The organism is Pseudomonas sp. W2I6 (genome assembly GCF_030815935.1).
Lineage (GTDB): Bacteria > Pseudomonadota > Gammaproteobacteria > Pseudomonadales > Pseudomonadaceae > Aquipseudomonas.
The window spans coordinates 6,172,709-6,230,217 of record NZ_JAUSXJ010000001.1 but is presented as its reverse complement, the minus strand read 5'-3'; the positions used below and the strand labels follow the sequence as shown (position 1 = coordinate 6,230,217).

Below are 57,509 nucleotides of genomic sequence, written 5' to 3'. Positions count from 1 at the left end.
CACCCTGGTAGGCTTCGGCACCTTCCTGCAGCGCCACCGCGGCGCCCGCACCGGCAAAAACCCGCAAACCGGCGAGCCGGTGAAAATCAAGGCGAGCAACACCGTTGCGTTCAAGCCAGGCAAGTCGCTTAAAGACAGCGTCAATCCGTAAGTAAAGAAGCCTGCGCTACGCACATGCGAGTGTGAGCGCGGGATAAAAAATGGGCACGACGACTGGGTCGGGTGCCCATTTTTTGTGGGTGGGCAATCCTTGCTCAATCGTTGAGCTTCAAGCTGTCCACTCGTTCTCAATACACCATTGCTGTACATCCGCAATTAGTTGCGCCGATACCGGTTGCAGATTGGGGAGTTTTTTCTCGTATTTCTTAATACTTTCAACAAAAAATGTAATGAATGCCGCACCTATTAATTTGCGCTGAGCAGCTATGTCTTTTTTCAGTGGAACAAAATCTTCCTCGTCCATGGCGATATCCAGACCGAACATTTTGTCTTTTGCGTAATAACGGCAAAATGTTTTTCGTTCCAGGTTCTTCGGCAGGCATCGCATGCAGACCGCCAGTTCCCAGTCGAGGGTGGGATACTTTTTTTCAAGAATCTCACTCAGGCCATTTAGCTCGTCGGTGATTTCAAAGACCTTTGTCCAACTCGGTGAGTCCGATGTCGTATCGACTCGCATAAAGTATTCCTTATGTCAGTGCCTGCATTTGTTGCCCGGGGGTAGTTTTCCTCGGCGTTTAAAATATTTTCCGATTTTTAATCTTTCCCATACCTGCATATTGCCCTTCGTCGGTGCTGCCATAACCCTTTTGTAGGCAAGATTTTTGGATTTCAGCCACTTTTGGGTATATCGCCGATTCGGATTGACGGTTTCACCGACTTTCCAAACTTCACCTTTTTTCAAATAGACTTGGCCTATTGGCTTTTTATGGCCCCATGCCATCTCGTCATAAAAGCCGTCCTTTTTCGCAATCAGGTAATAAAGCTCGGGGGCCAGTCCCCATGGATCAATCCAGGATATTGGATTGGGGGCGTACTGATAAAAATTGAGCCCGCCGTCAAACTCAATCGGATCCGGTGTCGTAAACCGTCCCACGTCCGGATCATAAAACCTGAAAGTATTGAAATGCAGCCCCGTCTCCCGGTCCAGATACTGCCCCTGAAAGCGCAGGTTCTGTTCTTCGATGTAGTACGGCTCGCGCACTTCCTCAACCGTATTGCCCCACACACGATATGTCGCGCGCCAGACATTATGCCCGTCAGCTTCAGTCAGTTGCTCCGGCAGTCCGTTGAGGTCGTTGTGGTAGTAGCGGATTTTCTGCAGCGGCCCGGTGCCGTCAACGCGAGCCAAGGGTTCGCTGCCTTCATCTTCATAGATGTAAAGACTGGTCTGGCTGTGTTTATGCTCCTGCAATAACCGCAGCCCATCCCAGGTAAACCGGGTTTCCCCCAGGGGATAGCCGTCGTTGCCATGTTCGGTTTTCTCAATGCGTCGGCCCAACGGGTCGTAGATCATCCTGACTACGCTGCCGTTTTCATTGCGCACTTCAATCAGCCGGCTTTCTGCATCGTAGGCGAAGCGTTGCAAGCCACGCGCTGCGCTGCGTTTTTCGATCATCCGACCGAACGCGTCATAGCGATAACGCTTGTCCTGATAGGTCAGCAGTTTGTTATGCACGACCAGCCCAGCGCCTGACTGCGGGCCATCCAGCAGGTTGGCGGCGGCATCGTAGGCAAACGTTTCGCGCTGGCCGTGCAGGCTGTCCTGGCTGGCGATGATGCGGCCAGTGGCATCGTAGTGCAGCAGTTGGCGATGTTGTATGGCAGATTGCTGGTCGAACTTGCCGACCAAGTTGTCGGCAGGGTCATACTCGAACTGCTTTTGCGCTGTCGCTGGCATCAACGATGGCAGGCCTGTAAGGCGGTGTTGGCGTGAGCGTAGACGGCCGCTGCGGTCATACTCACTGCGGGTGCTGAGTCGGCCTTGGGTGCGCAGTACTTCGCGGTGCAGGCGGTCGCGTTCAAAGTCGCTGATGACCTGGCCGTCGAGATTGACCTGATGCAAGTGACCGCTGCCGTAGTACAGGCGATTGAGCCAGCGTCCGTCGGGTATCTGGGTCTGGATAAGATTACCGAGTTCGTCGTAGTGGTGCTGCAGGGTGCCCATAGAACTCTGTTCGGCAAGCATTTGGCCGAGGGCGTCGTAAGCGAAACCAAGGGCTTGGGTATTGCCCAGCAGGTCGGTGAAGGTGACGGCGGTGAGCTGGTCCAGCGGGTCGTAGGCGTAGTCGGTGCGCCCATCGTCGGTGGTTTTGGCGATCAGCCGACCTACTGCGTCACGTTCCATTTGATGGACAATGGGCGCTGGCGGCGTCTCGGGAACCAGGCCTAGCCCGTTGCCGTAGGGGGCCGGAGTGGCGGTCACCGTGGTGATATGGTCCAGTGGATTGTAGGTGTAGCTTTTGGCACTGCCATCGAGGTCTTGCTGCTCAGTCAGCCGATCCCCGGCGTCCCAGGCAAAGAGATAACGTTCGCCGTTCTCGTTGGTCAGTGCTTGCAGGCGCCCATAGCTGTCATAGCCGAACTTCACCTGCCGGCCATGAGCGTCGGTGCGCAGGCTTATCTGGCCACGTCGATTGTGCTGGTAGAGCGTGGTATGTCCGGCAGGGTCGGTGTACCCTACGAGTTGGCCGCTGACATCGCGTTGAAACAGCTCGATGCGACCGTCCGGCAGTTGGTTGCTGAGTAAGCGCCCCTGGAGGTCGTAGCTGAATTGAGTGCGCTCGCCAAGCGCGTCGGTGATCACCTGCAGATAGCCGCGCTCGTCGTAGCTGAAACGCGTGGGATAACCCGAGCAATCAATGTGTTCGACCAATTGCCCGAACGGATTCCAACGCAGTTTTTTGCTTTTACCGGAGGCGTCGATGATTTCCACGACCTGGCCGTGGGCGTCATAGCGATAGCGGGTGATGTGGCCCAGCGGGTCGGTTTCGGCAACGCAATTGCCGCGAGGATCATAGCGATACTGCCAACTGTTGCCGGCGGCGTCGGTCTCCACCAGGGGTAACGCCCAGTGTTCAAGCCACAACGTTGAATCGCTGCGGCCCAACGGGTCCGTTTCGCCGATCAGGTTGCCGGCGTCATCATGCTTGTATTCATAGCGTCCACCTTGCGGGTCGGTGGCGCTGAGAAGTTGGCGTTCGTCATTCCACTCGAACAGCCAGGTTTGCCCCAGCTTATCGCTGTATTGAATGATCTGGTGCTGAGTATTCCAATGTCGGGTGCTGACGCGCTGTAAGCCGTCGATGATACGGGTGAGGCCCGCCTTCAAGTCATAGTCGAACTGGTAGGAGTCACCTTCATCGGTCCAGTGTCGGACGACTCGCCACTCTGAGTTTTCAATCAGTGCCCATTCATAGAAGCACCGCAACCCGGTGGGTAACTGATGCTCCACCATTCGGTGCCCGGCATCGTACGTGAAGCGCCGCTGCACCTGGCCAGAGGCATCGCGCACCTCTGCCAGATTGGCCCTGGCGTCATAGCCGTAGCTGACGAGCACTTCGCGACGTTGATCTGGGAATAGGCGTTCGACGCGAGTGACGTGCTCATGTTCGCGTATCAACTCGACCTGCACCAAGTCGAAGGTATCGCGCAGGCGTACCAGGCGTCCGGCCTGGTCGTAGTCGAGATGAATGCGGTTGTCGTTGCGGTCGCCAAGTTGAATCAGGCGCAGCAGCGACGGGTTGGCTGTGGGCTCAAACAAACGATATAGGCCGTCGTCACTTTCAATCAGCAACTGCCCGTTGAGGTGCCGACGCACAGAGAGCCCTTCGCCGGGGCTGAACACCGCCCCCCCCAACGGGATCGAGCCCATGTCGATAGGGCGCCCCTGCTCGTCGGTGTAGACCAGCGCTTCACCGCCTTCTGGATGAGGTTGGATTTCGACGCATACTTCATAAGCCACACTCCAGCCTGTACCGAACAGTGTGCCTGGGCGTTCGTCGCGGCTGTTGTAGAAGCGTTGCCAGTCAATCGGCAGGATGGCGGGCAGTACAAAATCCAGTTCATCGGTGCCGCCCAGCACCTTCGCTCCCGTTGCAGCATGCACCGGATTCGACGAGCCCATGGCAGCGTTGGTCATCGCGTCCATCGCGCTGCTGACGGCCATCGAAGTAGCCCCGCCAATCAGCATGCACGGCAACTTGCTGAAGAACTTGCCCTTGCCGCCCTTGAGCATCAGTAACGCGGTGACCGCCAACCCCACGCCCGGCGTCTTGCCACTGCGTATTTCCCGCACCACCACTGACCCGCCGCCAATGGTCACGTTCGATGAAATCAACCCGGACGACACCACTGTTGCATCGCAGGTACTACGATCACCACTGCGCACCGCAGGCTGGCCATTGATCGTGACCTTATCCGAACCCTCGGCCAGGAACTGCGGAGGCATCGGTGGATGCTTCATGCAGGTGACCAAGTCCAGAGGCTTGGGCACGGCTCCTGGTGTGGGAGTAGCCACCGTGGGGCGCCACATTTGGGAGAAGAAGCTCTCGGCCATATCCAGATAACTGGCTTCTGGTTCGGGTGCGGGTTCTTCCAGTTCGGTTCCGGCTGGCGCGACATGCGAGCTGATCGCCCCCGCGGCACGTGCGGCGGGAAGGTTGTTGGTCAGGGTATCGGTGGCACCGGTGAGAATATTCGCCTGTACCGTGGGCGGAAACAGGGCGTTGCTGAAGCTGTCGCATAAATTGGTGAGGCCTTTGTCCGCCCCGCTCTTGCTCATGAGAAGGCCGACAACTGTGCCCACCACTGCGCCGAGCAGGACGCATCCGAGTCCGCCGGTAGCGACGGTGATACCGGTAGCAGCCACCACGGCAGCAGTCGCTACTGCAGTGATCGCGATATTGGCCGCCACCTCCAACACACCGCCGAGGATGTCGGCCATCATTGAGGTGTGGGAGAGCGCGTCGCCCATGCGAGCGGCCCATAGAGCATCAGACATGCATGGTGCCCATCAGGAAATCGCGTCGAACGACAATGAGTTTTTGATCGTCGCCCAGTGCGCCGCCTCGGCATCGCCCAGCTTGTCTGCCTTCACATAACTCAAGGCGAGCATCTTGCGTGTGCCCGGGATTACCAGAGCCAGTTGGTACTGGAACACCTTGTCACTGCCCTTGCTGAACTGGCTGCGGAGCTCTATGCCTTCTACTTCCTTTGTTGCACCTAGACGGACACCGACGCCCGGTTGATAGCGCAAATCCTGCACCTGTTTTTCCAGGCGTTTGAGCTGTTCGTCGAAGTTGCTGTGCAGGGTTTCGCCATCGGTGAGGAAGCTGCGGCTGATGATCAAGGAAGTGCCCAGCTCGGGGAACTTGAGGATATTGATCGTAGCGTCCTGCAGCTCGCCGGCCGGCAGTTGGAACTGAAATTCGTTAATTCGGTACGTCATGGAAAACAGGTCTCGTCAGGAGCTTTTAGGCGCGGGGAACGCGGCTTTGATATTGGCGTCGATGCTGGCTTTCATGCCCTGACCATCGGGTGTTGCGCCGGGGCCGCCGCCGTTGTTCAGGTGCAGGACGCCGCCGGTATTGAATTCGGCATCGCCGCTGGCGTGGAAGCTGATATTTACGCCACTCAGGTTGATCTGCCCGCTGGCGTTCAACTCCAGGATGCTTTTACCGCAGATCAATCGCAGGTTTTCGCCCACTTCAATCACGTAGCTCTGGCTGATGCTGTCGGTCTTTCTCTGGCCCACCGAGAGGATGTCTTGATGCTTGACGATGCGCACTCGATTGTTCCCAATCGTCACCGTCTCGTTATGCCCAATACTCTTGTTCCGGTCATGCCCCACCGAATGGCTTTCATCCACCTCCACTACGATGTCCTGATTACGCTCGGCATGGATGTACAGCTGCTCCAACCCCTTCTTGTCCTCCATGCGGATTTCATTGAAGTTGGCCGGCGTGCCGCCTTTGCTGGAGCGGCTTTTCATCCCGCTTTGGGTGGCGTTTTCCGGCAGGTCGTAAGGCACGGTCTGCTCGGCGTTGTACACCCGGCCGGTGATGATCGGCCGGTCGGGATCGCCTTCCAGGAAGCTCACAATCACTTCCTGGCCGATCCGCGGGATCTGCATCGAGCCCCAGTTTTTTCCGGCCCAGGACTGCGATACGCGAATCCAGCATGAGCTGTTTTCGTTGGACTGGTCGTGGCGGTCCCAATAGAAATGCACCTTGACCCGGCCATATTGGTCGGTCCAGATTTCTTCGCCCTTGGGGCCCACTACCAGCGCGGTCTGCGGGCCTTTGACGATGGGCCGGTAGGTGTTGGCCAGCGGGCGGAAACTCTGTTGTGCGTCGATGCAGGTGAGGGTGCTTTCGAACTGGGCCGAAGGCGCGCCACCGCCGCTTTCGAGGCTTTCCTGGGAGATGTAGTAGCGGGCGCCGACGATCAGGTATTCGCGGTTCTGGTCGCGGCGACTGAAGCCGGTGAGGCTGAACAGGTGGCCGGAACCCAGGCCCCGGGCGTTGCCGCTGAACTCCACTTGTTCGTGCAGGGTTTGCAGGGCTTCGATGCGGGTGCGGGCGTAGTGTTCGCCGTCTTCGCTTTTGACGTAGGTGCCGGGGTAGTCGTACAGCGGGTAGTCGCCGGCGGTGTGCGGGCGCGGCATGGCCGAGCGTACGTCTATGCTCGCGCTGGGACGCTGGAAGTCGTAGTCGTTGAGCTCAAGGGAGCCGGGTTGTACTTCCTGTGCCAGGTGCCAGTTGTGCATATGGTCGCGTTCGCGCTGCTGCTCGTCCTTGGGGTAGTAAGGCACCGAGGCGTAGCCGGGCACGTTGGCGTGGGCACCGTAGGCATCGGCCAGCACCAGCACGTGGCGGTCCTGCTCGTGGCGGAAGAAGTAGTAGATGCCTTCCTGTTCCATCAGGCGGCTGACGAAATCGAAGCTGGTCTCGCGGTACTGCACGCAGTATTCCCACTCGCGGTACGGGCGGCTCAAGGCGTCTTCGAAGTCGGAAAAACCCAGGTCGCGAAACACCTGCTTGATGATCTGCGGGATGCTCAGGTTCTGGAAAATCCGGCAGTCGGAGGTGCGGCTCAGCAGCCACAACCACGGGCGCAAAGTCACCTGATAGCTGGCGAACTGGCCCTGGTCGATGTTCTGGCTGCAGCGGGCGACGATGCCGTGGAAGTGCCGCTCGCCACCGTCCGCCAGTTGCAGGTTCAGGCTCATGGGCTTGCCCAGCAACTGGTTGAGGTCGATGTTGGCGTCCAGCGAGGTCAGCTGCAGTTCGAAATTGAACAGCCGACCCAGCTCTTCGCCGCCACCCATTTCATTGAGCAGCAGCACATCCGGCCCCAGGGGGCTGGTGATCTTGGCCAGGCGTGAGGCTTGGTTAAAAAGCATCGGTAGTCCCGTAAATGTCTTCATCACTGACGGAACCGGATCAACTGTGGGAGCTGGCTTGCCTGCGATAGCGGTGGATCAGTCAACATCAATGTTGAATGTCAGACCGCTTCGCAGGCAAGCCAGCTCCCACACTGACCGTATTCCAACAATAGTTATTCAGTGTCGCTGAAGTCGTAGTGCAATTCGTTATCCCGTGTGCTGATTCGCACGCCCGCCAGCGCCTTGCCTTCGAGCATGCGGGTGAGGAATTCGCGACTCATGTCCGGCAGCAGGCTGTTGGTGAGGATGGTGTCGATCATCCGCCCGCCGCTTTCGGTTTCGGTGCAGCGGGACACGATCAGGTCGACGACTTCGTCGTCGTAATCGAAGGCGACTTTGTGGGTGTTCTCCACGCGCTTCTTGATGCGGTTGAGTTGCAGGCGGGTGATCGCCTTGAGCATCTCGTCGCTCAGCGGGTAGTACGGAATGGTCACCAGGCGGCCGAGCAGCGCCGGCGGGAAAATCTCCAGCAGCGGCTGGCGCAGGGCCTTGGCGATTTCCTCGGGCTCGGGGATGTTCGCCGGGTCTTTGCAGACCTGGGAAATCAGCTCGGTACCGGCGTTGGTGGTCAGCAGGATCAAGGTGTTCTTGAAGTCGATCACCCGGCCTTCGCCGTCTTCCATTACGCCCTTGTCGAACACCTGGAAGAAGATTTCATGCACGTCCGGGTGGGCTTTTTCCACCTCGTCCAGCAGCACCACGCTGTAGGGTTTGCGCCGCACGGCTTCGGTCAGCACGCCACCTTCGCCATAGCCGATGTAGCCCGGTGGCGCACCCTTGAGGGTGGACACGGTATGGGCTTCCTGGAACTCGCTCATGTTGATGGTGATCACGTTCTGCTCACCGCCGTACATGGCTTCGGCCAGGGCCAGGGCGGTTTCGGTCTTGCCCACGCCGGAGGTGCCGGCGAGCATGAACACGCCAATCGGCTTGCTCGGGTTGTCGAGGCCGGCGCGGGAGGTCTGGATGCGCTTGGCGATCATCTGCAAGGCGTGGTCCTGGCCGATGATGCGTTTCTTCAGGTGCTGGTCGAGGTTGAGCACTGTCTCCAGTTCGTTGCGGGCCATGCGGCCCACCGGGATGCCGGTCCAGTCGGCGACCACCGAGGCCACCGCTTGGTAGTCCACGGTCGGCAGGATCAGCGGGGTTTCGCCTTGCAGGGTGCTGAGGCGTTGTTGCAGGTCTACCAATTGGGCACGCAATTGATCATCGCCGCTGTCCACGACACCGGATTTTTCGCGCAACGTCGCACGGGTGGCGAGCAACTCATCCACCAGGGTTTTCTCTTCGGCCCAACGGCTTTCCAGGGTGGCCAGGCGCTCGCGTTCGGTGCTCAGCAGCGCTTCGCTGTTGGTCTGGCGCGCACCGATGGCGATGCCGATCGCGTGCTCGCGGGCGATGATTTGCAGCTCGGTTTCCAGTGCCTCGATACGGCGGCGGCTGTCGTCGACTTCTGCCGGCACCGCGTGCAGGCTGATGGCGACGCGGGCGCAGGCGGTGTCCAGCAGGCTCACGGATTTGTCCGGCAATTGACGCGCCGGAATGTAGCGGTGGGACAGCTTCACCGAAGCTTCCAAGGCTTCATCGAGAATCTGCACCTGATGGTGTTTTTCCATGGTCGAGGCCACGCCGCGCATCATCAGCAACGCCTTGTCTTCCGACGGCTCGGCCACTTGCACCACCTGGAAACGGCGGGTCAGGGCCGGGTCTTTTTCGATGTGCTTCTTGTACTCGGCCCAGGTGGTGGCGGCCACGGTACGCAAGGTGCCGCGGGCGAGGGCGGGTTTAAGCAGGTTGGCCGCGTCACCGGTCCCGGCGGCGCCACCGGCACCTACCAGGGTGTGGGCTTCGTCGATAAACAGGATGATTGGTTTCGGCGAGGCCTGGACGTCTTCGATGACCTGGCGCAGGCGCTGTTCGAACTCGCCTTTCATGCTGGCGCCGGCTTGCAGCAGGCCGACATCGAGGCTGCGCAGTTCCACATCTTTCAGCGCGGGTGGTACGTCGCCGGCGACGATGCGCAGGGCGAAGCCTTCGACCACGGCGGTCTTGCCGACGCCGGCTTCACCGGTAAGGATCGGGTTGTTCTGGCGGCGACGCATGAGGATGTCCACCAGTTGGCGGATCTCTTCGTCACGCCCGACGATCGGGTCGAGCTTGCCGCTGCGGGCCTGTTCGGTCAGGTCGACGGTGAAGCGCTTGAGGGCTTCCTGCTTGCCCATCGCGCTCGGGGCCATGGCGCCGCTGGCCTCGCCCGGTACAGCACCGGCATTGAAGCCGTCGCTGGCACTTAGTGCATTCTCCGGCGAGTCGCCGACGTATTCGTCAAAGCGTTCGCTCAGGGCTTCGGCCTTGATCTTGTCGAACTCACCGGACAAGCCCAACAGCGCATGGCGCAGGCTCGGCGTCTTGAGAATTCCCAGCACCAGGTAACCGGTGCGCACCTGGCTTTCGCCAAACATCAGGCTGCCGTAGACCCAGCCGCGCTCGACCGCTTCTTCCACATGGGACGACAAGTCAGTGATCGACGTCGAGCCACGGGGCAGGCGGTCCAGGGCTTCGGTCAGGTCGCGGGCCAGGCGTGCCGGTTCGACGTTGAACTGACGGATAATGCGATGCAGGTCAGAGTCCTGCAGTTGCAGCAACTGGTGAAACCAGTGGGCCAGTTCCACATACGGGTTGCCCCGCAGCTTGCAGAACACGGTGGCGGCTTCGATGGCCTTGTAGGCCACGCTGTTGAGTTTGCCGAACAGTGCGGCGCGACTGATTTCACCCATGCTCTGGATTCCTTGAGGTGTTGGCGTGTTCGGCGTAATGCCGGGCCAGGATTAGGTCGTTGGCGTCATGCTCGGGTTGGCCGAGCCAGGTGTTGAAGCCCAGGCGGAACTGGCCGTTGAGTTGCAGGGCCGGCACTTCCGGTTGTTGCAGAACCAGGTTCAGGTCCCAGTCCAGTTCGTGGCCCAGGTACTCGGCGACCCACGCCACCAGCTCGTTGAACGGCTGGCTGCCGGGCAGCATGCCCATGTAGTCATCGAGCTTCAGCGGGCCCAGGCGAATGCGAAATTTATGCTGGCGGTCCCACACGTGGCTGCCCAGGCAAAAGTCCACGCCCAGCTGGTTGGCGCTGACACTCACGCGGCTGCGTTCGGGCAGCTCCAGCCATTGGCCGACGTATTCTTCGATCTCCACCGGCAGGCCGAAGTACTCGCCGAGAATCGCTTTCAGGCCATCCGGGTAGCGGGTTTGCGCCGACAGGTGGCCGCTGTAATGCAGCTTCGCCGTGTCGGGGATCAGGCCCTGGTTGAGCAGGCTCGGGGTGCCGCGACCGCTCAATGCGGCGAGGCGCGCCGACCAGTAGTCATCGTCCGGGCGGTCATGGCTGACGGTCGGCCGTGCCTCGGCCCAGGCGCGATAAAACAGGGTCAGCAGGCGGTGGTGGAACACATCCAGGAAGCGCTTGCTGGTGCTGTCGGCGTTGTTGCGCTGGCGCTCACGCACGTACTCGGTGATGTGCAGCGGCAGCGGGCCGTTGGGGCCGCCGAGGCCGAAGAAGAACTGCTCCAGCCGTGCCGGCTGGCCTTCAGCCCCAGGTTCGACCGAGGCCAATGTGGCCGGCGCAAAGGTGCAATCGGCCTGCTGCCCGAGACGCAGCGGGTCATCCGCCAGGCGCAGGGAATGCCCCAGGCGTGGCAGGTCCGGCGATTCGCACTCGATGCGCCGCAGCGCCTGGAAGAAGTCATATTCCCAGGGCTCCTGATGCATCGCATCCAGGGTACTCACAGGGTCGGACGGCGTCCGGGCTTGGCTTTCCATCGCATGATCTCGCCGCGTTCGGTGGTACGGATCACCGTCTCGGTAAAACTGTTGATCGACACGTAGCGTGCCAGGAACCGTTCAAACACCGCACCGAGCAGGAACACGCCGGTGCCGCGGAACGCGTTTTCATCAAATTCCAGAGTGATCTCAAGGCCGCGGCCAAACACAATCGGGCCGGGCATCGGCAGGCGCCGGGTCACCGCCTTGCTGCTGACTTCCCGCAGGCCTTCGATCTGCAATTGCAGGGCGGCGTCGTTGCTGTCGCCATACAGGCGCAGCAGTTCACGCAGCGCGGCGGCGCCCTGGCCTTGCTCGCTCAGCGACAGGTAGTTCAACGACAACTGGCTGATCAGACGCCAGGCCTTGGCGTCATGGGCATGGCTGGCGCGCGGGCGGCTTGGCCCGGCGACGCAGCGCACGGCCAATACCGGCGCACTGTCGGCCAGGGTGAAGTCGGTCTTGCCGTTGCCCACGCTCATGAACAGGGGCAAGTCGCGGTTAGTGCACAGTGCGGTCACGCCCAGTTGGCGCAGGTCATGGCGGTACGGGGCTTGCTGGGTGTCCACCAGGCTGACGAAGGTTTCGCTGCCCACATAGGTGGAGCGCGGCCCGTTGCGGCGCTGGTCGCTGGACAACACGCGGGGTTCGCGACGCACTGTGTAGTAAGCCTGGTCACGGCCATAGCGCGATGGATCGCGTACTGCGTAGAACGGCAAAAACGGTTGCTCGGGCCCGGTGCCGTGGCCCGTGATGCCGCTCAAGGAGTGAATCTCGAAATCCATCGGCCGCGTGCGGTCGGCGATCACATGGTGTTCGTTGACCCGCTCGGACAAGTGAATCCGGTCCACGCGCTTGGGAAACAGGTTGATTGCCGGGGTGCAGAACGGCACGAACTGCGCCTTGCCGACGCTGCCTTCCAGGCTTGGATCGTGACGGTCGAACAGCACGATCAGTTCCAGTTCCTGGCCGTCACAGCGTTTGACTGCACGGCTCAGTTCAGCGAATTCGACGAACAGAAAACGGTGGGGCAGGGCGAAGTATTCCTGGAGCAAGCGATATCCCTGGAACGCTCTCGGCACCACCGGCATCGCCGCATCGGCGTCATCGAAACCCCGGGAGCGCAAGGCCTCCGGCGGCAGGCGCTCAACCCAGTCACCGCCGGGCTTGCGCGCGAACACCGCGCAGGCATTGCCCAGCAGTTGTTCGTAGAGGCGGAACGGTTGTTCGTCGGCACCGCTGAGGTACAGCGGCAAGTTATCCAGGGCGAGGCTGTTGAACGGCAGCTCGGCGCCGGTACGCAAGGTCAGGCGCAGGCCAGCCTTGGCCTTGGGTTCGCTGGCAGCCAAACGCCCGAGCACGGCGGACGGGTTGCCGAAGTACTCGGCCTGGGCGACCTGCAACGGCCACAGCGTCACCGGGTGCGCGGTGCGGTACTCGCAGCAGGTCTGGGTTTCGCGGCCCAAGGCGGCGCGCAGGACGGTGTCGCGGGGCAGTGGAAAACCACTGGCCAGGGAGCCTTCATCGGGATCGGCCTGCAACTGCACCACGGTCATCGACGGGGTCGGCGCCAGGTAGTGCGGGAAGGCGATCTCCAGCAGGTTGTTGGTGAAGGTCGGGTACTCGGCGTCGAGCTTGAGCTGGACCCGGGCCGTGAGATACGCAAAGCCTTCGAGCAAGCGTTCGACGTACGGGTCGGCGCAGTCCATGCCGGACAGGGTCAGCCGACTGGCGATCTTCGGGTATTCCTTGGCGAACTCGGCGGCGCTTTCGCGCACGTGGTGCAGTTCCTGGTTATACAGCTCCAGCAAGCGCGGGTTCATGGGCGTCTCCGCTGGTCGGCGTTCACCACACGCACATGGCCGGACTCCAGGTCCAAGTCGGTTTGCAGCAACAGGCGCAACGGCACCGGCTGCGCCCACAGGTCGCCTTCGATCTCGAAACTCAGGGCGTTGTGGTTCATCTCACCGTGGCCGACGCGTGCCTTGACCCGCAAGGTGTGGCGCAGGATGCGCGGCTCGAAGGTGGCGATGGCTTGTCGAATCAAGGCTTCCAGGGCGCTGATGTCGACACTGGAGACACTGTTGCCCGCCAGCGCCGGCAGCCCGTAATTGACCACCGACGTACCGGCAGGCGTGTGCAGCGTGGCATCGGCGTTGAGCAGTGAAGTGGTGTTGAGCAGCCACGTCAGGTCACGCAGCACCGAGGCTTTCAATTGGCTCAGGGACAGCACGCGTTTGTCGGCGCTTTCCTTGGGATTGGTCGGGTCATCGTCGGTCAACCGGTCCAGCAGGGACGGTTGCAGGCGATCGCGGGAAGCAATTTCAGTTACCACCAAAGCAGCTCCACGGACGGGTTGCGAGAGGAACAGGGGGCTTGCAGCCGCCACTTGGGGTGGCGGCTACAGGGGCAATCAGCGTTTGGTGTTGGAGCGAATGTTCCAGCCAAACTTGATCGCGCCGCCGTCTTTGGTGCCGTCGGCTTTCTGTGGCTGGTAGTCCACCATCACCTGGGCAAAGTTCAGGGTCACGTTTTCGGTCAGGCGGTCATCGCTGCCCGAACCGCCGGTGCTCAGGGAGGTGACCAGCACTTCTTCCAGATTGATGATCATGTACTCGACCTGGCTTTCACCGCCGGCCTTGCGCACGGTCAGCGTGACCTTGTCGATGTGCTTGCCGCTCGCGCAGTGCATCATCAGGTTGGGCGAGGCCTTGTCGACGTACTTGGTCAGCGACAGGTCCTGGATGTTCACCTTGCCCGCACCGCCGCCGCCGCCCACGTGCATGTTGCCGGACTGGGCCATGCCCCAGCTCCAGTTCAACACGTCGATTTCGTCCTTGTGGGCCTTGTCCATGGACTCGCCCTTGATGTCGCCGATCTTGATGAAAATATCAACAGCCATGTTTTCTCCCTGTGTGGTCTCAGCCACAGAATTTGTTAACGCTGATCGTTCCCACGCTCTGCGTGGTAACGCATCTTGTGACGCTCTGCGTCACTGGGACGCGGAGCGTCCCGGGCGGCATTCCCACGCGGAGCGTGGGAACGAGCGACGGTGTTACGCGCCTTTCGCCGAAGGCAGTTTCGATACCAGGCGCAGCGACACGGTCAGCCCTTCAAGCTGGTAGTGCGGGCGCAGGTAGAACCTGGAGTTGTAGTACCCCGGGTTGCCTTCGACGTCTTCCACGATCACTTCGGCGGCAGCCAACGGATGCTGGGCCTTGGTGGTTTCGGTGGAGTGCGCCGGGTCACCGTCGACGTAGTTGAGGATCCAGTCCTGCAACCAGCGCTGCATCTCGTCCTTCTCTTTGAAGGAACCGATCTTGTCGCGCACGATGCACTTCAAGTAGTGAGCGAAACGGCAGGTGGCGAACAGGTACGGCAGGCGCGCGGCCAGGTTGGCGTTGGCGGTGGCGTCCGGGTCATCGTATTCGGCCGGTTTCTGCAACGACTGGGCGCCGATGAAGGCGGCAAAGTCGGTGTTTTTCTTGTGCAGCAGCGGCATGAAACCGTTCTTCGCCAGTTCCGCTTCGCGGCGGTCGCTGATAGCGATTTCGGTCGGGCACTTCATGTCCACGCCACCGTCATCCGTCGGGAAGGTGTGGGCCGGCAGGTTCTCGACTTCACCGCCCGACTCCACGCCACGGATGCGCGAGCACCAGCCGAAGTGTTTGAACGAACGGTTGATGTTCACCGCCATCGCGTAAGCGGCGTTGGCCCAGGTGTACTTGGAGCTGTCGGCACCGTCGGTGTTTTCTTCGAAGGCGAAGGCTTCCACCGGATCGGTCTTGGCACCGTACGGCAGGCGCGCCAGGAAACGCGGCATGGTCAGGCCGATGTAGCGCGAGTCTTCCGATTCACGCAGCGAGCGCCAGCCGGCGTATTCCGGGGTGGTGAAGATCTTGGTCAGGTCGCGCGGGTTCGACAGTTCCTGCCACGAGCCCATGCCCATCACGGTTGGCGAAGCGGCGGCAATGAACGGTGCGTGCATGGCGGCGCAGACTTTCGACAGCTCGCCCAGCAGCTCCACGTCGGGAGGCGACTGGTCGAAGTAGTAGTCGCCCACCAGGCAACCGTAGGGTTCGCCGCCGAACTGGCCGTATTCTTCTTCGTACATCTTCTTGAAGATCGGGCTCTGGTCCCACGCGGTGCCCTTGAATTTCTTCAGGGTCTTGTGCAGGTCCGGCTTGGAGATGTTGAGCACGCGAATCTTCAGCTGCTCATCGCTCTCGGTGTTGTTCACCAGGTAGTGCAGGCCACGCCAGGCGCTTTCCAGCTGCTGGAAATCCTGGTGATGGATGATCTGGTTGACCTGGGCGGTGAGCTTGGCGTCGATGGCGGCGATGATCGATTCGATCGACTTGATCGCGTCGTTGGACACCAGGTCGGTCTGGGCCAGAGCCTGCTCGGCCAGGGTGCGCACAGCGGTTTCCACGGCTTCGCGGGCACGCTCGGTCTTGGGTTTGAATTCTTGCAGCAGCAGGTTCGCGAACTCGCTGGCTTCTTCGGTGGTACCCAGGATCTGGGTGCCTTCGCGGGCGGTATTGTCAGTCATGATTACTGCTCCCCTGCAGGCTTGGGCGCGCTGGCAAGTGCCTGAAGCAGTGCCGGGTCCTTGATCGCCTTCATGATGATTTCTTCAGCGCCGGTCTTGCCGTCCATGTAGGTCAGCAGGTTGGCCAGCTGGGTGCGGGCTTCGAGCAGTTGCTTGAGCGAATCGACCTTGCGCGCCACAGCGGCGGGGCTGAAGTCGTCCATGCTTTCGAAGGTGATGTCCAGGCTCAGGTTGCCTTCGCCGGTCAGCTCGTTGGGCACGTGGAACGCGACGCGTGGCTGCATGGCCTTGAGGCGCGAGTCGAAGTTGTCGACGTCCACTTCAAGGAACTTGCGGTCGGCCACAGGCGCCAGAGGCTCGGCGGGCTTGCCGGCGAGATCGGCCATCACGCCCATGACGAAGGGCAGCTGGACCTTTTTCTCGGCGCCGTAGAGCTCGACGTCGTACTCGATCTGCACCCGAGGCGCACGGTTGCGCGCGATGAATTTCTGAGAACTTTGCTTCGCCACGTTGCTGCTCCTGGTCGCTTGAGCGACGGTGTTGTAACTGCGCGATCCGTACGCTTATTCGCTGTCCGGCCCGCGCAGATTTTCAAATTGGGACATGCCGTCGGGAATCAGGTTGCGCACGATGGCCGCAAAGTCGGCGTGCACCAGATTCTTCGCTCGGTTCAACAGCACCGGCAGCGGGCTCGAAGGCTCGTGCCGGGTGTAGTACGCAAGGATCTTGTCGAGGCTGCGCAGCACTTCATCGCGGCTTGCGATGTCGCCGGTCGGGCGTGCTGCAACGGGCGCGGCGGCGTATTCAACCGAGGGGGCATTGTCGTCACTGACAACCTCGGGCTCGCTGGCAGCGCCGCTGTGTGGGGCGTATTGGTTAAGTATCTGCGCGGCCTGCTTGAGCAGTTGCTTCAAGGGGGCGAGGTCCACGCCCTGGGCGGAACCTACCTGGTCGCTGACGTATTGTTCGATGGCCTCACAGGCGTCGCGAGCGGCGTTCAGCGCGTCGCGGGTGGTTTGCAGTTGCTCGGCATCGCTGTCGAGGAATGCGCCGTTAAGCTGTTCGGCACCGAGGTTTTCGCCGGGGAAACTCTGCAGCCCGCTGGCATTCAGCGCGGCGCGCAGGCTGACGGGCCCGAAGGTGCGGGAACGGGTGAGGATAGCCTCACGCAGCAGGCGGATGTTCGCGTCGCTGGCCACGCCGCTGAGGGCGTTGATGCGCACGGTGGGGTCGTTGTCGTCATCGGCATCCAGGCGTGGATGCAGGTCGGCCCAGTATTCGCGCAGCAGCGCGTTGATCAGCGCGAGTGCGTCGGCAAGCCCTGCAATGCCCTGGAGGGCGAGGGCGGCTTGCAACAGGAAATGGGTGATGCGCAGGTCTTTGCTGCGTTGCAGGAGGTCGAGACTTTGCTGCTGGATGCTGCGCCATTCCGGAGGTTCGGCAGGCAGGATCGAGTCGCCCATGCTGCGCTCGGGTTGACCCTGTGCGGCACGCTCAAGATGCAAGTAATCGGCGTCATATTCCAAGTCTTCGCCACAGGGCGAAGTCGCGGAAACGGCGGCGAGCAGCAGAGGCACATCCACTAAATTCGATCTCCCTATCAGCCCGTTAGATGACGGGCAACTCATGCATTAGTTGCGCGAGGAACTTTGCATGTTTTCTTGGTCTTATTTAGCGCTTTGACATCATGTTGATTTCAAAGTGCCATCATTGGTGTTCAAGAAGTTGTGCATTTTTGGTGTAGTACTTATGCCTTGTCAAGGTAAGCTATTCGCCCTCTATGACAGATGTGCGGTGCTTAACATCTTGTGCGACTGATCAGTCGAAGCAGGTGCCGAGGCAGGATTTTTGTCATACAGGGCCGGTTAAGATCAGCAATTACGCGGGTTGAAGCAGGCTTTCAAGGTTTTGGAAGGATCTGTCGTGGATCTCTCGGAGCATTTCTCCCAGGGAACGGCCGCGCGCGAAGTATCAGCAAGGAGGCAAGATGTCGCTGTGCTTGACTATCACTAGTTATCACAAGATTACCCCTGGCCAGTGTTCTGAAAAGTCCCTGGACCAGGGAGTGATGGCTATTGGCCGCGGTTCCGAAAATGACTGGGTACTGCCTGATCCAGAACGTCTTGTTTCCACGCAACATTGCGTTATTCAGTACAAAGATGGTCGTTACTACTTAACTGATAACAGCACTAATGGAGTTGAGTTAGTGCATGCCGGTATTCGTTTGCGGCGGGGAAGCAGCGAGCCATTGCAGGACGGCGAACTGATCCGCATCGGCGATTACGAGATCCAGGCGCGTATCGATTTCAACCTGAAAGTGACAGATACCCCGTCTTTCACCGGTGACGCTTCCAACAGTTTCGAAGCCCTGATGGGCGCCGCCGTGAAGGCCCCGACGCCACCTCCGGTGATCGCGCCGCAGTTCCAGGGCGCCTCGTCGATGGACACCCTGCCGGACCTGTTCGACTTCCTCGCGCCCACCAGCGTACCGCCGGCCACCGTGCACGATCACGTGCCGGCCGAGCAGCACGACTTCCGCCCGCCGACACCGCTGCCCGTGGCTGAGCCGCCTGCGCCGGTGGTCTCGGGCTCAGTAATCCCCGAAGACTGGGATTTGTTCGGCGATGCCCCGGCACCCAGGCCTGTCGCACCGCTGCCGCCAACACCGCCACAGCCGCCGGTCATCGAGCCGCCCAAGGTCGAGCGCCCGCTTCCGGTGGCTGATGCCAGCCAGCCCGACCTGTTGCAAGCCTTCCTGCGCGGTGCGGGCCTCGATCAGTTGCGCCTGGACAAGGCCCAGGCCGAAGCCCAGATGGAAAGCATCGGCCGCAGTTACCGGCTGATGGTCGAAGGCCTGATCGACGTGTTGCGTGCCCGCAGCAGCCTCAAGGGCGAGTTCCGCATGCAGCAGACGGTGATTCAACCGGTGGAAAACAATCCGTTGAAATTCGCCCCGAATGCCGATGAAGCGCTACTGCTGCTCCTACGCCACAGCAATCAGGCGTTTATGGCGCCGGACTTGGCCGTGCGCGACAGTTTCGACGATCTGCGCGCCCACCAACTGGCCGTCATGGCCGGGGTCGAAGCCGCCATCAAGCACCTGCTGACGCGCTTTGAACCGGCGCAGCTCGAAGAACGCATGGGCAAGCCCGGCGGGCTGTCGAGCATTTTCAACGGCTCGCGCCAGGCCCAGTACTGGCAGCAGTTCACCGAGCTCTACAGCAATATTTCCCGCGAGGCCCAGGAAGATTTCCAGGACCTGTTCGGGCGTGAATTCAGCCGTGCCTACGAAGCGCACAGCAGCCGACAGCGTCACTAACAACGCAGTACATGGAACAACGGATAGCTAAGTACGTCATTGAGGACGCAGGATGATTCCCAGGTTTTTACTCGCAGTCGCCACCGCGCTTCTGCTGACGGCGTGTGCCAAGGATGCGGCCAAGCCCGAGGCCGCCGAAGCTGAGGCAGACACCGCCGCCGTCGAGCTGCATTTCCATGCCATCGCCGGGCTCAACCCCGGCGCCAATGGCCAGGCAGCCCCGGTACGGGTGCGGATTTTCGAACTGAAAAACGCCGCCACCTTCAGCCGTTCCGACTACTTCGCCCTGGCCGATCGCGCACAGTCGACCCTCGGCCTCGACCTGCTCGACCAGGACGAAGTGGTGATCCTGCCCGGCCAGCAATTGAGCATCCAGCGCGACCTCGACCCGTCCACCCGCCAGATCGGCCTGCTGGTGGGCTATCGCGAACTGGACCGTGCCGAGTGGCGCACGGTGCTCAACGTGCCGGCACGCCAATACACCGAATACCAGATCAGCCTCGATGTGCATGCCGTGCGTGCCGACGTCGTGGTCCCCCCATCCAGCCCTGCCCAATAAGAATCGGAGCCCCCATGTCCTGGAACAATCGCGTGGTCTGGTCGGAAGGCATGTTCATCGGAACGCAGCACTTCCAGCAGCATGACCGTTACCTGGAAAACCTGATCGATGCGCGCAGCCGCCCGTTGTCGGCGGGGGCCTGGGGCTTTTCCGAACTGTTGATCGACCAGGGCCTGCTGGCCCAGGGCAAGCTGGCGATCGTCTCGGCACGTGGCCTGTTACCGGATGGCACGCCGTTCAATATCCCCCAGGACGACCTGGCGCCGAGCCCGCTGAATATCGACGACAACTTGCGCGATGGCCTGGTGTACCTGGCGTTGCCCCTCAAGCGTGCCGGCGCCCGCGACACCGTCGACGAAGGCGAGGCCCTGGAAGCCGCGCGCTATGTCAGCCAGGTGCGTGAAGTGCGCGACGACAACGCGCCCTTCGAAAACCGTGCGCCGGTGGCGGTCGGCTCCCGCGCCTTGCGCCTGTTGACCGCCCAGGATGGGATCAGCGATTACGCGGCCATCGGCCTGGTGCGCATCAAGGAAAAACGCGCCGACCGCGCCCTGGTGCTGGACGAGAGCTACATCCCGCCGGTCCTCGACGTGACGGCCAGCAAACCGCTGACCGCGTTTCGCAGCGAACTGCTGGGCCTGCTGCACCAGCGCGGCGAAGCGTTGGCTGGGCGCGTGGTGGCTTCGGGCGCCGGTGGTGCTTCGGAGATTGCCGACTTCATGCTGCTGCAACTGGTCAACCGCGCCCAGCCGCTGATCCAGCACCTGAGTCAGTTGAGCCCGCTGCACCCGGAGCGTTTCTTCAGTGAGCTGGTGAGCCTGGCCGGCGAGTTCTCGACCTTCTCCACCACGGGCCGCCGCCCCCACGAATATCCGCAATACCAGCATGACGACCTGGCCTTGAGCTTCACCCCGGTGATGCAGGCCCTGCGCGAGGCGCTGTCGATGCTGATCGACAGCAAGGCCACGCCGATCCCGATTGTCGAGAAAGCGTACGGCGTGCACGTGGCGATGCTGGCCGACAAAACCCTGATCGACAGCGCCAATTTCATCCTGGTGGTGCGCGCCGATGTGCCGGGCGAAACCCTGCGCGCGCGCTTCGGCCAGCAAAGCAAAGTTGGCTCGGTGGAACACATCCGCGACCTGGTCAACCTGCAACTGCCGGGCATCGGCCTGCTGCCGCTGCCGGTGGCGCCACGGCAGATTCCGTACCACGCAGGCTCCACCTACTACGAGCTGGACCGGGGCAGCGAGCACTGGCAGCAACTGGGTAATTCCGGTGGCTTTGCGTTCCACATCGCCGGCCAGTTCCCGGGGTTGAACCTGGCTTTCTGGGCCATCCGAGGGTAATCCGCGATGCATCCGAATGACGATGACCGCACCCAGTTCATGCCGCGTCCCGGTGGCCGCGCGCCGGAACCTGTTCGCGCAGAGCCGGCGCCGCTGTCGATGCCCGCTGCGCCGATCCTGACCGGCAAGGCCCAGGGCCTGAACCCGCTGGAAAGCGCCGCCGGCCCGTTGTTGGCGCTGCTGACGCGCCTGCGCAACACGATCTCGCACCCTGCGCCAGCGAGCCTGCGTGCGCAGTTGCTGGCTTACCTGCGCCAGTTCGAAGAACGTGCCGAGGCGGCCGGCGTGGCCCGCAACGATGTGCTGCTGGCGCGTTACGCGCTGTGCACCGCCCTCGATGAAGCCGTGCTGAGTACGCCGTGGGGCAGTGCCAGTGACTGGGGCAAGCAGAGCCTGCTGATCACCGTGCACAACGAAGCCTGGGGCGGCGAAAAGGTCTTCCAATTGCTGGATCACTGCCTGCAAAGCCCGCGGGAACGCCTGTACCTGCTGGAACTGCTGTACCTGTGCCTGTGCCTGGGTTTCGAAGGTCGCTACCGCGTGATGAACGATGGCCGCAGCCAGCTGGAAGCCTTGCGCGAGCGTACCGCTGCGGCGATTCGCAGTGCCCGTGGCGAGCATGAGCGCGAGCTGTCACCCCATTGGCGCGGCGTGACCGTGGCCCGTGATCGCCTGGCGCAGTTCATGCCGCCGTGGATCGCGGTGGCCATCGGCCTGGCGCTGCTGTTGGCATTGCTGTTCGGGTTGCGGATGAAACTGGCGTCGGATGCCGAGCCGGTGTTCAAGAATATTCATGCCCTGGGCGAGATCCCGGTGCAGGCCATCGACCGTCCGGTCGCCCAACCGAAAATCATCGAGCGGCCACGCCTGGCAGGCTTCCTGGTGGAAGACATCAAGGCCGGTCGCGTAGCCGTGGAAGATGCCGTCGACCGCTCCGTGGTGACCATCCGTGGCGATGAACTGTTCGCCTCGGCCAGCTCCAGCATCGTCGATGACTTCCAGCCGCTGATGCTGCGTATTGCCGACGCCATCCGCAAGGTCAAGGGCCAGGTGCGGGTGACCGGCCACAGCGATAACCGTCCGATTGCGACCCTGCGCTTTCCGTCCAACTGGGCGCTGTCCGAAGCGCGGGCCAAGTCGGTGCTGGAGATTCTCGCGGCCAAGACCGGCCAGCCGGAACGCTTCAGCGCCGAAGGCCGCAGCGACACCGAGCCGGTGGCGACCAACGCCACAGCCGAAGGCCGTGCGCGCAATCGCCGGGTAGAAATCACCGTATTGGCGGAGGGCGTCGAGTGAAGGCGTTTTTCAGTTTTGTGATTCGCTGGGTGATCCCGCTGCTGGGCCTGATCGCCTTGAGCCTGATCATCTGGTTTGTGGGCCCGTTGCTCGATGTGCTGGTGCCGGAAGGGCGCCGCTGGGCGCTGATCATCCTGGTGTTCGCGGTGTGGATTGCCTACCGCGTATTCCGGATTATCCAGGCCCGCCGCCAGGCCGCCGAAGTGATGCGCAGCCTCGCGGCGGAAACCCCGCCAGACCCTGCCAGCGTCGCCACCGCCGAAGAGCTGGCGACCCTGCGCCAGCGCATGGACGAAGCCCTGGCCCTGTTGAAAAAGGCCAAGCTGGGCGGTGACGAGCGCCGCAACCTGTATGAGCTGCCGTGGTACGTGATCATCGGCCCGCCGGGCTCGGGCAAGACCACCGCGCTGGTCAATTCCGGGCTGCACTTTCCCTTGGCGGCGCAGTTGGGTGCCGGTGCGGTACGGGGCGTGGGCGGTACGCGCAATTGCGATTGGTGGTTTACCGACCAGGCCGTATTGCTCGACACCGCCGGCCGCTACACCACCCAGGACAGCAACTCCACGGTGGATAAAGCCGCCTGGCTGGGCTTTCTCGACCTGCTGAAAAAGCAGCGTTCCCGGCGCCCGATTGATGGTGCGTTTATCGCCATCAGCCTCTCGGACCTGCTGCTGGGCAGCGACGCCGAGCGTGCCGCCCATGCCGCCGCGATCCGCCTGCGCATCCAGGAGCTGTACACCCAACTGGGCGTGCGCTTCCCGATCTACCTGATGCTCACCAAGCTCGACCTGGTGCCGGGCTTCATGGAGTTCTTCGACAACCTGAGCAAGGAAGAGCGCGCCCAAGTGTGGGGCATGACCTTCGCCCTGGACGACGGCAAGAACAGCGACAGCCCGCTGGCCCATCTGCAAAGCGAGTTCGCCGGCCTGGAACAGCGCCTCAACGAGCGCCTGGTGGAGCGCCTGCAACAGGAACGCGATCCGGCGCGGCGCGACCTGATCTACGGTTTCCCGCAGCAGTTCGGCGCGTTGAAGGATTGCCTGCAAGGCTTCCTCGAAGGCGTGTTCAAACCCAACGCCTTTGAAGAGCGCGTCTTGCTGCGCGGTGTGTACTTCACCAGCGGCACCCAGGAAGGCAGCCCGATTGACCGCTTGATCGGCGCCATGGCCCAGAGCATGAACCTGGACCGCCAGCACCTGGCGCGCCAGACCGGCACCGGGCGCAGTTACTTCATCGAAAAACTGTTCACCGCCGTGGCGTTTGCCGAGCGTGGCCTGGTGGGCGTCAACCCGAAGGTCGAGCGCCGTCGCAAGTGGATTGCCCGGGGTGTGCTGGCCGCAACCGTGGCGCTGGTACTGGTCGTCAGCACGTTGTGGTGGGTGAGTTATCGCGCCAACCAGGCCTACATCGCCCAGGTTGACCAGAAGGTCGCGCCGTTGGGCCAGACCGTGCAGAACCTGAGCCCGGCGCAGCGCGAAGTACTCGCGGTATTGCCGTTGCTCAATGCGGTGAAGAACCTGGCGGGCGACTCGCCGAGCTGGTCCGAAGGCTTGGGCCTGTATCAGGGCGACATGCTCGAAGCCGAATCCTCCAGCGTCTACCGCAAGCTGTTGATCGCCGTGTTCGCGCCCCGTTTGGTGACGCGCATCGAAGAGCAACTGCACGGCGGCGGCAATTCCGACTTCCTCTACGAAGGCTTGAAGGCCTACCTGATGCTCGCCGACAGCGAGCATTACGACCCGGACTTCATCAAGGCCTGGATCGCCCTCGACTGGGACCGCAACCTGCCGCGCGACCTGCCGGCGGACCAACGCCAGGCCCTGATCGGGCACTTGCAGGCCCTGTTCGAGCGGCATCCGCCCAGCGCCCGTCTCGACCCGCGCTTGATCGACGACCTGCGTCGGCAACTGCAGCAACTGCCGGTGGCCCAGCGCGTCTACGACCGTATCAAGCGCCAGAAACTGCCGGAAGGCGTGCCGGACTTTCGCATCAACGAAGCGGCGGGCCGTGATGCGGCGCTGGTGTTCAGTCGCAAGAGCGGCAAGCCGTTGGGCGAACCGTTGAGCGGTTTCTTCACCGCCAAGGGTTATCGCCAGGGCTTCCTGCTGGCCAGCCTGAACCAGACCGGCACCCTTGCTGAAGAGCAGTGGGTACTGGGCCGCGAGCAGGCCGACCAACAAAACGTCGTCAGCCTCGCCGCCGATGTGCGCCGCCTGTACTTCCAGGATTATCAACGCCAGTGGGATGCGTTGCTGGCGGATATCGACTTTGTGCCGATCACCAGCGTGGCCCAGGCGGCCGACGTCTTGCGGGTGATTTCCGGGCCGACTTCGCCGCTGAAGAAGCTGCTGGTGGCGGTCTCCAAGGAGACCGACCTGCAGGCGGAAGAACGCCTGCTGGCTGCCAAGGGCGCGCCGGTGGAAGGTGGTGTGGACAAGCTCAAGGAACGCCTCGGCAGCCTGCTTGGCCAGGACCAGCCAACTGCGAATGCACCAGCGGCCAGTGAAGATCCGGTGACCGCGCACTTCGCCGAACTCAACAGCATCGTCAGCAAGAACGAAGGCGAACCGGCGGCCATCGATGGCCTGCTGGCGGACATGAACGCGCTGTATGTGCAGGTCAGCGCCATGGTCGGCGCCAGTGGCGATGCGTTGCTGGGCGAAGCGAAAAACCAGGCGGCGGCTGCGGCCACGCGGGTCAGCCTGAATGCCGAACGCCAGCCGCCGCTGGTGCAGGGCATGGTCAAGTCAGTGGTCAACTCCACCACCAACAGCATGATGGGCGGGGTGCGTAACCAGCTGAATGCGGCGTGGGTCAGCGAAGTGGTGAACGTGTATCGCCAGTCCCTGGCCGGGCGTTATCCGATGTCGCCCGGCAGTGCGCGGGACGCGACCCTGGATGACTTCGGCCAGTTCTTCGGGGTGGGCGGGGTGATGGACAATTACTTCCGCAAGTACCTGCAACCTTACGTCGACACCTCCACGCAAACCTGGCGCTGGCAGCCGGGCGCGGCGCAGAAGCTCGGCATCGCGCCGGGTGTGCTGCAAACCTTCCAGCGGGCGGCGACTATTCGTGACGCGTTTTTCCGCGCCGGTGGCACCCAGCCGATCGTGCGCTTTGAACTCAAGCCGGTGGCGATGGACGCGACCATCACCCAGTTCCTGCTGGACCTGGACGGCCAGCAACTGAGCTACGACCACGGCCCGAGCCGCCCGGTCGCGATGCAGTGGCCGAATCCCGGCAGCATTGGCGTGGTGCGCATTTCCATCATGCCGCCGTCAGCCAGCGGGCGCTCCGGTGTAACGCTGGATGGCCCGTGGGCCTGGTTTCGCCTGCTGGAGCAATCGGACCTGACCGCCGGCAATTCGCCGGACCGCTTCAACCTGCGTCTGCGGGTCGACGGCGCGAGCATCTCCTACGAGTTGCGGGCCAACAGTGCCTTCAACCCGTTCAAGAGCCGCGTGCTTAACGGCTTCAGCCTGCCGGAGCGGCTATGACCACGCTGGGTTTCTACGGCAAGTTGGCGTGCCGCGGCGACTTTGTCAGCCGCGCGCTGCCCCAGAGTTTTATCGGCCCTTGGGACAGTTGGCTGGCGTCCGGATTGCTCGCCAGCCAGACCCGCCTCGGGGCTGACTGGCTGAATGCTTACCTGGTCAGCCCATTGTGGCGCTTCGTGTTGGCGCCGGGTGTGTGCGGGCCGGACGCGGCGGTGGGCGTGGTGATGCCGAGCATCGACCGGGTGGGGCGCTATTTCCCGCTGACGGTGGCTGCGCTGTTGGATCACGACACCGACCCGGCCTCCGTCGCTGGCGGCCCGGACGCCTGGTTTGAACAGGTGGAAGAGTTGTTGCTGAGCACGCTGGACGCCGGCGCCAGCTTCGAAGGTTTCAGCGGCGGGATCGAATCCCTCGGCGCTCCAGCCTGCCAACCTCGCACCTTGGGTAGTCGCTTTGCGGGCTTGCAGCGTGTCAACGCCACAGACCCGCAGGCGCGGATGACTGCGCTTGCCGAACAGGCCTGCGAAGGCGCGAGCCTGTGGTGGGGCCGTGGTTCGCAACAGATTTCTCCCGGTTTAATGCGGTGTCAGGGCTTGCCTGCTGCCGACGATTTTGCGCAATTTTTGCTCGGCCAAGAAGGTGTTGTGTAGATGCGGTCCACGTTCAAATCCGCCAGCAAAAGCCACGTCGGCATGGTTCGCCAAGTCAATGAAGACGCTTGCCTCGACCTGCCGGAAAACGGCCTGTGGGTGGTGGCCGACGGCATGGGCGGGCACGCGGCGGGGGATTACGTCAGCAGCCTGATTGTCGACAGCCTGCGCAGCATTCCCGTGGGCCGTTCCCTTGAGGAATACACGGCGGCGTTGCGCAGCGACCTGCTGCGAGTCAACGGCGCGGTGCGCGAAGAAACCGCCCACCGTGGCGTGACCATGATGGGCAGTACCGTGGTGTTGCTCGCCACCCGAGGCTTGCGCGGCGTGTGCCTGTGGGCCGGCGACAGCCGCCTGTATCGCCTGCGCGACGGCCTGCTGGAAAGCATTTCCCGCGACCACAGCTACGTGCAGGACTTGCAGGACAGCGGCCTGCTCAGCGAAGCCGATGCGCGGGTGCATCCACGGGCGAATATCGTCACCCGCGCGATTGGCGTGGAAGCACAGTTGGCGTTGTCGTCGGTCGACCTGTTGATCGCCCCCGGCGACAGCTACCTGCTGTGCAGCGACGGCCTGAACAAGACCGTCGAAGACTACGAGATCCGTGAAGTACTGAGCCATGCCGAGCCGGACGAAATCGTCCGCAGCCTGGTGCACCTGGGGCTCAATCGCGGCGCGCCGGACAACATCACCGCCATCGTTGTGAAGGTGTCGACATGAACATCATCATTCCCGGCTACGACATCGAAGGCGAAATCGGCGTTGGCGCCATGGCCAGCGTGTACCTGGCGACCCAGCGTTCCCTGGAGCGCAAGGTGGCGCTGAAGATCATGGCGGCGGCGCTGGCGGCCGACCCGAGTTTCTGCGAGCGCTTCCTGCGCGAAGGCAAGACCCTGGCGCGCCTGTCCCACCCGCACACCGTGACCATCCATGACATCGGCAATGTCGGTGAGCTGTACTACATGGCCATGGAATACCTGCCCAATGGAACGCTCAAGGAGCGCATCGCCGCGGGCCTGACGCCGGAGCAGGGGCTGACGTATATCCGCCAGATTGCGTCGGCGCTGGGTTATGCCCACGCCCAGGGCCTGGTCCACCGAGACGTGAAGCCGGCGAACATTCTGTTCCGCGCGGATGGCACGGCGGTGTTATCGGACTTTGGTATCGCCAAGTCCCTGGATGACCGCACGCAGTTCACCCAGGCCGGATTTGCCGTCGGCACGCCGAGCTACATGAGCCCCGAACAGGCGCGAGGCCAGGAAATTGACGGGCGCGCCGACCTGTATGCGTTGGGCGTGGTGCTCTACGAAATCCTCGTGGGCAAGCTGCCTTATAACGGCACCGATGCGCTTTCCACTGCGCTGGCGCACCTGACTGAACCGCTGCCGGAATTGCCGGTGCACCACGGGCGCTATCAGGAGGTGCTGCGCAAGCTGCTGGCCAAGGACCCGGCGGAGCGTTTCCCGGATGCGGCGGCGTTGCTGCTGGCGCTGGATCAGTTGCCGAAGGAGGAGCAGGTAGAGGCGACGTTGATTCGGCCCCTGCCGATTCCGGTTGCGGTCTCCAATGACCTGGCCGGACTCACGCCGGTTTCCATCGAAATCCCGACCGAAAAGCCGCAGCCACAACCCGTGCGGCAACCGGTGGTGACGCCGACGCAACACACGGCCGTGTCCGGACAAAACCGTGGGCCGGTGCTGGCGTTGGCGGCAGTTGCCGTGGCGGTCGCGCTGGCAATTGCGGGCGCAAGTTACTGGTGGTTGAAAGATGACGCGCCAGCCGCCGCGGCGCCGGTTGCCGAGGCGGCCAAGGCCGTCACGCCGCCTGCCACGCAACCGGTAGCGGCGCAGGTTGACGGCGGTCAACGCCCGTTGCTGATGGCCGGCAAGAAAACCCTGTTCCAGCGGGTACTGAGCAAGCCCGGCGCCAAGCTTTCCCACGAAGCGGGCGGGGCGCCTGGCGAAGGTTTGCCGGCGTTTTCCGTGCTCTATGTCTACCAACGCAAGGACGTCGACGGCAGCCCCTGGCTACGGGTTGGCGCCGCCACCGACGGGCGCAGCGACGGCTGGCTGCCGGCGGCGCAAGCCAGCGACTGGAAGCAGAGCCTGGTGCTCAAGTTCACCGAGCGTTCGGGCCGGGCGCCGGTGATGTTCCTGCGTCAGTCCGCTGAAGTGGAGAAGCTTTTAGCCGATCCCGCAGCGGCGAAAAACCTGCTGCTCAAGGTGCAGAAAAACACCGAGGACAACCAGCAGGTGCTGGCCCTGGAGCCGACCGCCAGCGCCGTCCCGCAGAACCAGTTCTATTTGCTGCCGATCTTCGACTCCAAGGAGAGCTTCGACGAAAACGGCCAGCCGGTGCAGCTGCTCAACGTCGCCTCCATCGACCCTGGCAGCACACCTGATGTCATCGCCAAGGCTGTCGCTCGAACGCCGGTGACCGATGCCAGCGCCGATGCCTTCCGCACTGCGGTGGTGCTGGTGGTCGACACCACGGTGTCGATGCAGCCCTACATCGACCAGGTTCGCGACGTCGTCCACGAGCTGCAAACCCGCATCGCCGAGCGTGGCGAACTGGACAGCGTGAGCTTTGGCCTGGTGGGTTTTCGCAACAGCATCAAGAAAACCCCCGGCCTGGAGTATGTGGCCAAGACCCTGATCACCCTCGACCAAGGGCGCGACCCGCAGCGCTTCCTCGACATGGCGCGGCAGGTCAAAGCGTCGACGGTGTCCAGCCACTCGTTCAATGAAGACGCGTTCGCCGGTGTCATGCAGGCGGTGGAAGGCATGGACTGGTCCGGCTACGGTGGGCGCCTGATCCTGCTGGTGACCGACGCCGGTGCGTTGCGCAAGAACGACCCGTTCGCTACTACCCAGATGAACGAAGCCGAAGTACGCCAGGCTGCATTGGGCAAGCAGATCAAGATCTACGCTTTGCACCTGCGCACCGACGCCGGCAAGAAAACCCACAGCGGCGCCGAAACCCAGTACCGCACCCTGACCGCCGACGCCAACCCGCAGATCGGCGACCTGTACACGCCGGTGCCCGGTGGCGATGTGCGCAAGTTCGGCGAGCGGGTCGACGAGATCGGCACGGTGTTCGCCAACCTGGTGCATCAGGTGCGCAGCAACACGCCGCAGCCGGTGCCGCTGCTCAGTGCCGCGCCGACCCTGGCGGACAAATCCGCCGCCGTCGGTTACGCGATGCACATGGATTTCCTTGGCCGCAAAACCGCGAGCCAGGCGCCGCAACTGGTGAGTGCCTGGACCGCCGATCGCGACCTGACCAACACCGCGCTGCCGGCCTTTCAGGTGTGCGTGATGCTGACCAAATTGCAGCTCAACGATTTGCAGCAGTCCTTGAAACTGATCGTCGACGCCGCGCGCAAAACCCAGACCTCACCGAAGGATTTCTTCCAGGAAATCGCCAGCGCCTCGGCCTATATGAGCCGTGATCCACAGGCCTTGAAAAAGGGCGGCAACCTGGCGGACGGCGGCATCCTTGGCGAATACCTGGAAGGCCTGCCGTACCGCAGCAAGTCGCTGAACATGACCCAGGATTTGTGGCTGTCGTTGAGCGTGGCCGAGCAGGAAGACTTTATCGACGAGCTGGATTCGAAGATCCGCCTCTACGAAACCTTCCATAACGACGTGGCGAACTGGGTCCGTTTCGGCGATGCCGAGCCGGGTGATGCGTTGTACCGCGTGCCGCTGTCGACGCTGCCGTAATGCTGAACTTGAGCGCAGTGCACAAGAGCCGGGGCGTTGGTGCCCAGCGCTACAGCCTGGTGATACCGGGCTTGCAACTGCGTACGGGTGAACAGTTGGCGGTGGTCGGGCCGAGTGGCTGTGGCAAGAGCACCTTGCTGGATTTGCTCGCGCTGGTGTTGGCGCCGGACCAGGTCGGGCAGTTCGATTTCAACCGCGTCGACATTGCCGGGCTTTGGCGTGGTGACCAGCAAAGCGCGCTGGCGGAGCTACGCAGTCGGCACCTGGGTTACGTGCTGCAAACTGGCGGCCTGCTGGGCTTTCTCGATGTGCGCGGCAACATTGCGTTGTCGCGGCAACTCCTGGGTTTGAAAGACGACGGCAGCGTGGCGCGGTTGGCCGAGCAGTTGGAAATCACTGATCAGTTGGACAAGAAGCCGGCGGCGTTGTCCGTCGGCCAGCGTCAGCGGGTCAGTTGCGCAAGAGCCCTGGCCCACGGTCCGCAGCTGTTGCTGGCGGATGAGCCCACCGCTGCGCTCGACCCGTTGAACGCCGAGCGGGTGATGCAGGCGCTGTTGGCCCAGGCCCGGCATAACGGCGCGTGCTGCGTGATCGCCACCCATGATGAACCCCTGGCCCGGGCCAGCGGCTTGCAGGTGCGGCGCATCAGTTGCCGTCGCGACGCCGACGGCGGCGTCACCGCCACCCTTGGGGAGGCGTGCTGATGCGTATCGCCCTGGTGGCTTCCCTGGCCTGGCAGGATTACCGCAACGATGCGTGGCTGTCGGTGTGTTCGGTGCTGGCGCTGGTGGCGGTGATCGCGCCGTTGCTGGTGTTGTTCGGCCTGAAATTTGGACTGGTTAGCAGTTTGACCGAACGTTTGGAGAACGACCCGGCCACCCGGGAAATTATTCCGTTGGGCGGTGGTCGATTCAGCAGTGAATTTGTCGAGCAGCTCCGCCAGCGCAGCGACGTGGCGTTCGCTTTGCCGCGCACCCGGCAGATTGCGGCGACGGCGCAGTTGGGGGCGGTGACGGTGGAGATGCTGCCGACCGCCGCCAACGACCCATTGCTGGCCGGCCTGCCGATGCCCAAGGGCCTGGATCAGATCGTGCTGAGCCACACCGCTGCCGAAAAGCTCGGGGCAAAGGCCGGGGATTGGCTGGAGGCGAGTTTTGGGCGCCAGGTGGCGGGGCGCGTCGAGTCGCAACGCCTGCGGGTTCAAGTGCTGCAGGTAGCGCCGCTGGAAGCCTTCGCGCGGGATGGATTGTTTGCGCCCTTGGGCTTGCTGGAAGCGGCGGAAGATTATCGCGATGGCCGCGCGGTGCCGGCGTTTGGCTGGGACGGCGAAGCTGTGGGCGTCAGCGAGCAACGGGTATACCCGGCGTTCCGTTTGTATGCGCGGCGCCTGGTGGATGTGGAGCCGCTGCGGGTGTATTTCGCCGGGCAGAATCTGTTGGTGTCGACCCAGGCCCAGACCATCGCCCAGGTGCAGTCGTTGAGCCGCAACCTGTCGATCGTGTTCTGGATCATCGCCGGGCTGGCGTTGGCGGGCGCGTTTGCCGCGATCTTTGCCGGGGCGCTGGCGTCGGTTGCACGCAAGCGCCGGGAGCTGTCGGTATTGCGGTTGTTGGGGTTTTCCACCGCCGGGTTGTTGCTGTTTGTGGTGTTGCAGGCGCTCTACAGCGCGGGGTTTGCCGCTGCATTGAGTGGGCTTTTATATGGCTTGGCAGAGTCCGGCCTGAACCAATTATTCGTGCAGGTGCCGGGCGAATACGCCAGCCACCTGCTGGCGCGTCACTACGGCCTGGCCCTGGCAGCTGTCCTCGGCGTCAGCGCCGTGGCGGCGGCGTGTGGTGGTTGGCGTGTGGCGCGTATCCAGGCTTCTGAAGGAATCAGAGATGTATAAGTTACTGGGCGCCGCCATGGCGCTGACCCTGTCCTGTGTGGCCTGGGCCGATGAGGCGAGCGACAAGCTGGACAACCCCAAGCCGTTGCCGGACGACGTCAGCCTGCCGCTGCCCTGCGAAGGCAACATGGTGTTCCGCTATGCCTACGTGCTGGCCCAGGGCACCCTGGATGACCGCGAGATCAGCCTCGGCTACCCGTTCAGCGAAGGTGAAGCGGGCTATCAGCAGTCGTTCATTTCCGGTTATCGCCGCGACTTCATCAACGGCCAGTTCACCCTCAAGGACCTGCCCAAGGACTGGAACAAGGTCATTGCGCCGCTGATGCCGAAGACCGACGCCAAGACCCCGCTCAAGCCGATGCTGTACTTCATCGGCAAGTACGAAGTCACTGCGCGGCAATATGCGCAGGTCATGTCCCAGGCGCAATCCCTGGCCAGTGGCGAACCCGCCCCGGCGTGCGATGTACCTACCGGGATGGCGGCGCGCTTGCCGAAGGTCAAGCTGTCGCGCTTTGAAGCCGAACGTTTCTCGGCGGTGTACAGCGCCTGGTTGATGAAATATCACCGCGAGCTGCTGCCGGTGAGTGGTCGCGGTGCTTCGGCGGACGACGGCGGCCTGGGCTTTGTGCGCCTGCCTACCGAAGTGGAGTGGGAGTTTGCCGCGCGCGGTGGCCAGGCGGTCAGCCGTCAGGACCTGGAAGGCCGGCTGTTTCCACGGCGTACCGAGGGCAGCGAAAGCGATGGTCCCCTTGCCGATTACGCGGTGTTCAATCAGGTCGCCGGTGGCACCGGCCAGGCCGCACGGCTGATGCCCATTGGCACCAAGCTGCCCAACCCGATCGGCATGTTCGATGTGATCGGCAACGCAGCGGAAATGGTCCAGGAATCCTTCCAGCTGGTGCACGCCGGGCGTCGCCAGGGCACCTATGGTGGGTTCGTGGTCAAGGGCGGCAACTACCTGGAAGGCGAGGGCACGCTGTTCACCGGCATGCGCCGCGAGTACCCGTTGTTCGCCGCCGACGGTACCGAACAAAGCAACGAGACCACCGGCTTTCGCGTGGCGATTGGCGCCTTGTCGGCACCGCGTTCGCGCTACAAGGAACTGTTCGCCCAGTGGCAGAAGGAAGGTCGCCTGGCCTCGCTGACCGATGCCATCGACGACGCCCAGGACCCGACCAAGCGCCTGGACAGCATCATCGCCGCCAGCGTCGACCCGCGCCTGCAAGCCGAGCTCGGCCTCGTCAACGAAGAGCTCAAGCGCAACGTCTCGCTGATCGCCCAGCAGCGCGAAGAAGCGGCCGGCAACCTGATTCAGTCCGCGGCCCTGGTGGCCGAGACCATCAACAACTACAACATCCGCCTGATCAATTTGCAGAAGAGCCGCCAGCAGGCCATCGACGCCAAGGACGAGGCCAGCGCGCAGCTGTTCGCCACGGCGATCACCAATGGGCGCAGTGCGCTGGACGGCGCGGTGGCGATCTACATCGACAACCTGGCCACCGGCACGCGCTACACCGATGCGGTGATCCAGGCGCAGTTTCAACGGATCAAGGAAGAGTTGGATCGCAAGCCGGTACCTGGGCAAGAGCCTGGTGACGCGTGCGACGTTATTCGTTCGCCATGTGGGCAACTACCGCAAGCAACAGCGGGCCGACCCGGCGACGATTTTGAAGGAATTGCTCGCAGCGAGCGGTCAGCGGTCTTGACCGCTGGTTGTACAGCGAGCTTGGAAGGGACTCAGGCGGCGGTGGGCCGCGCTGGGCAAGTCAAACTTAAAAGAGAACACAACGATGATTTTTTCCCGTAAGGCGGTTTCCAAGCGTCATCTGCTGCTGATTGCCGCAGGCTTCAGCACGGTGCTGACCGGTTGCGCAACGTCGCCGACCAACAAGGTCGCCTCGACCACCAAGGTCGAGTACTACCCGAACTGCTACGAGCCGGTGCAGCACTTGCGTGCTACCGATTCGGACCTGACCAAGTCGGTGGTAACCGGCGCCGCCCTGGGTGCGGCCGGTGGTGCTTTGCTGGGCGCCCTGACCGGCGACTCCGACAAGCGTGGCCGCAACGCTGCCATCGGTGCAGCGGGCGGCGCCCTGGCCGGTGGTGCTGCGGGTTACTACACCGAGCGCCAGAAGCAGATCACCGATGACAACCAGCGCATCGCCTCCTACGCCACCGACGTCAACAAGCGTGCCTCCGACATCGACCGCAGCACCGCGTACGCCAAGGCGTCCCAGCAGTGCTACCAGAGCGCGTTCACCAAGCTGGTGGCCGACCGCAAGGCCAAGACCGTCAACGACGTTGAAGGCCGCAAGCGCCTGGCAGAAATCGTCTCGGGCCTGAAAGAGTCCAACGACCTGATCGTCGCGGTGAACGGCAAGGCCAGCGAAGACCTGAACAACTACACCCAGGCGTACGAACAGGATCTGCAACAAGTGGGCGTACAACGTGCCGACGTCGTAACCGTTGCGACTGCCGATACCACGCCGGTGGTAACGCCAGCCAAAGGCAAGAAGCCGGTAAAAGTCGCGAAAAAGCCGGTACTGCCAACCGTGCCGAAAGAAGCCGTAGCCACCGAGAAAACCATCCAGACCGCCCAGACCAAACAAGCTGAAAGCAAGCAGGTTGCCAGCGCCGGTAAAGCGCAGATCGAAGGCACTTGCCGTGATCCGAACCTGGCGGATTGGGCACCGGTTCCTTGCCCTAACGTCTGAGGAAAGTTGTTGCTATAAGCGTTAAACGCCAGCCGATCTCCTGCTAAAACGGGAGATCGGTAGCGTTATTTGCACAAATCGTTAAACTGCTGCGGCCACCCAATAATTACACTGAGGCCGTGTGCATGAAATTTCGTTTTCTTCTCTGGATGCTTGGCCTGTTGATGGGCAAAGCCAGCCGCACCAACCCTGCGTTCCAGCAGCAGTTGGGTGACAAGGACCTGGCGTTCCAGTTGCAGACCCTCGACGGCAAGGTTGCCCGTCACTTCATCGTCAAAGACCAGCGCATTACCAGCCGCTCGGGTGTTCATCCCGCGCCTGCGTTTGCCATCGCCTTCAAAGACGCCGCCTACGGCTTCGCCACGATGCAGGCGAAGAACAAGCAACTGGCGTTCATGACGGGGATTCAGGACAAGTCGATCCAGATCAAGGGCAACCCGGCGCTGGTGATCTGGTTCCAGGGGTTGACCAAGTATTTGAAGCCGAAGAAAAAGCCCAAAGGCTAGGGGGTTCTTCAGCAATACTGCGTCGCCTGCATTCGCGAGCAAGCCCGCTCCCACATTCAATCCCATTCCAAAGTTGGAACTCGGTCGAATGTGGGAGCGGGCTTGCTCGCGAATACGGTGTAACAGGCGCCCGATTTATCCCTGACTGAACTGCGAAGCCAACTCGCGCAACAACGTTTCCGCGTCCAGCACCTTGCTCACCACGTCCTCTGCCTTGTCCCGGGTCAGCCCCAGGCGCTCAAGCAGTTCGTCCGGGATGGATTCATCCGGCCCGGAGCCGATGCCGCGGCTGCGCAGCAAGCGCACCGCCAGGCACACCAGGTTCGGGTATTCCGCATATTGGCCGTCGTAGGTCGGGTCGTGCTGGAAGCGCAGGGCGGTGGACAGTTCGTCCGGCATGTCCCAATAGCGCATCAACCACGCACCAATCTGCTCGCGGCTGATGCCCAGCAGATGCTGCTCGATGTAGCTGTGGCACAGGTGCGGGTTGACCTCCAGGTGCCGGCAGATCAGTGAGAAATGCGGCGGGAAGACGTGGGCCAGCAACAGGTAGCCGAAATTGTGCAGCAGGCCGGCGAGGTACGTCAGCCCGGCTTCCGGGCGCTGGGCGCGGGGCATGGCGCGGGTCAGGCCTTCGATGACGGCAGCGGTGTAGATCGACTGGTGCCAGTACGGCGTGGCCTGTTGCGGGTGGTCCTTGGGCAGGCTCAAGGTCTTGCCCAGGGCCAGGCCGAGTGCGAGGTTGATCACCAGGTCAAAGCCCAGCACGCGCACGATGGCGTCTTCCACCGAGCGGATCTTGCCCGGCGAGGCGTAGTAGGGCGACGCGGCCCAACTCACCACCTGGGCGGCCAGGGCCCGGGTCGGTTTCGACCACGCCGGTGATGTCGTCGATAGTGGCGTTGGGGTCGACCCGCAGCTTGATGATCTTTTGCGCGGTATCGGCCAGCGGTGGAATCTCGATGGTGGCTTCCAGGCGCTGCTGGATACGGCGGGCGGTGAACGCCTGCATCGCCTGGGTGATTTCCTCGCGGTCGTCATTGGGGCGATCCAGGTTTGGCCGGATGTTGCTCAGCGGCTCGCCGAAATGCGCGGCGCTGGCCTTGGTCAGCATGCTCTTGAACGCGTCGCTGGAAATCTCCAGCAGCAGCCCGGCTTCGCCCGAGTGCACCAGCACGGTCGGCTCACGCAACAGGCTTTCTTCGTACAGGCAGGGAGAACTGGTCAGCGGCGGCAGGCCGGGCAGCAGGCTCAGGCTGTGCTTGCCGAGCATGCGCTCCAGGCGCTCCGGCGACACGGCCGTGAGGCGCCGACCGGTGAGCTCGGCGAGGCGATTAAGGTCCAGCAACTGGTTCTGTGGAAACAGCACCATGAGTGCACCCACGGCATCATCGAGCAGTACGGCTTGAACCTTCTGCGCCGGGTTCAGGCCGGGGCGTTCGGTAACTTCCGTGTAGCTGATGGCGAGCTTTGCAAGCAGCGTCCGAATCACCGAGGGTGCAGTCGGTGGGGCTGTGGCGAGGGCAACTTCTGACATGGCCTGAATCCAATTTCCTACAGTCATTGGAGTATAACCAGCTTGATACAAGTGAGGGTTGTCTAAGTGAGTCAGCCGTCACACTTGGCCGTATTGCTGCCCATGTCTCAGCCAGCGATCCAGCAGCGGGCTGACGTGTTCCGGCCAACGCTCCAGTAACGCCTGGGCCGCGTCGCGCACGGCGGGCAGCAAGTCGGCATCGCGCATCAGGTCGGCGACCTTGAATTGCAGCAGGCCGGTCTGGCGGGTGCCGAGCATCTCGCCGGGGCCGCGCAGTTCGAGGTCTTTTTCGGCGATCACGAAGCCGTCGTTGGTTTCGCGCATGATCCCCAGGCGCTGGCGACCGATCTGCGACAGCGGCGGGTGGTACAGCAGCACACAGTGGCTGGCGGCGCTGCCCCGGCCGACGCGGCCGCGCAATTGGTGCAGTTGCGCCAGGCCCAGGCGCTCGGGGTTCTCGATGATCATCAGGCTGGCGTTGGGGACGTCGACGCCGACTTCAATCACCGTGGTCGCCACCAGCAATTGCAGGTTGCCGGCCTTGAACTCGGCCATTACCGCGGCCTTTTCCACCGGCTTCATGCGACCGTGAATCAGCCCGACCTTGAGTTCACCCAAGGCACTGGTGAGGTCTTCATAGGTGGTTTCGGCGGCCTGGCAGGTCAGCTCTTCGGATTCTTCGATCAGCGTGCACACCCAATACGCCTGACGGCCTTCGGCGCAGGCGCCGCGCACCCGTTCGATGACTTCGACGCGGCGGGTGTCGGTGACCAGCACGGTGTTGACCGGCGTTCGGCCCGGCGGCAGTTCGTCGAGGATCGAAGTGTCGAGGTCGGCGTAGGCGCTCATGGCCAGGGTGCGCGGGATCGGTGTGGCGGTCATGATCAACTGGTGCGGGCTCATGCGGCCGCCCACGCCTTTCTGGCGCAGGGCCAGGCGCTGCTGCACACCGAAGCGGTGCTGTTCGTCGATGATCACCAGCGCCAGATTCTTGAACTTCACTTCGTCCTGGAACAACGCGTGGGTGCCCATTACCATCGGGGCGCCGGCGGCGATCTGCTCCAGGGCGGCTACGCGGTTCTTGCCCTTGAGCTTGCCGGCCAGCCATGCGACTTCCAGGCCCAGCGGTTCGAGCCAGCGCTTGAAAGTGATGAAGTGCTGCTCGGCGAGAATCTCGGTGGGCGCCATCAGCGCCACCTGATAGCCGGCTTCGAGGGCCTGCAACGCGGCGAGGGCGGCGACCACGGTTTTACCCGCGCCCACGTCACCCTGGATCAGCCGCAGCATCGGTTCTTTCTGGCTCAGGTCGTAGGCGATTTCATTGCCGACCCGTTGCTGGGCGCCCGTCGGTGCAAACCCCAGGTTGGCCAGGTATTGCGCAGGCAGGCGCTTGGCCTTGGGCATGGCCGGCGCGCGCAGCGAACGCATGCTCTCGCGCAGGCGCTGCTGGGACAGTTGATGGGTCAGCAGTTCTTCGAACGCCAGGCGATGCTGGGCCCAGTGATGACCGAGAGCCAACTCGTCGACGTCGGCATCGGCGGGTGGGTGATGCAGGTAGCGGATCGCATCATCCAGCGGCGCCAGTTGATAGTCGCGCGCCAGTTCCTGGGGCAGCCAGTCGGGCAGGCTTTTTGGCCCGAGCATCGTCAGAGTCTGCATGCACAGTTGGCGCAAGCGCTGCTGGGTCAGGCCTTCGGTGAGCGGGTAAATTGGCGTGAGGGTGGTGTCTACCGGCGGCGGTTCGTCGCCGGTAATCGCGCGGTATTCCGGGTGATAGATTTCCAGCCCCGAAGCGCCGGGCCTGGCTTCGCCGTAGCAGCGCACGCGGGTACCACGCTTGAGGCCTTCCTTCTGGGCGTTGCTGAAGTGGTAGAAGCGCAGGCTCAGGCCGCCGGTGCCGTCTTGCAGGCGCACGACCAAACTGCGGCGCTTGCCCATCACCACGTCGGCGCCGCTGACGGTGCCTTCAACCACGGCGTCCTGCCCAGGGCGCAAGTGGCCGATGGGCACCACGCGGGTGCGGTCCTGGTAACGCAGGGGCAGGTGGAACAGCACGTCCTGGAGATTTTCCAGCCCGACCTTGGCCAACTTCTCGGCCATGGCCTCCCCGACACCCTTGAGTGCCGTCACCGATACCTGCGACAGCTCAGTCATACCGTTACTTAGCTCGCAGCAGGCGGCTTGGCCACCGAACACAGGCGGATCGAGTCGGCGAGGATTTCAATCGCTTTCGGACGCGGGAAGCTCGCACGCCAGGCAATCGCCACGGTGCGGAACGGTACCGGCGGCGTCAGTGGGCGCACGGCGATCACGCCGGGGGCGTAGTGATGGCTGTCGACCGCCGACAGCGGCAGGATCGAGATACCCAGGCCGGAGGCGACCATATGGCGAATGGTTTCCAGGGAGCTGGACTCCACGGTGGTGTGCTTGGCGCCGTCGTTGCCCTTGGTCAGAGTCGGGCAGGCTTCCAGCACCTGGTCGCGGAAGCAATGGCCTTCGCCCAGCAACAGCAGGCTCTTGTCGTTGAGCAGGCCCGCGTCGATGGTGTCTTTCTGCGTCCATGGGTGGGACGCCGGCATCAGTACGTAGAACGGCTCATCGTAGAGCGGCAGCGTCAGCACATCCGCCTCGTTGAACGGCAGGGCGATGATGATCGCGTCCAGCTCGCCGTTGCGCAGTTTGTCGCGCAGCACGTGGGTGAAGTTTTCTTCGATATACAGCGGCATCTGCGGCGCGACGCGGTGCAGTTGCGGAATCAAGTGTGGGAACAGGTACGGGCCGACGGTGTAGATGGCGCCGACTTTCAGCGGGGCGGTCAGCTGGTTCTTGCCGGCCTGGGCCAGCTCGCGAATGCTTTGGGCCTGTTCCAGAACCTTCTGGGCCTGGGCGACGATGCCTTCGCCGACGGGCGTCAGGCGCACGGCGCTTTTGCTGCGCTCGAAAATCAGCACACCGAGTTCGTCTTCAAGCTTCTTCACACCCACCGACAGCGTCGGCTGGCTGACGTGGCAACGCTCGGCCGCGTGGCCGAAGTGCTGCTCTTGGGCGAGGGTAACGATGTAGCGTAATTCTGTAAGAGTCATAGCGGGCGTCCATGAGGTTGCGGGCCAAGCATACCGGCTGCAATCGATAGACGCACGTTATCAGACAGCGTAGGGGCCGCGACACCGGTTAATCGGGTATCGCCGCCCCGTATTTCACTTTTGCGGGTACTTGAAGGTGAAGGTTTCGGTGAAGGGAGCCCACCATTCAGGCACGCCGGTTTCCTTGTCTACATGGTGGAAGAAACCCTTGATCTGTGGGCTTTCATAGCGCAGCACCACGGTGTAGGTGCCGGGGCCGTCCATTTTCACGTTGTTGGCGTAGTGGGCGCCGTCTTTGGCCACCATCGGCAACAGCGTGCCGATTTCCTTGTAGTCGGGCGAGCCCTCCTTGACCAGTGAGTAGCTGATGGTCAGGTAGGGCACCCACTCACCGTTGGACAGGCCGTATTTGTTGTCGGCGGTGGCGTGCACATCGGTCTCAAGGTGTACCGAGTCCTTGCTCATCACCATGCCTGGCGGCATGGGCGCCATTTCGATGCCCACCAGGTACGAGGAGGCGATCTCCATGTCATTGATCTGCACCGGTCCGCCAATCGGGTATTCGCGGGCTTGGGCGAGGGAGGAAGCGGCCACGGCGCTGACGAGCAGCAGTGCGGCGGCGAAGGGGTTGCGCAGGTGTTTCATGGTGGGGCTCCTGGGGCGGTTAATGTGATTGTGTCGGGCGTGAATGCAGTAAACGGTTACCCAGCACCAGGAGCGAGAGGGTGACGAGCCACGCCACCAATTGAACGCCCAGAGGTCGGTCGGTGTAGCCCACCAGCGCGGTCAATGCGCGGCCGGTGAGGCTGCCATCGGAGACCAGCCAGGAGGTGTCCCAGAGCTGGTAGCCCCAGGCGGGAATCAGGTCGATACCGGCGAGGATCGCGGCGGCCCGGCCAGCCATGCCGGCGGCAAGCAAGGCGATCATCCAGCCGGTAATCGAGAACAGGCGCTTGAGGCTGATGGCGACCAGGCCGCGGTACATCAGCCAGGACAGCGCGGCGCCGGCGACGATGCCGAGCACGCCGCCGGCCAGCATCGACAGTGGGTCTGTCTGGCTGGAGGCGGCGATGCCATAGAGGAACAGCACGATTTCCGAGCCTTCGCGCAGCACGGCCACGGTGATGACCACGGCCAGGGCCCAGAGTGATTTTTCACCCTTGAGTACTGAATTGCCGGCGCTGCGCAGTTGGGTCGCCAGCTCGCGACCATGACTGGCCATCCACAGGTTGTGCCAGCCCAGCATGACTACGGCGACCACCAGGATGGCTGCGTTGAAAATCTCCTGGCCAAAGCCCTGCAGCGCCTGGGTAATTGCGCCGGTAAATAGTGCGAGGATGCCGGCACCGAGCACGCCGGCTGCGATTCCGCCGCCAATGAACAGCCCACGTCTTGCCAGGCCCTGGGTGGCGGCCATCACGATGCCCACCACAATCCCGGCTTCCAGCACTTCACGAAACACGATCAACAGACAGGCCAGCATGGCTTACTCCTTGGCTGCGACGGCGGTGACCGTGCCTTTGGCCTGGTCGGGGTGGTAGTCATCGAAGAAGGTGTAGGTGCCGGGATGCAGCGGGCCGGCAAACACCGTGATGGTGTTGCCGGGGACAATGATTTTTTCGAATTTCATGTCGTAGCTTTCGAACTCGTCGACGCTTTCATCGTGGCTGGTGAGTTGAATGCGAAAGCGCTCACCGGCCGGCACCTCGAACGTCGAGGGGCTGAAGGTGTGATTCTGAATGACCAGGGTGACCAGCTGATCCGCCTGTGCGGCGACGGGGAAAGCCAGTAGGAGGAGAGCCAGCCGGGCAAGGTTGGGCATGCCGAATGTCCGCTAATGAGAACTATTCGCGGATAATTAGCGTTGTCTTTAATTGTTACAAGTGAAGATCGAGTTAGGTGTCGATTCGTTCAAGCCTGGTTCAGGTTGCGGTGATGCGCGGGGGAGGGAACAGCAGCCGTGGGCACCCGAGAGTGCCCACGGTAGGGTTTAGCGGCGACGTTTTTCGATGTTGTAAACGAATGGTGCAACGATCTCGATGCTCCCGCCTTTCAACATGTCGGCCGGCGGCTTGGGCAGCGGCTGGGCACGACGGATCATGTCGAGGGTGGCGCGGTCCAGGTCGGCGTTGCCGGAGCGGCCCACCAGTTCGTAGGACAGCACGTTGCCATCGGCATCAACCACGAAACGCAGGCGGTTCAGGCCTTCCTTGCCACGCGCCTGGGCGCCCGGCGGGTACTTCTTGTACTTCTGCAGGTGGCCCAGCAGGGTACTTTCCCAGGTGGCCTTGGCCGCGATCTGCTGCGGTGAAGGGCCCGGTTGTGGCTGGGCGGATTTTTCCGTAGGCGCGTTGTTCTGCGGAGTTTCGCTCGGCGGCTCTTCGGAAGGTTTTTCCTTGGGCGGATCGGGCTTCTTCTCCACAGGCTTGGGCGGCTGTGGTTTTGGCTTGGGCTTGACCGGCTTTGGCACCTGGATCGTCGGCTTAGGTGCCTCGGCCAGTTTCGGCAATGGCAGCTCTTCGACCGGCGCAGGCGGCTGTGGCGGCGTGATCACCTTCGGCGGGGCCGGAGGTGGCGGCGCCGGCATCGGTGCCAGGTCGATGACCATGGCGGCCGGAGGCAGCTGGACCATATGTGGCGCCGACCACTGGAGCGCGATGATGATCGCGACGGCGTGGACGCCCAGCACGACGGCGAGGCTGGTGCCATAACGCGTCAGTTTGTGGCGCGTCGTGATCATTTCTTGGCTGCCGTCTCAAGTCCGACCAGGCCTACCTTGAGGTAGCCGGCCGCCCGCAGGGCATCCATCACGCTCATCAGGTCGCCGTAGTCCACGCCCTTGTCGGCCTGGAAGAAGATGGTCGTGTCTTTCTTGCCCTGGGTCTTGGTGTCGAGCACCGCGCCCAGGGTGTCGGATTTGACTTCTTCTTCGCCCAGGAACAGACGCTGGTCCGCCTTCACGCTGAGGAATATCGGTTTCTCCGGCCGCGGCGCAGGTTTCGCGCTGGAAGCGGGCAGGTCGACCTTGATATCCACGGTGGCCAACGGTGCTGCCACCATGAAGATGATCAGCAGCACCAGCATCACGTCGATAAACGGCGTGACGTTGATTTCGTGGTTCTCGACGAGCTCGTCGTCGCCTTGATTCAAATGCAGGCCCATGGCCGATTACCCCACTTTCACCATGTGCGGTTGCGAGCTGCGCTCGGAAGGCAGGTGATCGAGGTCACGGCTGACCAGCAACAGGACTTCTGCCGAAGCGTCCGACACCTGCGCCTTGTAGCCGGCGATCGAACGGGCGAAGACGTTGTAGATCACCACCGCAGGAATCGCGGCAACCAGGCCCAGTGCGGTTGCCAGCAGGGCTTCGGCGATGCCGGGCGCCACGACGGCGAGGTTGGTGGTCTGGGTTTTGGCGATGCCGATGAAGCTGTTCATGATGCCCCACACGGTACCGAACAGGCCGACGAAGGGCGCGGTGGAACCGATGGTCGCCAGCACGCCGGTGCCGTTGCTCATGTTGCGACCGCAGGCGGCAACCAGGCGCTCCAGACGGAAGCTGACGCGTTCCTTGATGCCTTCCTTTTCACGGGTGTTGGCAGACAGGCGCATCTCTTCGAGTGCGTCGTGAACCAGCAGGTGCGCCAGGGTGCCCTTCTTCGCCGCGCTTTCGCTGGCTTCTTTCAGGGTGGTGGCTTTTTTCAGGTGGACGATTTCAGTGCGCAGGCGACGCTTGGCGCCCAGCAGTTCGAAGCCCTTGGCGATCCAGATGGTCCAGGTGATGATCGAAGCGATGGCCAGGCCGATCATCACGATCTTCACGATGATGTCAGCGTTCTGGTACATGCCCCACGGCGACAGGTCGTGGGCCATGCCCAGGCTGTTGTCTTCTTCCAGCACGACGCCGGAATCGTCAGCCGGTGCGCCTTCGGCGGCCAGGGCCGGGTCGGTCGCGGCCGGTGCAGCGGCTGGCGCAGGAGCGTTTTGCTCTGTAGCTGGCGCGCTCGCTGCAGGCGGGGCGGCCGGCGCGGTGTTGTCGGCGAACGCGGCGGTCGGTGCCAGCAGGACGCTGAACAGCACTGCAGCAATCGCACGCCAGGCGCGGGATGGGCTGTGAGGCTTGGTTGGCGAAGCGGGGGATGTATTGCGTGTCATGCTGGCCGGACCTGAGAGAAAAAAATGAGTGAGCGTCCTTCCAGACCGTAACGGGTCGAGGACAAATGGGCGGTTATTATTGCAAGTAATTCTTGTTAACAGAAGTAATACAGTTACTTTATTTGTCGTTTTGCTGGCCGCTGGTCATCTGTGGGGGCTAACCTTGACCTTTAAGAACGGAGTTTTGTGATGTCTGCGCCTTCTGTGGTGATTGCCGGTTGCGGCGATGTCGGTAGCCGTCTGGCCACCCAATTGCTGGCCCAGGGCTGGGAGGTTCATGGCCTGCGGCGGGATATTTCGCGCCTTCCCAAGGGCGTTATCGGGATTGCCGGCGACCTGTTCAATGAAGACTGCCCCGATACCTGGCCGGTGGGCGGGGTGGATTACCTGGTGTATTGCGCGGCCGCCACCGATCACGACGAGGCGGGTTATCGTGCGGCATACGTGCAAGGGTTGCGGCATGTGCTGGAGTGGCTGAACGACTACGGCCAGGAGCCCAGGCACCTGCTGTTTGTGTCCAGCAGCAGTGTGTATGGGCAGCAGAACGGTGAGTGGGTCGACGAAAGCTCCGAGACCAAGGCAGGCGGTTATTCCGGACAAGTGATGCTGGAAGCCGAGCAAGTGGCGTTGGATAGCGGCATTCCCGCCAGTGTCGTGCGCCTTACGGGGATTTATGGTCCAGGTCGTGAGTGGTTGTTGAGCCAAGTGCGCCAGGGCTATCGCGTGGCGATTGATCCGCCTTTATATGGCAACCGGATTCACGCCGATGACGCGGCGGGCTTGCTCGCGTTTTTGCTGCAGCACGTGGAGCAGGGCGGTGTGCTGGATAAGTGCTACATCGGCGTCGATGACGCTCCGGCCCCGCTGGCCGAGGTGGTTGCCTGGTTGCGCGAGTACCTTGGCGTGACCGAATGGGCCGAGAACGCCAGCGTCCGCCGTGCTGGGAGCAAACAGTGCAGCAATGCCCGGGCCAAGGCGTTGGGCTGGGTGCCGCGTTATCCGAGTTACCGCGAAGGGTATGCGGCGATCCTGGAGGGTTGATCGCGGCGTGAAGAAAAAGGAGCCTGAGGGCTCCTTTTTTGCGTCACTGTTTTTCCAGCAACCACTGTCGTGGCCCGGGGGTAAACGAGGGTACCTCGTCGGCCTGGGCGGTGTTGATCGCCTGGAAGATCTCCAGTTGCTTGCCCTTGCGCGCAAAGATCCACGGGTTGCCCTGGCCGTTCAACTGTAGCCAGATACTGTCGTAGCCGCCGCTCATGGAGGCGCAATCGCCCGCCAGGCACAGCGAGTACTGATCGGCGCCGGGTAAGCCGGTCACCTGGCCATTGGCCTGGAACTGTACGGTGGCGCCTTCGCCAGTGCCGCTGCTGATTTTCCAGGTGCCGCCCATGTAGGCGGCGTACAGGGTGCGTTCGAAGTTGGCACCCAGTGGCGCGCCTTCGGGGGCTGGATCCTTGGCACGGGCGAACAGTTGCTCGGGCTCGTTATCATTGGCCCCTTGCAGCAGCAGCTTGCCTTTACGCTTGAGTTCAGTGGCGGAGCTGCCGTAGAAATCGACACTCCAGGCGCCGGATTTTTCACCCAGCAATTTGCCTTCAGCTACTTCAAAACCGTTGTAGTAGCGGGCCTGGGACGCTTTGGTGTTCACCTCCCATTCGAGGTTCGGACCATAGCTCTGCAGGGCTTCACGCAAAGGGCCGCCCTTGGCTGCCGCGTCGATGGCGGCCTGGTTGATCCAGGTGCCGCTCACATCCAGGTCGGCGGGATTGCTGGCGCAGCCGCCGAGCAACAGGGCGAGCAACGAAGAGGCAACGAGCGCTTTGCGCATTACGAAATCCTTCCAAGAACCAATTCGGCGCAGCCTTCCCGTGGAAGCGCTGCGCCGGATGTTTTACTCGATGACCAGAATGGCGTCCATCTCAACCTGCGCGCCCTTTGGCAGGGCGGCAACGCCGATGGCGGCGCGGGCTGGGTACGGCTGTTCGAAGTACTTGCCCATGATCTCGTTGACCTTGGCGAAGTGGCTCAGGTCGGTGAGGAAGATGTTCAGTTTGACGATGTCCTTGAACGAACCGCCCGCAGCTTCGGCAACCGACTTCAGGTTTTCGAAGACCTGGATGGTCTGGGCTTCAAAGCCTTCAACCAGCTCCATGGTTTTTGGGTCCAGTGGAATCTGGCCGGACATGTAGACGGTATTGCCCGCCTTGATCGCCTGGGAGTAAGTACCGATTGCTGCTGGTGCCTTGTCGCTGGTGATAACAGTCTTGGTCATGAATGACTCCTTGTAATGGATGGGCTAGGCGCGCATGCGGGTGATGCGGATGACCCCGGTCAGGGCGCGCAGTTTCTTGATCACGCGGGCCAGGTGCACGCGATCGTGCACGCTGACCACCAGTTGGACCACGCTGATGCGGCCATCGCGTTCGTCCATGCTGATTTTCTCGATATTGCCGTCGGCCGCGTTCACGCTGCTGGCCAGCAGGGCGATCAGGCCGCGCTGGTGTTCCAGCTCGACCCGCAGCTCGACGTTGAATTCGCCAGTGACATCCTTTGCCCACGAAAGCTGGATGCATTTCTCGGGGTTGTGGCGGATTTCACTGATATTGCGGCAGTTGTCCAGGTGCACCACCATGCCTTTGCCCGCAGACAAATGGCCGACAATCGGGTCGCCAGGGATCGGCGTGCAGCACTTGGCGTAGCTGAGCACCAGGCCTTCGGTGCCGCGAATCGCCAGCGGGCCTTCGGGGCTTGGCAACTGTTCGCCTTCGCCCAGCAGGCGGCGGGCGACCACATAGGCCATGCGGTTGCCCAGGCCGATGTCTTCCAGCAAGTCTTCGATCAGTTCCTGGCGGTACTCGTGGAGCATCGCCTGCACGCGTTCGGCCGGGATCTTGTCCAGAGAGCTGTCGAAGCCGTTGAGCACCTTGTTCAGCAGGCGTTCGCCCAGGCTGATGGACTCGGAACGGCGTTGCAGTTTCAGGGCATGACGGATGTGGGTGCGAGCCTTGCCGGTGACCACAAAGTTGAGCCAGGCCGGGTTCGGGCGCGCGCCCGGTGCGCTGACAATCTCCACCGTGGAACCGCTTTGCAGCGGTTCCGACAGCGGGGCCAGTCGACGATTGATCCGACAGGCTATGCAGCTGTTACCCACATCGGTGTGCACCGCGTAGGCAAAGTCGACCGCCGTGGAGCCTTTGGGCAGCTCCATGATCCGGCCTTTGGGCGTGAACACGTAGACCTCGTCCGGGAACAGGTCGATCTTCACGCTTTCGATAAATTCCAGGGAGTTGCCGGCACGTTGCTGCATTTCCAGCACGCCCTTGACCCACTGGCGGGCGCGGGCATGGGTGCCTTTTGGCTGCTCGTCGCCGGTGGATTTGTACAGCCAATGGGCGGCGATGCCGTTGTTGGCCATCTCTTCCATTTCGCGGGTGCGGATCTGGATCTCGATCGGCACCCCGTGCATACCGAACAGCGTGGTATGCAGCGACTGGTAGCCGTTGGCCTTGGGAATCGCGATGTAATCCTTGAAGCGTCCGGGCAGGGGCTTGTACAAATTATGTACAGCGCCCAGCACGCGGTAGCAGGTATCGACCTTGTCGACGATGATCCGGAACGCGTACACGTCCATGATCTCGTTGAAGGCCCGGCGCTTGCCGCGCATCTTCTTGTAGATGCCGTAGATGTGTTTCTGCCGGCCGCTGACCTCGCCCTCGATCTCATCGATCGCCAGGCAATGGCTCAGGGATTCTTCGATCTTGTTGACGATTTCCTTGCGATTGCCCCGGGCGCGTTTCACTGCCTGGTAGATGCGCGCGGAACGCATCGGGTGCATGGCCTTGAAACCGAGGTCTTCGAACTCGATACGAATGGCGTGCATGCCCAGCCGGTTGGCGATGGGCGCGTAGATTTCCAGGGTTTCCTTGGCGATGCGCCGGCGTTTTTCACCGGACAGCACTTCCAGCGTGCGCATGTTGTGCAGCCGGTCGGCCAGCTTGACCAGGATCACCCGGATGTCCCGGGCCATGGCCATGGCCATCTTCTGGAAGTTTTCCGCCTGGGCTTCGGCCTTGGTCTCGAAGTTCATCTGGGTCAGTTTGCTGACCCCGTCGACCAGTTCGGCCACGGTTTCGCCAAATTGCGCACTGAGCGCTTCCTTGGCAATGCCGGTGTCTTCGATCACGTCATGCAGCATCGCGGCCATCAGGCTCTGATGGTCCATGTGCATGTCGGCAAGAATATTGGCCACGGCAAGAGGATGCGTGACATACGCCTCGCCACTGCGGCGGCGTTGGCCGTCGTGGGCTTGTTCGGCGTAGAAATACGCTCGGCGGACCAGGTTGACCTGGTCTGGGCCGAGGTAGGTCGATAAGCGATCGGCGAGGGCGTCTATGCTCGGCAAAGTATTAACTCCTGCCGTTGGCTGTGACCCCGCGCCGTGCTACGTCGACCAGGCATAGGCTTAGACGGCCTCGTTGGACTCGTCCTCGAACGCTGCAAACAGCGGTTCGTCTTCAACGATTTCGGCGTTGGCGATGAACTCGTAGCTCATCAGGCCTTCAGCGATTTCACGCAGGGCTACAACGGTAGGCTTGTCGTTTTCCCACTGGACCAGGGGCTCTTTGCCGCCAGTGGCCAGTTGACGGGCACGCTTGGTAGAGAGCATGACCAGCTCAAAGCGGTTATCCACGTGTTCTAGGCAGTCTTCAACGGTTACGCGGGCCATGGTATTCCTCGGAGCGAATGCAATATGCGCGCTGCCCGGTTGGGCGAGCGGACTGAACAGTTTAAAAAATCACCAGCGTTTAGGGAAGCGCTGATTTTTCGCAGGCCATCGCAAACGCGCTACAAGTGCCAATGTAAAGCCCCTGCAGCGGTTTTGGGAAGAGCCAATCAGCCGAGCAGTTCGGCCAATAATTTGCCGAAACGCTGCTGCTGACGCTTTTGCTGGAGCTGATTGGCGCGGAAAATCGCTTTCAGATCGTCCAGCGCGTGAGCGAAATCGTCGTTGATGATCAGGTAGTCGTAGTCGACGTAGTGGCTCATTTCACTGACGGCTTCACGCATGCGACCTTCGATGATCTCGTCGCTGTCCTGACCGCGGTTGGTCAGGCGCTGGTGCAACGCTTCCAGCGAAGGCGGCAGGATGAAGATCGAGCGGGCTTTGGGCATCAGCTGGCGCACTTGCTCGGCGCCCTGCCAGTCGATTTCCAGGATCAGGTCGTGGCCTTCGTCCAGGGTCTGCTGCAGGTGGCTTTGCGAGGTGCCGTAGAGGTTGCCGAAGACCTCGGCGCGCTCCAGGAAATCACCGTGCTCGATCATCTTGACGAACTCGGTGCGCTCGACGAAGTGGTAGTGCACGCCGTTCACTTCACCCGGGCGCATGGCGCGGGTGGTGTGGGACACCGAGATGCGGATCTGCTCGTCAGCGTCGGTCAGGGCCTTGACCAGGCTGCTTTTGCCCGCGCCCGATGGGGCAGAAATGATGTAAAGGGTGCCGGTGCTGTGGGTCATGTCAGGGTGCCTTACTCGATATTCTGTACTTGTTCGCGCATTTGCTCGATCAACACTTTGAGGTTGACCGCAGCCTGGGTGCTGCGCGGATCAAAGGCTTTGGAGCCCAGTGTATTGGCTTCGCGGTTGAGTTCCTGCATCAGGAAGTCCAGGCGCCGACCGGCGGCACCGGCGGACTTGAGCACGCGGCGCACTTCCAGGATGTGGGTGCTCAGGCGGTCGAGTTCTTCGGCCACGTCGCTTTTTTGCGCCAGCAGGACCATCTCCTGCTCCAGGCGCACCGGATCCAGTTCGGCCTGCATGTCGGCGAAGCGGTCCAGGACCTTCTGGCGCTGGGTGGCAAGCATCTGCGGCACCAGTTCGCGCAGGGTCACCACGTCTTCTTCAATGGAGGTCAGGCGGTCGCTGATCAGGCGGGCCAGTTCGGCCCCTTCACGCTCGCGGCCGGCCTTGAGTTCTTTCAAGCCTTGGTTGAACAGGGTCAGCGCCTCGGCGTTCAACGCCTGTGGGTCAGTGGCATCGGCCACCAGCACGCCGGGCCAGGCCAGGACTTCCAGCGGGTTGATGGCGGCAGGCTGCTTGATCAGGCCGGCGATGGTTTCGGCGGCGGCGACCAATTGGGCGGCGCGCTCGCGATCCACCTGCAACGGCTTGCCGGTGGTTTCCTCGGTAAAGCGCAGGGTGCATTCCAGCTTGCCGCGGGAGATGCCCTGGCGCAGTGCCTCACGAACCGCGCCTTCGAGGTCGCGAAACGATTCCGGCAGGCGCAGGTGCGGCTCCAGGTAGCGGCTGTTGACCGAGCGCAATTCCCAGCTCAGGGTGCCTTGGACGCCGGCTTTTTCGACGCGGGCGAAGGCGGTCATGCTGTGCACCATGGAGGTACCTCGCGATGCAGTCCCGCAAACAGGCGGGCTGATGGGTAGATTGAAGCCGACAGGCTGCGAAGGCGCAGGATTGTAGCTCAAGGGGACGGGTGGCCCCAAACAGTGGCTTCGGTGCCCGGGTTTGTAACAGGATTTTTTAGCCGTGCCGATCAGGGCTGGCGGCTCTATAATGCTCGGCAGTTTTTCGTCCTCCGTACAGGTATCCCCTATGAAACGTCCAAGTGGTCGCGCTGCCGATCAGCTCCGCTCGATCCGCATCACCCGCAACTACACCAAACACGCCGAGGGATCTGTACTGGTCGAGTTTGGCGATACCAAGGTTATCTGCACCGTCAGCGTCGAAAATGGCGTGCCGCGTTTCCTCAAGGGCCAGGGCCAGGGTTGGTTGACCGCCGAATACGGCATGCTGCCGCGCGCCACCGGCGAGCGTAACCAGCGTGAAGCCAGCCGTGGCAAGCAAGGCGGGCGCACCCTGGAAATCCAGCGCCTGATCGGTCGCTCCCTGCGTGCAGCCCTGGACATGTCCAAGCTGGGCGACGTGACCCTGTACGTCGACTGCGACGTGATCCAGGCCGACGGTGGTACCCGTACCGCCTCCATCACCGGGGCCATGGTTGCCCTGGTCGACGCGCTCAAAGTCATCAAGAAACGTGGCGGCCTGAAAGGCGGCGATCCGCTCAAGCAGATGATCGCGGCTGTATCGGTCGGCATGTATCAGGGCGAGCCGGTGCTGGATCTGGACTATCTTGAAGATTCGGCTGCCGAGACCGACCTGAACGTGGTGATGACCAGCACCGGTGGTTTCATTGAAGTGCAGGGCACCGCCGAAGGCGCGCCATTCCAGCCGGCGGACCTGAATGCCATGCTGGCCCTGGCCCAGAAGGGCATGACCGAAATCTTCGAACTGCAGAACGCCGCATTGGCCGACTGATTCAATCCCAAGGAGCGACGCCATGAGTGACAGCCAACTTCCACTGCCGACACCGTCCAAGGAAGTTCGCCAGTGGGCGATGCTCTGTCATTTTGCGGCGTTCTTCGGGCTGATGTTCCCGTTCGGCAGCCTGCTGGGGCCCTTGATTCTCTGGCAGGTGAAGAAGGATGCAGACCCGTTCATTGATGACCAGGGCAAGGAAGCGCTGAATTTCCAGATCACCGTGGGCATTGCCTGGGCGGTCTGCTTCCTGCTGGGTTTTATCGTGATCGGCTTTGTGTTGATGACCGTGCTGGTGATCGGCGCGGTGGTGATGACGATCATTGCGGGCATCAAGGCCAACAAGGGCGTGGCTTATCGTTATCCGTGGACATTGCGGTTGATCAAATAACCACCGCCCACAAAAAAACCGACAGCGATGTCGGTTTTTTTGTGCCTGGAAAAAGACCTTAGATGGTCAAGGTCCAGTCGTAGTCCACGATCAGCGGCGCGTGCTGCGAGAAGCGCGGCTGGCGTGGCAGACGTGCGCTGCGCACGAAGCGACGCAAGCCTGGCGTCAGCAGCTGGTAGTCAAAACGCCAGCCGAGGTTGAGCATCTCGGCCTGTTCGTTATCCGGCCACCAGCTGTACTGGTCGCCTTCGCGGCTGACTTCCCGCAGGGCATCGACATAGCCCATGTTGCCGACAATCTCGTCCATCCAGGCCCGTTCCGGCGCCAGGAAGCCCGGGGATTGCTGGCTGTCGCGCCAGTTCTTGATATCCAGCTTCTGTTGCGCCACGTACAGCGAGCCACAGTAAATGTACTCGCGACGTTTGCGCCGCTGTTTATCCAGATAACGGGCGAAGTCGTCCATTAGCTTGAACTTCTGGTTCAAGTCTTCATCGCCATTCTGCCCTGATGGAAGCAGCAAGGTCGCGATGCTGACCTTGTCGAAATCGGCTTGCAGGTAGCGCCCGTAGCGGTCGGCTGTCTCGAAGCCGAGGCCGCTGATGACCGCCTTGGGTTGCAACCGCGAATACAAAGCCACGCCGCCTTGGGCGGGAACTTCGGCATCACAGGCATAAAGGAAGTAGCCATCCAGTTGGAAGGCTGGGTCGTCCAGTTCAAAGGCGGAGGCGCGGGTGTCCTGCAGGCAGATGACGTCGGCATTCTGGGCTTGCAGCCAACTGAGCAAACCACGCTCGACTGCAGCCTGAATACCATTGACGTTCACACTGATGATCCGCATAAATGGCCCCAAAAATCGCGTGCGTGTATGATACACGCCGTCTACCTAATTAGCTAAATCCGTGGTATCTGAGGCTTTTTTCATGCAGGCGTATCAACGCGATTTTATTCGTTTTGCCATCGATCGCGGCGTATTGCGCTTCGGTGAGTTCACTTTGAAGTCCGGGCGCACCAGCCCTTACTTCTTCAATGCCGGCCTTTTCAACTCGGGTTCTGCCCTGGCGCAGCTGGGTCGTTTCTATGCGGCCGCCATCGTTGAAAGCGGTATTTCCTTCGACGTGCTGTTCGGCCCTGCCTACAAAGGCATCCCCCTGGCGGCCGCGACCGCCGTGGCGTTGGCTGAACATCACGAGCTGGATCTGCCTTGGTGCTTTAACCGCAAGGAAGCCAAGGCCCACGGCGAAGGCGGTAGCCTCGTGGGTGCGCCGCTCAAGGGCGACGTGCTGATCATCGACGACGTGATCACTGCCGGTACGGCGATTCGCGAAGTGATGCAGATCATCGCTTCCCAGGACGGCGCCAAGGCGGCCGGCGTGTTGATCGCGCTGAACCGCCAGGAGCGCGGCAACGGTGAATTGTCGGCGATCCAGGAAGTGGAACGTGATTTCGCGATTCCAGTGGTGAGCATCGTGTCCCTGAACCAGGTGTTGCAGTTCCTGGAAGATGACCCGCAGCTCAAGCAGCATTTGCCGGCGGTCAAGGCCTATCGCGAGCAGTTCGGCGTTTAGAAGATCCATGTGGGAGCGGGCTTGCTCGCGAATACGGCTTGTCAGTTGATATATGTGTCGACTGACCCGCCGCTTTCGCGAGCAAGCCCGCTCCCACATTTTTAGACCGAGTACATAGAAAAGGCCCCGTTCAATCGAATTGAACGGGGCCTTTTTGTTTACCAGCGCTTAGGGGCGCTTGCGGTTACTGATCAGGGTACCCACACCGGTATCGGTGAAGATTTCCAGCAGGATCGCATTCGGAACCCGGCCATCCAGGATCAACGAGCTGCCAACGCCGCCTTGCACCGCTTCCAGCGCGCAGCGGATCTTCGGCAGCATGCCGCCGTATATGGTGCCGTCGGCGATCAGGTCGTCCACTTGCTGGGTTGTCAGGCCGGTCAAGACCTTGCCTTCCTTGTCCATCAAGCCGGCGATGTTGGTGAGCAGCATCAGCTTCTCGGCCTTCAGCGCCTCGGCCACCTTGCCGGCCACGAGGTCGGCGTTGATGTTGTAGGACTCACCGTTGGCACCGACACCGATCGGCGCGATCACCGGAATGAAATCGCCTTTCACCAGCAGGTTCAGCAGGTCGGTGTTGATGCCGATCACTTCGCCCACCTGGCCGATGTCGATGATTTCCGGCTGGGTCATCTCCGGGGTCTTGCGGGTCACGGTGAGCTTCTTCGCCCGGATCAGTTCGGCGTCCTTGCCGGTCAGGCCGATGGCGCTGCCGCCATGGCGGTTGATCAGGTTGACGATGTCTTTGTTCACCTGGCCGCCCAGGACCATCTCTACCACGTCCATGGTCTGGGCGTCGGTCACACGCATGCCGTCGATGAAGTGACTCTCGATGGACAGGCGCTTGAGCAGGTCACCGATTTGCGGGCCGCCACCGTGTACCACCACCGGGTTGATCCCGACGGCTTTCATCAACACGATGTCGCGGGCAAAGCCGGTTTTCAGCTCGTCGCTTTCCATGGCATTGCCGCCGTACTTGATCACCAGCGTCTTGCCGACGTAGCGTCGAATGTAAGGCAACGCTTCGGAAAGGACCTTGGCGGTATTGGCGGCGGCTTCGCGTTCGAGGGTCATTCAGGGCTCCGGTAAAAAATCAGAACGGTAATTGGAGATCAGGGGCAACACGTTTCAACTGGGCGTGGAACACGTCCTTGATGCGCTGCAACTCAGCCTCGGTATCCGCCTCGAAACGCAGCACCAGCACCGGTGTGGTGTTGGATGCGCGAACCAGGCCCCAGCCTTTGGCGTAATCGACTCGCACACCATCAATGCTGGTCAGGTCGGCGCCTTCGCCCCATTGCGCATCGTGCAGTGCGTCAATGATGCTGAATTTGCTCTCCTCGGTCACATGGATATTGATCTCTGGCGTAGAAATATCATTCGGGAAGGTCTGGAACAGCTCCTGCGCGGTCGATTTTTCCTTGCTGAGGATCTCCAGCAGACGAGCGGCGCTGTAAATGCCGTCGTCAAAGCCGAACCAGCGCTCCTTGAAGAACACATGGCCGCTCATTTCGCCGGCCAACAGCGCGCCGGTTTCTTTCATTTTCTTTTTGATCAACGAGTGGCCAGTCTTCCACATTAGCGGGCGACCGCCATATTCCTTGATCAGCGGTGTGAGGCGGCGGGTGCACTTCACGTCGAAGATAATTTCGGCACCTGGGTTGCGCGCAACCACGTCGCGGGCAAACAGCATCAGCAGGCGGTCCGCAAACACGTTTTCGCCGGTGTCCGTCACCACGCCAACGCGGTCGCCGTCACCGTCGAAGGCCAGGCCGACGTCAGCCCCGGTCTCCTTGACCTTGGCGATCAGGTCCACCAGGTTCTCGGGCTTGCCTGGATCCGGGTGATGGTTCGGGAAGTTGCCGTCGACGTCACAGAACAGCGGGATCACTTCGCAGTTCAGGGCTTCGAGCAGTTGCGGGGCGATCACGCCGGCCGCGCCATTGCCGCAGTCCACCACCACTTTGAGGCGGCGCGCGAGTTTGACGTCGCCGGTGATTTGGTCAGAGTAGCGCTGCAGGATGTCGACTTTGGTGACGCTGCCTTCGCCGCTGGTCAGGTCGTTGGTCTTCAGGCGGGTGTGCAGGGCCTGGATCTGTTCGTTGGCGAGGGTATCGCCAGCGATGACGATCTTGAAGCCGTTGTAGTCCGACGGGTTATGGCTGCCGGTGAGCATCACGCCCGACTTGCCGGCCAGTACGTTGGCTGCGTAGTACAGCGCAGGCGTCGGCACCAGGCCCACGTCGCTGACGTGGCAGCCGCTGTCGGCCAGGCCCTGGATCAGTTGCTCGACGAGTTCGGGGCCGGACAGGCGGCCATCACGGCCTACGGAAACGTTGGGCTCGCCCTGTGCCAGGCTCTGGGAGCCAATGGCGCGGCCGATCCAGTAGGCGGTCTCGGCGGTCAGGGTCTTGGGGACCACGCCACGAATGTCATAGGCGCGGAAAATGCTGTCGGGAAATGTCGGGGCGACTCGGGCTGGGTTGCTCATTGCGGGGGGGAACTCCATCGATAAGGGGCTGGGCTGGCCTCAAGGGTGCTGACCGGCAGGCTCAAACTGAAGGGTAAGACGGCGTTTTTGGCATAGAGTTCGTGGTGCAAAAGTGCCATCGGCGCCGAAGCTCCGCCCTTTTGCCCCCTTAATGCCCTGATTTCACTGGGGAAACCTTGCTGGTAAGTTCCGCGCATTCTTCATCCTGAAAGGCCATGCGTTGGCATCAGGCCGGGTGAGGCACCCGGCTTGTTCGGCTAAGTCAATTCAGCTTAGTCAGTGGCTGCCGGAATGCCCGAAGCCACCTGCGCCGCGTTGTGTTTCGTCGAACTCTTCGACCAGCTCGAAGTGCGCCTGCACCACCGGTACCAGCACGAGTTGGGCAATGCGCTCGCCGACGGCGATATTGAACGCGGTCTGGCCACGGTTCCAGCAGGACACCATCAACTCGCCCTGGTAGTCCGAGTCGATCAGCCCCACCAGGTTGCCGAGGACGATGCCGTGTTTGTGGCCCAGGCCGGAGCGCGGCAGGATCAGCGCCGCCAGGCCGGGGTCGCCCACGTAGATCGACAGGCCGGTCGGAATCAGAATGGTCTGGCCTGGCTCAAGCACGGTGTCCTGCTTGAGCATGGCGCGCAGGTCGAGGCCGGCGGAGCCTGGTGTGGCGTAGGCCGGCAGCGGGAATTCGTTGCCGATGCGGGGGTCGAGGATCTTGGCTTGCAAAGCGTGCATGGAAATTAAACCTGGTTCAGCCGTTGGGCGATAAAAGAGATCAGTTGGCGGGCAATCTTGCCCTTGCTGGTCTGGGCGAAAACGGTAGCGTGCAACTCGCGGTCGATCACGCTGATGGCATTTTCCTCACTGTTGAAGCCGATGCTCGGGTTGGCGACATCGTTGGCGACAATCAGGTCGAGGTTTTTGTCTTTCAATTTGCGTGCGGCATAGTCCAGCAAATGCTCGGTTTCGGCGGCAAAACCGACGCTGAACGGGCGGTCCTCACGGGTGGCGATGGTCGCCAGGATGTCCGGGTTACGGACCATTTGCAGGAGCAGGCCGTCGCCGCTTGTAGGGTCTTTCTTGAGTTTCTGCGGCGCAACCACCTCGGGGCGGTAGTCCGCTACCGCAGCCGAAGCGATGAACAGGTCGCAGGGAATCGCCGCTTCACAGGCCGCCAGCATGTCGCGGGCGCTGACTACGTCGATTCGGGTGACGCGATCCGGGGTCGGCAGATGCACCGGGCCGGTGATCAACGTCACACGGGCGCCTGCCTCGACCGCCGCTTCCGCCAGGGCAAAGCCCATTTTTCCTGAGCTATGGTTGGTGATGTAGCGCACCGGGTCGATGTTTTCCTGGGTCGGGCCGGCGGTGATCAGCACGTGCTTGCCGGTCAGGGCCAGGTGCTGGAAGCAGTCGGCGGCGCAGTGGGCCAGGTCGGTGGCTTCGAGCATGCGGCCCATGCCCACGTCGCCGCAGGCCTGGCTGCCGGAGGCCGGGCCGAAAACCTTGAGGCCGCGGCTTTGCAGGAGTTGGGTGTTGGCCTGGGTGGCCGGGTCGCGCCACATGGCCTGGTTCATGGCCGGGGCGATCGCGACGGTGGCGTCGGTGGCCAGTACCAGGGTGGTCAGCAGGTCGTCGGCAATGCCTTG

At 62.2% G+C, this 57,509-nt stretch carries 47 protein-coding genes and 3 pseudogenes (2 of these 50 running past the window's edge); 18 read left to right on the top strand and 32 right to left on the bottom strand.

All coding sequences use genetic code 11. The features are described 5' to 3' along the window. Positions 1–151 carry the 3' portion of an HU family DNA-binding protein gene (locus QF039_RS28870; RefSeq protein WP_003213368.1) on the top strand. 125 nt of this gene lie to the left of the window's left edge, so 151 of the gene's 276 nt are visible here — the last part of the coding sequence; its start codon lies beyond the left edge, outside the window; its stop codon occupies positions 149–151. Between the two features lie 117 nt (positions 152–268). Here QF039_RS28870 and QF039_RS28865 read toward each other — a convergent pair whose 3' ends face one another. The 12 genes from QF039_RS28865 to tssA form a co-directional block, all read right to left on the bottom strand. Then, entirely contained in the window at positions 269–676 is a 408-nt protein-coding gene (locus QF039_RS28865; protein ID WP_003213360.1) for a hypothetical protein, read from the bottom strand. A 15-nt stretch (positions 677–691) separates the two neighbouring features. Continuing rightward, entirely contained in the window at positions 692–4,999 is a 4,308-nt protein-coding gene (locus QF039_RS28860; protein WP_177020306.1) for an RHS repeat-associated core domain-containing protein, read from the bottom strand. Positions 5,000–5,011: 12 nt separating this feature from the next. Beyond that, the gene (locus tag QF039_RS28855; protein ID WP_003213356.1) at positions 5,012–5,446 is read right to left on the bottom strand and encodes a DcrB-related protein; all 435 of its coding nucleotides are present in this window, start codon (positions 5,444–5,446) and stop codon (positions 5,012–5,014) included. 15 nt (positions 5,447–5,461) lie between these two features. Continuing rightward, the gene (locus QF039_RS28850; protein ID WP_307521922.1) at positions 5,462–7,402 is read right to left on the bottom strand and encodes a type VI secretion system Vgr family protein; all 1,941 of its coding nucleotides are present in this window, start codon (positions 7,400–7,402) and stop codon (positions 5,462–5,464) included. A gap of 155 nt (positions 7,403–7,557) precedes the next feature. Beyond that, positions 7,558–10,221 carry a type VI secretion system ATPase TssH gene (gene tssH / locus QF039_RS28845; protein ID WP_307521921.1) on the bottom strand — a complete coding sequence of 888 codons (2,664 nt, stop codon included), beginning with the start codon at positions 10,219–10,221 and terminating at the stop codon, positions 7,558–7,560. Continuing rightward, entirely contained in the window at positions 10,214–11,257 is a 1,044-nt protein-coding gene (tssG, locus tag QF039_RS28840) for a type VI secretion system baseplate subunit TssG (protein WP_177020303.1), read from the bottom strand. Before tssG ends, tssH begins: the two co-directional genes overlap by 8 nt. Further along, a complete protein-coding gene (gene tssF, locus QF039_RS28835) occupies positions 11,221–13,080 on the bottom strand; it encodes a type VI secretion system baseplate subunit TssF (RefSeq protein ID WP_307521918.1) in 1,860 nt (619 codons plus the stop codon). Before tssF ends, tssG begins: the two co-directional genes overlap by 37 nt. Further along, entirely contained in the window at positions 13,077–13,592 is a 516-nt protein-coding gene (gene tssE, locus QF039_RS28830) for a type VI secretion system baseplate subunit TssE (RefSeq protein WP_003213348.1), read from the bottom strand. The genes tssF and tssE overlap by 4 nt, the downstream gene beginning before the upstream one ends. 78 nt (positions 13,593–13,670) lie before the next feature. Then, a complete protein-coding gene (locus QF039_RS28825) occupies positions 13,671–14,159 on the bottom strand; it encodes a type VI secretion system tube protein Hcp (RefSeq protein WP_003213345.1) in 489 nt (162 codons plus the stop codon). A gap of 153 nt (positions 14,160–14,312) precedes the next feature. Beyond that, entirely contained in the window at positions 14,313–15,809 is a 1,497-nt protein-coding gene (gene tssC, locus QF039_RS28820; protein ID WP_003213343.1) for a type VI secretion system contractile sheath large subunit, read from the bottom strand. Positions 15,810–15,811: 2 nt separating this feature from the next. Then, entirely contained in the window at positions 15,812–16,318 is a 507-nt protein-coding gene (gene tssB / locus QF039_RS28815; RefSeq protein WP_003213340.1) for a type VI secretion system contractile sheath small subunit, read from the bottom strand. 54 nt (positions 16,319–16,372) lie between these two features. After that, on the bottom strand, positions 16,373–17,392 hold the full coding sequence (tssA, locus tag QF039_RS28810; protein WP_102604055.1) for a type VI secretion system protein TssA: 1,020 nt from the start codon (positions 17,390–17,392) through the stop codon (positions 16,373–16,375). Positions 17,393–17,796: 404 nt separating this feature from the next. Here tssA and tagH point away from each other — a divergent pair, with 404 nt between their 5' ends. From tagH to QF039_RS28745, 13 genes and pseudogenes are all read left to right on the top strand, one after another. Then, entirely contained in the window at positions 17,797–19,128 is a 1,332-nt protein-coding gene (gene tagH / locus QF039_RS28805) for a type VI secretion system-associated FHA domain protein TagH (protein ID WP_177046863.1), read from the top strand. A gap of 52 nt (positions 19,129–19,180) precedes the next feature. After that, positions 19,181–19,687, top strand: a complete 507-nt coding sequence (tssJ, locus tag QF039_RS28800; RefSeq protein ID WP_003213332.1) for a type VI secretion system lipoprotein TssJ — start codon at positions 19,181–19,183, stop codon at positions 19,685–19,687. Positions 19,688–19,701: 14 nt separating this feature from the next. Then, positions 19,702–21,036, top strand: coding sequence for a type VI secretion system baseplate subunit TssK (gene tssK / locus QF039_RS28795; RefSeq protein WP_307521910.1), 1,335 nt, complete (start codon positions 19,702–19,704; stop codon positions 21,034–21,036). Between the two features lie 6 nt (positions 21,037–21,042). Then, the gene (locus tag QF039_RS28790) at positions 21,043–22,332 is read left to right on the top strand and encodes a DotU family type VI secretion system protein (protein WP_102370169.1); all 1,290 of its coding nucleotides are present in this window, start codon (positions 21,043–21,045) and stop codon (positions 22,330–22,332) included. After that, on the top strand, positions 22,329–25,829 hold the full coding sequence (gene tssM, locus QF039_RS28785; protein WP_307521908.1) for a type VI secretion system membrane subunit TssM: 3,501 nt from the start codon (positions 22,329–22,331) through the stop codon (positions 25,827–25,829). Before QF039_RS28790 ends, tssM begins: the two co-directional genes overlap by 4 nt. After that, positions 25,826–26,479, top strand: coding sequence for a type VI secretion system-associated protein TagF (tagF, locus tag QF039_RS28780; RefSeq protein WP_307521905.1), 654 nt, complete (start codon positions 25,826–25,828; stop codon positions 26,477–26,479). The genes tssM and tagF overlap by 4 nt, the downstream gene beginning before the upstream one ends. Beyond that, positions 26,480–27,199, top strand: a complete 720-nt coding sequence (locus QF039_RS28775; protein WP_178912026.1) for a PP2C family serine/threonine-protein phosphatase — start codon at positions 26,480–26,482, stop codon at positions 27,197–27,199. Continuing rightward, positions 27,196–30,204 (top strand): serine/threonine-protein kinase, encoded by a 3,009-nt coding sequence (locus tag QF039_RS28770; RefSeq protein ID WP_307521902.1) that lies wholly within the window; start codon positions 27,196–27,198, stop codon positions 30,202–30,204. The genes QF039_RS28775 and QF039_RS28770 overlap by 4 nt, the downstream gene beginning before the upstream one ends. Next, positions 30,204–30,908 (top strand): ABC transporter ATP-binding protein, encoded by a 705-nt coding sequence (locus tag QF039_RS28765; protein ID WP_307521900.1) that lies wholly within the window; start codon positions 30,204–30,206, stop codon positions 30,906–30,908. The genes QF039_RS28770 and QF039_RS28765 overlap by 1 nt, the downstream gene beginning before the upstream one ends. Continuing rightward, the gene (locus tag QF039_RS28760) at positions 30,908–32,092 is read left to right on the top strand and encodes an ABC transporter permease (RefSeq protein ID WP_307521898.1); all 1,185 of its coding nucleotides are present in this window, start codon (positions 30,908–30,910) and stop codon (positions 32,090–32,092) included. The genes QF039_RS28765 and QF039_RS28760 overlap by 1 nt, the downstream gene beginning before the upstream one ends. Further along, positions 32,085–33,798, top strand: a pseudogene (locus tag QF039_RS28755) (formylglycine-generating enzyme family protein). The gene QF039_RS28760 and the pseudogene QF039_RS28755 overlap by 8 nt, the downstream one beginning before the upstream one ends. Before the next feature lie 84 nt (positions 33,799–33,882). Next, positions 33,883–34,806: a type VI secretion system-associated lipoprotein TagQ gene (tagQ, locus tag QF039_RS28750; RefSeq protein WP_003213311.1), complete on the top strand. Its 924-nt coding sequence runs from the start codon at positions 33,883–33,885 to the stop codon at positions 34,804–34,806. A gap of 125 nt (positions 34,807–34,931) precedes the next feature. Beyond that, positions 34,932–35,312 carry a hypothetical protein gene (locus QF039_RS28745; RefSeq protein ID WP_008439448.1) on the top strand — a complete coding sequence of 127 codons (381 nt, stop codon included), beginning with the start codon at positions 34,932–34,934 and terminating at the stop codon, positions 35,310–35,312. A gap of 135 nt (positions 35,313–35,447) precedes the next feature. On the opposite strand, the pseudogene QF039_RS28740 reads toward QF039_RS28745, so the two are convergent. The 9 genes and pseudogenes from QF039_RS28740 to exbB all read right to left on the bottom strand — a co-directional run bounded on the left by QF039_RS28740 (position 35,448) and on the right by exbB (position 44,087). Then, positions 35,448–36,849 (bottom strand): annotated as a pseudogene (locus QF039_RS28740) (aminoacyl-tRNA deacylase and HDOD domain-containing protein). 78 nt (positions 36,850–36,927) lie between these two features. Further along, positions 36,928–39,003 (bottom strand): ATP-dependent DNA helicase RecG, encoded by a 2,076-nt coding sequence (recG, locus tag QF039_RS28735; RefSeq protein WP_307521895.1) that lies wholly within the window; start codon positions 39,001–39,003, stop codon positions 36,928–36,930. 8 nt (positions 39,004–39,011) lie between these two features. After that, positions 39,012–39,932 carry a hydrogen peroxide-inducible genes activator gene (locus QF039_RS28730; protein WP_003213305.1) on the bottom strand — a complete coding sequence of 307 codons (921 nt, stop codon included), beginning with the start codon at positions 39,930–39,932 and terminating at the stop codon, positions 39,012–39,014. A 114-nt stretch (positions 39,933–40,046) separates the two neighbouring features. After that, positions 40,047–40,577 carry an iron transporter gene (locus QF039_RS28725; protein ID WP_087693714.1) on the bottom strand — a complete coding sequence of 177 codons (531 nt, stop codon included), beginning with the start codon at positions 40,575–40,577 and terminating at the stop codon, positions 40,047–40,049. Between the two features lie 19 nt (positions 40,578–40,596). Then, positions 40,597–41,415, bottom strand: a complete 819-nt coding sequence (locus QF039_RS28720) for an FTR1 family protein (protein ID WP_008439439.1) — start codon at positions 41,413–41,415, stop codon at positions 40,597–40,599. A gap of 3 nt (positions 41,416–41,418) precedes the next feature. Further along, positions 41,419–41,754 (bottom strand): cupredoxin domain-containing protein, encoded by a 336-nt coding sequence (locus QF039_RS28715; protein ID WP_177041067.1) that lies wholly within the window; start codon positions 41,752–41,754, stop codon positions 41,419–41,421. 168 nt (positions 41,755–41,922) lie between these two features. Beyond that, positions 41,923–42,672, bottom strand: coding sequence for an energy transducer TonB (locus tag QF039_RS28710; RefSeq protein ID WP_003213297.1), 750 nt, complete (start codon positions 42,670–42,672; stop codon positions 41,923–41,925). After that, positions 42,669–43,094 carry a TonB system transport protein ExbD gene (gene exbD / locus QF039_RS28705; protein ID WP_177028060.1) on the bottom strand — a complete coding sequence of 142 codons (426 nt, stop codon included), beginning with the start codon at positions 43,092–43,094 and terminating at the stop codon, positions 42,669–42,671. Before exbD ends, QF039_RS28710 begins: the two co-directional genes overlap by 4 nt. Before the next feature lie 6 nt (positions 43,095–43,100). Further along, positions 43,101–44,087, bottom strand: coding sequence for a tonB-system energizer ExbB (exbB, locus tag QF039_RS28700; protein ID WP_177009055.1), 987 nt, complete (start codon positions 44,085–44,087; stop codon positions 43,101–43,103). Between the two features lie 189 nt (positions 44,088–44,276). Here exbB and QF039_RS28695 point away from each other — a divergent pair, with 189 nt between their 5' ends. After that, positions 44,277–45,128, top strand: a complete 852-nt coding sequence (locus tag QF039_RS28695) for an SDR family oxidoreductase (RefSeq protein ID WP_003213292.1) — start codon at positions 44,277–44,279, stop codon at positions 45,126–45,128. 43 nt (positions 45,129–45,171) lie between these two features. On the opposite strand, the gene QF039_RS28690 is transcribed toward QF039_RS28695, so the two are convergent. The 6 genes from QF039_RS28690 to QF039_RS28665 form a co-directional block, all read right to left on the bottom strand. Further along, positions 45,172–45,915 carry a hypothetical protein gene (locus tag QF039_RS28690; protein WP_003213290.1) on the bottom strand — a complete coding sequence of 248 codons (744 nt, stop codon included), beginning with the start codon at positions 45,913–45,915 and terminating at the stop codon, positions 45,172–45,174. Positions 45,916–45,978: 63 nt separating this feature from the next. Then, complete coding sequence (locus QF039_RS28685) at positions 45,979–46,359, bottom strand: RidA family protein (protein ID WP_003213288.1); 381 nt, start codon at positions 46,357–46,359, stop codon at positions 45,979–45,981. 24 nt (positions 46,360–46,383) lie between these two features. Beyond that, complete coding sequence (gene spoT / locus QF039_RS28680) at positions 46,384–48,489, bottom strand: bifunctional GTP diphosphokinase/guanosine-3',5'-bis pyrophosphate 3'-pyrophosphohydrolase (RefSeq protein WP_008439435.1); 2,106 nt, start codon at positions 48,487–48,489, stop codon at positions 46,384–46,386. Between the two features lie 60 nt (positions 48,490–48,549). Continuing rightward, a complete protein-coding gene (rpoZ, locus tag QF039_RS28675) occupies positions 48,550–48,813 on the bottom strand; it encodes a DNA-directed RNA polymerase subunit omega (protein ID WP_003176920.1) in 264 nt (87 codons plus the stop codon). 167 nt (positions 48,814–48,980) lie between these two features. Continuing rightward, positions 48,981–49,601 (bottom strand): guanylate kinase, encoded by a 621-nt coding sequence (gene gmk / locus QF039_RS28670; RefSeq protein ID WP_003213284.1) that lies wholly within the window; start codon positions 49,599–49,601, stop codon positions 48,981–48,983. Positions 49,602–49,612: 11 nt separating this feature from the next. Next, entirely contained in the window at positions 49,613–50,476 is an 864-nt protein-coding gene (locus QF039_RS28665; RefSeq protein WP_102604063.1) for a YicC/YloC family endoribonuclease, read from the bottom strand. A gap of 217 nt (positions 50,477–50,693) precedes the next feature. Between QF039_RS28665 and rph the strand changes: the two genes are divergently transcribed. Together rph and QF039_RS28655 are read left to right on the top strand one after the other, a co-directional pair. After that, entirely contained in the window at positions 50,694–51,416 is a 723-nt protein-coding gene (gene rph / locus QF039_RS28660; RefSeq protein WP_003213280.1) for a ribonuclease PH, read from the top strand. 22 nt (positions 51,417–51,438) lie between these two features. Next, positions 51,439–51,807 (top strand): DUF4870 domain-containing protein, encoded by a 369-nt coding sequence (locus tag QF039_RS28655; protein ID WP_003213278.1) that lies wholly within the window; start codon positions 51,439–51,441, stop codon positions 51,805–51,807. 58 nt (positions 51,808–51,865) lie between these two features. On the opposite strand, the gene QF039_RS28650 is transcribed toward QF039_RS28655, so the two are convergent. Beyond that, positions 51,866–52,645 carry an exodeoxyribonuclease III gene (locus QF039_RS28650; protein WP_003176915.1) on the bottom strand — a complete coding sequence of 260 codons (780 nt, stop codon included), beginning with the start codon at positions 52,643–52,645 and terminating at the stop codon, positions 51,866–51,868. A gap of 82 nt (positions 52,646–52,727) precedes the next feature. Between QF039_RS28650 and pyrE the strand changes: the two genes are divergently transcribed. Then, positions 52,728–53,372, top strand: coding sequence for an orotate phosphoribosyltransferase (gene pyrE, locus QF039_RS28645; RefSeq protein WP_003213276.1), 645 nt, complete (start codon positions 52,728–52,730; stop codon positions 53,370–53,372). 168 nt (positions 53,373–53,540) lie between these two features. On the opposite strand, the gene argB is transcribed toward pyrE, so the two are convergent. The 4 genes and pseudogenes from argB to coaBC form a co-directional block, all read right to left on the bottom strand. After that, a complete protein-coding gene (gene argB, locus QF039_RS28640) occupies positions 53,541–54,446 on the bottom strand; it encodes an acetylglutamate kinase (protein WP_003213275.1) in 906 nt (301 codons plus the stop codon). 19 nt (positions 54,447–54,465) lie between these two features. Continuing rightward, positions 54,466–55,887 (bottom strand): annotated as a pseudogene (locus QF039_RS28635) (phosphomannomutase/phosphoglucomutase); the annotation flags it as partial. Positions 55,888–56,139: 252 nt separating this feature from the next. Beyond that, a complete protein-coding gene (dut, locus tag QF039_RS28630; protein WP_003213270.1) occupies positions 56,140–56,595 on the bottom strand; it encodes a dUTP diphosphatase in 456 nt (151 codons plus the stop codon). Positions 56,596–56,600: 5 nt separating this feature from the next. Next, a protein-coding gene (gene coaBC / locus QF039_RS28625) for a bifunctional phosphopantothenoylcysteine decarboxylase/phosphopantothenate--cysteine ligase CoaBC (protein WP_008439425.1) crosses the window boundary here: on the bottom strand, positions 56,601–57,509 show its 3' portion. The gene runs 300 nt beyond the window's last position; only the last 909 of its 1,209 coding nucleotides appear in the window; the start codon falls outside the window, past its right edge; it ends in the stop codon at positions 56,601–56,603.

Excerpts from the sequence above, each read along its gene's own strand:
- QF039_RS28865 (WP_003213360.1), bottom strand. The coding sequence starts at position 676 with ATGCGAGTCGATACGACATCGGACTCACCGAGTTGGACAAAGGTCTTT.
- QF039_RS28860 (WP_177020306.1), bottom strand. The coding sequence starts at position 4,999 with ATGTCTGATGCTCTATGGGCCGCTCGCATGGGCGACGCGCTCTCCCAC.
- QF039_RS28855 (WP_003213356.1), bottom strand. The coding sequence starts at position 5,446 with ATGACGTACCGAATTAACGAATTTCAGTTCCAACTGCCGGCCGGCGAG.
- QF039_RS28850 (WP_307521922.1), bottom strand. The coding sequence starts at position 7,402 with ATGCTTTTTAACCAAGCCTCACGCCTGGCCAAGATCACCAGCCCCCTG.
- tssH (WP_307521921.1), bottom strand. The coding sequence starts at position 10,221 with ATGGGTGAAATCAGTCGCGCCGCACTGTTCGGCAAACTCAACAGCGTG.
- tssG (WP_177020303.1), bottom strand. The coding sequence starts at position 11,257 with ATGGAAAGCCAAGCCCGGACGCCGTCCGACCCTGTGAGTACCCTGGAT.
- tssF (WP_307521918.1), bottom strand. The coding sequence starts at position 13,080 with ATGAACCCGCGCTTGCTGGAGCTGTATAACCAGGAACTGCACCACGTG.
- QF039_RS28825 (WP_003213345.1), bottom strand. The coding sequence starts at position 14,159 with ATGGCTGTTGATATTTTCATCAAGATCGGCGACATCAAGGGCGAGTCC.
- tssC (WP_003213343.1), bottom strand. The coding sequence starts at position 15,809 with ATGACTGACAATACCGCCCGCGAAGGCACCCAGATCCTGGGTACCACC.
- tagH (WP_177046863.1), top strand. The coding sequence starts at position 17,797 with ATGTCGCTGTGCTTGACTATCACTAGTTATCACAAGATTACCCCTGGC.
- tssJ (WP_003213332.1), top strand. The coding sequence starts at position 19,181 with ATGATTCCCAGGTTTTTACTCGCAGTCGCCACCGCGCTTCTGCTGACG.
- tssK (WP_307521910.1), top strand. The coding sequence starts at position 19,702 with ATGTCCTGGAACAATCGCGTGGTCTGGTCGGAAGGCATGTTCATCGGA.
- QF039_RS28790 (WP_102370169.1), top strand. The coding sequence starts at position 21,043 with ATGCATCCGAATGACGATGACCGCACCCAGTTCATGCCGCGTCCCGGT.
- tagF (WP_307521905.1), top strand. The coding sequence starts at position 25,826 with ATGACCACGCTGGGTTTCTACGGCAAGTTGGCGTGCCGCGGCGACTTT.
- QF039_RS28775 (WP_178912026.1), top strand. The coding sequence starts at position 26,480 with ATGCGGTCCACGTTCAAATCCGCCAGCAAAAGCCACGTCGGCATGGTT.
- QF039_RS28770 (WP_307521902.1), top strand. The coding sequence starts at position 27,196 with ATGAACATCATCATTCCCGGCTACGACATCGAAGGCGAAATCGGCGTT.
- QF039_RS28765 (WP_307521900.1), top strand. The coding sequence starts at position 30,204 with ATGCTGAACTTGAGCGCAGTGCACAAGAGCCGGGGCGTTGGTGCCCAG.
- QF039_RS28760 (WP_307521898.1), top strand. The coding sequence starts at position 30,908 with ATGCGTATCGCCCTGGTGGCTTCCCTGGCCTGGCAGGATTACCGCAAC.
- tagQ (WP_003213311.1), top strand. The coding sequence starts at position 33,883 with ATGATTTTTTCCCGTAAGGCGGTTTCCAAGCGTCATCTGCTGCTGATT.
- QF039_RS28745 (WP_008439448.1), top strand. The coding sequence starts at position 34,932 with ATGAAATTTCGTTTTCTTCTCTGGATGCTTGGCCTGTTGATGGGCAAA.
- recG (WP_307521895.1), bottom strand. The coding sequence starts at position 39,003 with ATGACTGAGCTGTCGCAGGTATCGGTGACGGCACTCAAGGGTGTCGGG.
- QF039_RS28730 (WP_003213305.1), bottom strand. The coding sequence starts at position 39,932 with ATGACTCTTACAGAATTACGCTACATCGTTACCCTCGCCCAAGAGCAG.
- QF039_RS28725 (WP_087693714.1), bottom strand. The coding sequence starts at position 40,577 with ATGAAACACCTGCGCAACCCCTTCGCCGCCGCACTGCTGCTCGTCAGC.
- QF039_RS28720 (WP_008439439.1), bottom strand. The coding sequence starts at position 41,415 with ATGCTGGCCTGTCTGTTGATCGTGTTTCGTGAAGTGCTGGAAGCCGGG.
- QF039_RS28715 (WP_177041067.1), bottom strand. The coding sequence starts at position 41,754 with ATGCCCAACCTTGCCCGGCTGGCTCTCCTCCTACTGGCTTTCCCCGTC.
- QF039_RS28710 (WP_003213297.1), bottom strand. The coding sequence starts at position 42,672 with ATGATCACGACGCGCCACAAACTGACGCGTTATGGCACCAGCCTCGCC.
- exbD (WP_177028060.1), bottom strand. The coding sequence starts at position 43,094 with ATGGGCCTGCATTTGAATCAAGGCGACGACGAGCTCGTCGAGAACCAC.
- exbB (WP_177009055.1), bottom strand. The coding sequence starts at position 44,087 with ATGACACGCAATACATCCCCCGCTTCGCCAACCAAGCCTCACAGCCCA.
- QF039_RS28695 (WP_003213292.1), top strand. The coding sequence starts at position 44,277 with ATGTCTGCGCCTTCTGTGGTGATTGCCGGTTGCGGCGATGTCGGTAGC.
- QF039_RS28690 (WP_003213290.1), bottom strand. The coding sequence starts at position 45,915 with ATGCGCAAAGCGCTCGTTGCCTCTTCGTTGCTCGCCCTGTTGCTCGGC.
- QF039_RS28685 (WP_003213288.1), bottom strand. The coding sequence starts at position 46,359 with ATGACCAAGACTGTTATCACCAGCGACAAGGCACCAGCAGCAATCGGT.
- rpoZ (WP_003176920.1), bottom strand. The coding sequence starts at position 48,813 with ATGGCCCGCGTAACCGTTGAAGACTGCCTAGAACACGTGGATAACCGC.
- gmk (WP_003213284.1), bottom strand. The coding sequence starts at position 49,601 with ATGACCCACAGCACCGGCACCCTTTACATCATTTCTGCCCCATCGGGC.
- QF039_RS28665 (WP_102604063.1), bottom strand. The coding sequence starts at position 50,476 with ATGGTGCACAGCATGACCGCCTTCGCCCGCGTCGAAAAAGCCGGCGTC.
- rph (WP_003213280.1), top strand. The coding sequence starts at position 50,694 with ATGAAACGTCCAAGTGGTCGCGCTGCCGATCAGCTCCGCTCGATCCGC.
- QF039_RS28655 (WP_003213278.1), top strand. The coding sequence starts at position 51,439 with ATGAGTGACAGCCAACTTCCACTGCCGACACCGTCCAAGGAAGTTCGC.
- QF039_RS28650 (WP_003176915.1), bottom strand. The coding sequence starts at position 52,645 with ATGCGGATCATCAGTGTGAACGTCAATGGTATTCAGGCTGCAGTCGAG.
- pyrE (WP_003213276.1), top strand. The coding sequence starts at position 52,728 with ATGCAGGCGTATCAACGCGATTTTATTCGTTTTGCCATCGATCGCGGC.
- argB (WP_003213275.1), bottom strand. The coding sequence starts at position 54,446 with ATGACCCTCGAACGCGAAGCCGCCGCCAATACCGCCAAGGTCCTTTCC.
- dut (WP_003213270.1), bottom strand. The coding sequence starts at position 56,595 with ATGCACGCTTTGCAAGCCAAGATCCTCGACCCCCGCATCGGCAACGAA.